Source organism: Ferruginibacter profundus (assembly GCF_054783275.1).
Genome location: NZ_BAAGQW010000003.1, coordinates 848,769 through 906,439, shown reverse-complemented (window position 1 = coordinate 906,439; position 57,671 = coordinate 848,769). Strand labels below are relative to the sequence as shown.

Annotated in this window: 49 protein-coding genes (2 of these 49 cut by a window edge); 40 read left to right on the top strand and 9 right to left on the bottom strand. The window is 38.7% G+C overall.

All coding sequences use genetic code 11. The annotated features are described in order from the left end of the window. The 10 genes from kdpA to ACYVM0_RS23565 form a co-directional block, all read left to right on the top strand. Window positions 1-1,290: the 3' portion of a potassium-transporting ATPase subunit KdpA gene (gene kdpA, locus ACYVM0_RS23610; RefSeq protein ID WP_460561306.1), read on the top strand. 411 nt of this gene lie to the left of the window's left edge; the window shows 1,290 of its 1,701 coding nt (coding positions 412-1,701); its start codon lies off the left edge, out of view; the stop codon is at window positions 1,288-1,290. 86 nt (window positions 1,291-1,376) lie between these two features. After that, a complete protein-coding gene (gene kdpB, locus ACYVM0_RS23605) occupies window positions 1,377-3,443 on the top strand; it encodes a potassium-transporting ATPase subunit KdpB (protein WP_460561304.1) in 2,067 nt (688 codons plus the stop codon). Between the two features lie 16 nt (window positions 3,444-3,459). Next, window positions 3,460-4,020: a potassium-transporting ATPase subunit C gene (locus tag ACYVM0_RS23600; RefSeq protein WP_460561302.1), complete on the top strand. Its 561-nt coding sequence runs from the start codon at window positions 3,460-3,462 to the stop codon at window positions 4,018-4,020. 50 nt (window positions 4,021-4,070) lie between these two features. Continuing rightward, complete coding sequence (locus tag ACYVM0_RS23595) at window positions 4,071-5,126, top strand: outer membrane beta-barrel protein (RefSeq protein ID WP_460561300.1); 1,056 nt, start codon at window positions 4,071-4,073, stop codon at window positions 5,124-5,126. A gap of 37 nt (window positions 5,127-5,163) precedes the next feature. Next, window positions 5,164-6,291, top strand: coding sequence for a sensor protein KdpD (locus ACYVM0_RS23590; protein WP_460561298.1), 1,128 nt, complete (start codon window positions 5,164-5,166; stop codon window positions 6,289-6,291). A gap of 86 nt (window positions 6,292-6,377) precedes the next feature. Then, window positions 6,378-8,117, top strand: a complete 1,740-nt coding sequence (locus ACYVM0_RS23585; RefSeq protein ID WP_460561296.1) for an ATP-binding protein — start codon at window positions 6,378-6,380, stop codon at window positions 8,115-8,117. Window positions 8,118-8,284: 167 nt separating this feature from the next. After that, a complete protein-coding gene (locus tag ACYVM0_RS23580; RefSeq protein ID WP_460561294.1) occupies window positions 8,285-8,923 on the top strand; it encodes a TetR/AcrR family transcriptional regulator in 639 nt (212 codons plus the stop codon). Beyond that, window positions 8,901-10,304, top strand: coding sequence for a TolC family protein (locus ACYVM0_RS23575; protein WP_460561292.1), 1,404 nt, complete (start codon window positions 8,901-8,903; stop codon window positions 10,302-10,304). Before ACYVM0_RS23580 ends, ACYVM0_RS23575 begins: the two co-directional genes overlap by 23 nt. 32 nt (window positions 10,305-10,336) lie before the next feature. Beyond that, complete coding sequence (locus ACYVM0_RS23570) at window positions 10,337-11,557, top strand: efflux RND transporter periplasmic adaptor subunit (protein ID WP_460561290.1); 1,221 nt, start codon at window positions 10,337-10,339, stop codon at window positions 11,555-11,557. 69 nt (window positions 11,558-11,626) lie between these two features. Beyond that, entirely contained in the window at window positions 11,627-15,181 is a 3,555-nt protein-coding gene (locus ACYVM0_RS23565) for an efflux RND transporter permease subunit (RefSeq protein WP_460561288.1), read from the top strand. Window positions 15,182-15,280: 99 nt separating this feature from the next. On the opposite strand, the gene ACYVM0_RS23560 is transcribed toward ACYVM0_RS23565, so the two are convergent. The 5 genes from ACYVM0_RS23560 to ACYVM0_RS23540 all read right to left on the bottom strand — a co-directional run bounded on the left by ACYVM0_RS23560 (window position 15,281) and on the right by ACYVM0_RS23540 (window position 20,439). Further along, a complete protein-coding gene (locus ACYVM0_RS23560) occupies window positions 15,281-15,796 on the bottom strand; it encodes a DUF421 domain-containing protein (protein WP_460561286.1) in 516 nt (171 codons plus the stop codon). 120 nt (window positions 15,797-15,916) lie between these two features. Beyond that, on the bottom strand, window positions 15,917-16,711 hold the full coding sequence (locus ACYVM0_RS23555) for a hypothetical protein (RefSeq protein ID WP_460561284.1): 795 nt from the start codon (window positions 16,709-16,711) through the stop codon (window positions 15,917-15,919). A 47-nt stretch (window positions 16,712-16,758) separates the two neighbouring features. Next, window positions 16,759-19,344, bottom strand: coding sequence for an MGH1-like glycoside hydrolase domain-containing protein (locus tag ACYVM0_RS23550; protein ID WP_460561282.1), 2,586 nt, complete (start codon window positions 19,342-19,344; stop codon window positions 16,759-16,761). Window positions 19,345-19,353: 9 nt separating this feature from the next. Then, complete coding sequence (locus tag ACYVM0_RS23545) at window positions 19,354-19,656, bottom strand: hypothetical protein (protein WP_460561280.1); 303 nt, start codon at window positions 19,654-19,656, stop codon at window positions 19,354-19,356. A 12-nt stretch (window positions 19,657-19,668) separates the two neighbouring features. Next, window positions 19,669-20,439, bottom strand: coding sequence for an SDR family NAD(P)-dependent oxidoreductase (locus ACYVM0_RS23540; protein WP_460561278.1), 771 nt, complete (start codon window positions 20,437-20,439; stop codon window positions 19,669-19,671). A gap of 201 nt (window positions 20,440-20,640) precedes the next feature. Between ACYVM0_RS23540 and ACYVM0_RS23535 the strand changes: the two genes are divergently transcribed. The 5 genes from ACYVM0_RS23535 (at window position 20,641) to ACYVM0_RS23515 (ending at window position 24,072) form a co-directional block, all read left to right on the top strand. Then, a complete protein-coding gene (locus tag ACYVM0_RS23535) occupies window positions 20,641-21,429 on the top strand; it encodes an AIM24 family protein (RefSeq protein ID WP_460561276.1) in 789 nt (262 codons plus the stop codon). A 191-nt stretch (window positions 21,430-21,620) separates the two neighbouring features. Next, complete coding sequence (locus tag ACYVM0_RS23530) at window positions 21,621-21,956, top strand: ArsR/SmtB family transcription factor (protein ID WP_460561274.1); 336 nt, start codon at window positions 21,621-21,623, stop codon at window positions 21,954-21,956. Between the two features lie 216 nt (window positions 21,957-22,172). Continuing rightward, the gene (locus ACYVM0_RS23525; protein WP_460561272.1) at window positions 22,173-23,030 is read left to right on the top strand and encodes an arsenite methyltransferase; all 858 of its coding nucleotides are present in this window, start codon (window positions 22,173-22,175) and stop codon (window positions 23,028-23,030) included. A 96-nt stretch (window positions 23,031-23,126) separates the two neighbouring features. Then, the gene (locus ACYVM0_RS23520; RefSeq protein WP_460561270.1) at window positions 23,127-23,618 is read left to right on the top strand and encodes a GNAT family N-acetyltransferase; all 492 of its coding nucleotides are present in this window, start codon (window positions 23,127-23,129) and stop codon (window positions 23,616-23,618) included. A 55-nt stretch (window positions 23,619-23,673) separates the two neighbouring features. Next, window positions 23,674-24,072 (top strand): arsenate reductase ArsC, encoded by a 399-nt coding sequence (locus ACYVM0_RS23515; RefSeq protein ID WP_460561268.1) that lies wholly within the window; start codon window positions 23,674-23,676, stop codon window positions 24,070-24,072. A 53-nt stretch (window positions 24,073-24,125) separates the two neighbouring features. Here ACYVM0_RS23515 and ACYVM0_RS23510 read toward each other — a convergent pair whose 3' ends face one another. Both ACYVM0_RS23510 and ACYVM0_RS23505 read right to left on the bottom strand, forming a co-directional pair. Further along, the gene (locus ACYVM0_RS23510; protein WP_460561266.1) at window positions 24,126-24,893 is read right to left on the bottom strand and encodes a Bax inhibitor-1/YccA family protein; all 768 of its coding nucleotides are present in this window, start codon (window positions 24,891-24,893) and stop codon (window positions 24,126-24,128) included. 133 nt (window positions 24,894-25,026) lie between these two features. Beyond that, window positions 25,027-25,878, bottom strand: coding sequence for a polysaccharide deacetylase family protein (locus tag ACYVM0_RS23505; protein ID WP_460561264.1), 852 nt, complete (start codon window positions 25,876-25,878; stop codon window positions 25,027-25,029). A gap of 246 nt (window positions 25,879-26,124) precedes the next feature. Here ACYVM0_RS23505 and pheS point away from each other — a divergent pair, with 246 nt between their 5' ends. The 6 genes from pheS to ACYVM0_RS23475 all read left to right on the top strand — a co-directional run bounded on the left by pheS (window position 26,125) and on the right by ACYVM0_RS23475 (window position 33,043). After that, window positions 26,125-27,150: a phenylalanine--tRNA ligase subunit alpha gene (gene pheS, locus ACYVM0_RS23500; protein ID WP_460561262.1), complete on the top strand. Its 1,026-nt coding sequence runs from the start codon at window positions 26,125-26,127 to the stop codon at window positions 27,148-27,150. A 39-nt stretch (window positions 27,151-27,189) separates the two neighbouring features. Then, on the top strand, window positions 27,190-28,929 hold the full coding sequence (locus ACYVM0_RS23495; RefSeq protein ID WP_460561260.1) for a hypothetical protein: 1,740 nt from the start codon (window positions 27,190-27,192) through the stop codon (window positions 28,927-28,929). A gap of 49 nt (window positions 28,930-28,978) precedes the next feature. Next, complete coding sequence (locus tag ACYVM0_RS23490) at window positions 28,979-30,628, top strand: hypothetical protein (RefSeq protein WP_460561258.1); 1,650 nt, start codon at window positions 28,979-28,981, stop codon at window positions 30,626-30,628. Between the two features lie 221 nt (window positions 30,629-30,849). Continuing rightward, entirely contained in the window at window positions 30,850-31,350 is a 501-nt protein-coding gene (locus ACYVM0_RS23485; protein WP_460561256.1) for a hypothetical protein, read from the top strand. A 27-nt stretch (window positions 31,351-31,377) separates the two neighbouring features. Then, window positions 31,378-32,097 carry an OmpA family protein gene (locus ACYVM0_RS23480; RefSeq protein ID WP_460561254.1) on the top strand — a complete coding sequence of 240 codons (720 nt, stop codon included), beginning with the start codon at window positions 31,378-31,380 and terminating at the stop codon, window positions 32,095-32,097. 103 nt (window positions 32,098-32,200) lie between these two features. Continuing rightward, window positions 32,201-33,043: a 3-hydroxyacyl-CoA dehydrogenase NAD-binding domain-containing protein gene (locus tag ACYVM0_RS23475; protein ID WP_460561252.1), complete on the top strand. Its 843-nt coding sequence runs from the start codon at window positions 32,201-32,203 to the stop codon at window positions 33,041-33,043. Here ACYVM0_RS23475 and ACYVM0_RS23470 read toward each other — a convergent pair. After that, entirely contained in the window at window positions 33,034-34,125 is a 1,092-nt protein-coding gene (locus ACYVM0_RS23470; protein WP_460561250.1) for a DUF2891 domain-containing protein, read from the bottom strand. The two genes, ACYVM0_RS23475 and ACYVM0_RS23470, sit on opposite strands and share 10 nt — an antisense overlap. Here ACYVM0_RS23470 and pxpB point away from each other — a divergent pair. The 8 genes from pxpB to ACYVM0_RS23430 all read left to right on the top strand — a co-directional run bounded on the left by pxpB (window position 34,051) and on the right by ACYVM0_RS23430 (window position 43,803). Beyond that, window positions 34,051-34,866, top strand: coding sequence for a 5-oxoprolinase subunit B family protein (gene pxpB / locus ACYVM0_RS23465; RefSeq protein WP_460561248.1), 816 nt, complete (start codon window positions 34,051-34,053; stop codon window positions 34,864-34,866). The two genes, ACYVM0_RS23470 and pxpB, sit on opposite strands and share 75 nt — an antisense overlap. Continuing rightward, window positions 34,856-35,839, top strand: coding sequence for a 5-oxoprolinase subunit C family protein (locus ACYVM0_RS23460; RefSeq protein WP_460561247.1), 984 nt, complete (start codon window positions 34,856-34,858; stop codon window positions 35,837-35,839). The genes pxpB and ACYVM0_RS23460 overlap by 11 nt, the downstream gene beginning before the upstream one ends. Beyond that, a complete protein-coding gene (locus ACYVM0_RS23455; RefSeq protein WP_460561245.1) occupies window positions 35,836-36,549 on the top strand; it encodes a 5-oxoprolinase subunit PxpA in 714 nt (237 codons plus the stop codon). The genes ACYVM0_RS23460 and ACYVM0_RS23455 overlap by 4 nt, the downstream gene beginning before the upstream one ends. Continuing rightward, window positions 36,539-37,720, top strand: coding sequence for an NRAMP family divalent metal transporter (locus ACYVM0_RS23450; protein ID WP_460561243.1), 1,182 nt, complete (start codon window positions 36,539-36,541; stop codon window positions 37,718-37,720). The genes ACYVM0_RS23455 and ACYVM0_RS23450 overlap by 11 nt, the downstream gene beginning before the upstream one ends. Before the next feature lie 21 nt (window positions 37,721-37,741). Then, window positions 37,742-38,719, top strand: a complete 978-nt coding sequence (locus ACYVM0_RS23445; protein ID WP_460561241.1) for a Rossmann-fold NAD(P)-binding domain-containing protein — start codon at window positions 37,742-37,744, stop codon at window positions 38,717-38,719. A gap of 97 nt (window positions 38,720-38,816) precedes the next feature. Then, on the top strand, window positions 38,817-39,914 hold the full coding sequence (locus tag ACYVM0_RS23440; RefSeq protein WP_460561239.1) for a carboxypeptidase-like regulatory domain-containing protein: 1,098 nt from the start codon (window positions 38,817-38,819) through the stop codon (window positions 39,912-39,914). 246 nt (window positions 39,915-40,160) lie between these two features. Then, a complete protein-coding gene (locus ACYVM0_RS23435) occupies window positions 40,161-43,052 on the top strand; it encodes a sensor histidine kinase (protein ID WP_460561237.1) in 2,892 nt (963 codons plus the stop codon). Between the two features lies 1 nt (window position 43,053). Beyond that, the gene (locus ACYVM0_RS23430) at window positions 43,054-43,803 is read left to right on the top strand and encodes a LytR/AlgR family response regulator transcription factor (protein WP_460561235.1); all 750 of its coding nucleotides are present in this window, start codon (window positions 43,054-43,056) and stop codon (window positions 43,801-43,803) included. Window positions 43,804-43,806: 3 nt separating this feature from the next. Here ACYVM0_RS23430 and ACYVM0_RS23425 read toward each other — a convergent pair whose 3' ends face one another. Then, complete coding sequence (locus ACYVM0_RS23425; protein ID WP_460561233.1) at window positions 43,807-44,751, bottom strand: UDP-3-O-(3-hydroxymyristoyl)glucosamine N-acyltransferase; 945 nt, start codon at window positions 44,749-44,751, stop codon at window positions 43,807-43,809. A gap of 480 nt (window positions 44,752-45,231) precedes the next feature. Between ACYVM0_RS23425 and ACYVM0_RS23420 the strand changes: the two genes are divergently transcribed. From ACYVM0_RS23420 to rpmH, 11 genes are all read left to right on the top strand, one after another. After that, entirely contained in the window at window positions 45,232-45,789 is a 558-nt protein-coding gene (locus ACYVM0_RS23420) for a GNAT family N-acetyltransferase (RefSeq protein ID WP_460561231.1), read from the top strand. A gap of 151 nt (window positions 45,790-45,940) precedes the next feature. Then, the gene (locus ACYVM0_RS23415; protein WP_430988007.1) at window positions 45,941-46,816 is read left to right on the top strand and encodes a YicC/YloC family endoribonuclease; all 876 of its coding nucleotides are present in this window, start codon (window positions 45,941-45,943) and stop codon (window positions 46,814-46,816) included. 61 nt (window positions 46,817-46,877) lie between these two features. Further along, window positions 46,878-47,351: a gliding motility lipoprotein GldH gene (locus ACYVM0_RS23410; RefSeq protein WP_460561229.1), complete on the top strand. Its 474-nt coding sequence runs from the start codon at window positions 46,878-46,880 to the stop codon at window positions 47,349-47,351. A gap of 80 nt (window positions 47,352-47,431) precedes the next feature. After that, complete coding sequence (gene porG, locus ACYVM0_RS23405) at window positions 47,432-48,286, top strand: type IX secretion system protein PorG (RefSeq protein ID WP_460561227.1); 855 nt, start codon at window positions 47,432-47,434, stop codon at window positions 48,284-48,286. A 233-nt stretch (window positions 48,287-48,519) separates the two neighbouring features. Next, the gene (locus tag ACYVM0_RS23400; RefSeq protein WP_460561225.1) at window positions 48,520-51,651 is read left to right on the top strand and encodes a DUF4838 domain-containing protein; all 3,132 of its coding nucleotides are present in this window, start codon (window positions 48,520-48,522) and stop codon (window positions 51,649-51,651) included. 91 nt (window positions 51,652-51,742) lie between these two features. Further along, complete coding sequence (locus tag ACYVM0_RS23395) at window positions 51,743-52,486, top strand: undecaprenyl diphosphate synthase family protein (protein ID WP_460561223.1); 744 nt, start codon at window positions 51,743-51,745, stop codon at window positions 52,484-52,486. A 128-nt stretch (window positions 52,487-52,614) separates the two neighbouring features. After that, complete coding sequence (locus ACYVM0_RS23390; RefSeq protein WP_460561221.1) at window positions 52,615-55,338, top strand: BamA/OMP85 family outer membrane protein; 2,724 nt, start codon at window positions 52,615-52,617, stop codon at window positions 55,336-55,338. Between the two features lie 77 nt (window positions 55,339-55,415). Beyond that, window positions 55,416-55,928 carry an OmpH/Skp family outer membrane protein gene (locus ACYVM0_RS23385; RefSeq protein ID WP_460561219.1) on the top strand — a complete coding sequence of 171 codons (513 nt, stop codon included), beginning with the start codon at window positions 55,416-55,418 and terminating at the stop codon, window positions 55,926-55,928. Window positions 55,929-56,003: 75 nt separating this feature from the next. Further along, the gene (locus ACYVM0_RS23380) at window positions 56,004-56,552 is read left to right on the top strand and encodes an OmpH/Skp family outer membrane protein (protein ID WP_430988000.1); all 549 of its coding nucleotides are present in this window, start codon (window positions 56,004-56,006) and stop codon (window positions 56,550-56,552) included. A gap of 63 nt (window positions 56,553-56,615) precedes the next feature. After that, a complete protein-coding gene (gene murI / locus ACYVM0_RS23375) occupies window positions 56,616-57,437 on the top strand; it encodes a glutamate racemase (protein WP_460561216.1) in 822 nt (273 codons plus the stop codon). 137 nt (window positions 57,438-57,574) lie between these two features. After that, on the top strand, window positions 57,575-57,671 hold the 5' portion of the coding sequence (gene rpmH / locus ACYVM0_RS23370) for a 50S ribosomal protein L34 (protein WP_430987998.1). It continues 71 nt past the right edge of the window; 97 of the gene's 168 nt are visible here — the first part of the coding sequence; the start codon lies at window positions 57,575-57,577; its stop codon lies beyond the right edge, outside the window.

Below are 57,671 nucleotides of genomic sequence, written 5' to 3'. Positions count from 1 at the left end.
TTTCAATTCATTAGTGCCGGTTGTGGTATTGCAATATGTGCGGTAGTGTTTATGGCAATGAAAGAAAAGACAACAGGTAAGCTGGGCAACTTCTATTTTTTCTTTGTAAGAAGTTGTACAAGAATATTATTACCGCTTTCATTGGTGGTAGCAGTGATATTTTTATTTAATGGTACGCCAATGACTTTTGAAGGTAAGGATACCATCACTACTTTACAAGGCGATACCGTGCAGGTAAGCCGTGGTCCTGTTGCGGCTTTTGTTGCCATTAAACAATTAGGTACCAATGGAGGCGGCTTTTATGGCCCCAACTCTGCACATCCGTTAGAGAATACGAGTTACTTCACTAATAGCATAGAAACGATTTCAATTCTCTTAATTCCAATGGCAATGATTTTTGCTTTGGGGTATGTTTTGAAAAGAAAAAAATTAGCATGGGTAATTTTTGGGGTAATGCTGGTTGGCTTCCTGTTGTTATTGATTCCTTCAGTAATAAGTGAAATGAAAGGTAATCCTGCTATTGCAAAACTGGGCATTCAGCAGCCAATGGGAAGTATGGAAGGCAAAGAAGTACGTTTTGGTTCAGCCGCCTCTGCATACTGGGCTATTAATACCACCTGCACCAGCAATGGTTCTGTAAATGCCATGCATGATAGCATGACACCGGCAACAGGCATGTTTGCTATGCTGGGCATGATGATCAATGCAATCTTTGGAGGCGTAGGTGTAGGCTTTTTAATTTTTTACATCTTTATCATACTTGCTGTTTTTGTAAGCGGTTTAATGGTGGGTAGAACGCCTGAGTTTTTGGGTAAAAAAATTGAAGCGAAAGAAATGAAGATCGCTATGATCATTGCATTGTTGCACCCGCTACTGATCCTGGCAGGTACAGCAATCGCAAGTCATATATATGCAGCCAATCCCGCTGCTTACGCCGCATGGTTAAACAATCCGGGTTATCATGGATACAGTGAAATGCTTTATGAGTTTACGTCTTCCAGTGCTAACAATGGCAGCGGCTTTGAAGGCCTTGGTGATAATACGCCATTCTGGAATATAGCCTGTGGTATTGTGATGTTACTCGGCCGCTACTTACCCATCATCGGGCCGGTTGCTATTGCAGGAATTTTAGCCAGCAAAAAATACATTCCTGAAAGTGCAGGTACATTAAAAACAGATACCGGCACATTTGGATTAATGGTGTTTGCTGTGATAGCTATTGTGGCAGCATTATCATTTTTTCCTGCACTGGCACTTGGGCCAATAGCAGAACATTTTTCAATAAAATAAATCAACCATACAGGCTTGCAGAGAATATAAAATAAATATTGTTCTATTAAATGTTCTTGTGTGCCTCAATGGTAAAATTAAAAATCATGTCAAAACAATCAAAAAATAATAAACTGTTTCAGGGCAGTTTAGTAAAAGAAGCACTGAAAGATTCTTTTCTAAAACTTAGTCCTGCTAAAATGTACCGCAACCCGGTAATGTTTACGGTATGGATCGGCACCATCGTTATGGCTGCAGTATGTGTATGGATAGGCACTGGTGAAACAAGCCAGGGTAGTTTGACCTACAATATCATCATCACGGCAATATTATTACTTACGCTGTTGTTTGCCAATTTTGCAGAAGCAATTGCAGAAGCAAGAGGTAAAGCACAGGCTGACTCATTAAGAAAAACAAGAGAAGAAACACCGGCTAAATTAATCCAGGTCATTGGCGAAATGTATGTGAATGAAGTAAAAATTGTGCCCTCTTCTCAATTAAGTAAAGGCGATGTTTTTTTATGTGAGGCCGGGGATATTATTCCCATGGATGGAGAGATCATTGAAGGGTTAGCCACCATTGACGAAAGTGCCATCACCGGCGAAAGTGCACCGGTAATAAGAGAAGCCGGTGGCGATAAATCTTCCGTAACCGGTGGCACAAAAGTTTTGTCCGACAAAATAAAAGTAAGAGTAACAACGGAAGCAGGAGAAAGTTTTTTAGATAAGATGATCGCATTGGTAGAAGGTGCATCAAGACAAAAAACACCTAATGAAATTGCACTCACTATTTTACTGGCAGGCTTTACGTTGGTGTTCATCATTGTAACGGTTACCTTAAAACCATTTGCCGATTATGCCAATACACCTATCACCATTGCTGCATTTATTTCTTTATTTGTTTGTTTAATACCTACTACCATCGGTGGTTTATTATCTGCCATTGGTATTGCCGGTATGGACAGGGCTTTAAGAGCCAACGTAATTACCAAGAGTGGTAAAGCTGTTGAAACAGCAGGCGATATTGATGTGTTGTTATTGGATAAAACAGGCACCATCACTATCGGCAACAGAAAAGCAACCGGCTTTTATCCTGCTGATGGTGTAGATGAAAAACATTTTATTAAAGCCACTGTACTCAGTTCAATCGCCGATGAAACACCGGAAGGGAAATCGATAATTGAACTGGCTGGCATCAATCCTGCGATTTATGAAATCAATCATCCACGGTTTATAAAATTTACCGCAGAAACAAGAAGTTCAGGAATTGACCTGCCTGCCGCACAGGCAGGATTTGAGAATATAAGAATAAGAAAGGGTGCATCTGATGCTATTAAAACGTTAACAGAAAACGCCGGTAATATTTTTCCTGCAGAAACTTCTGAAAGAGTGAAAATAATTTCCAGCAATGGGGGTACACCTTTAGTAGTGGCGGAAAATGAAAAAGTATTGGGCGTGATCGAATTGCAGGATATCATCAAACCCGGTATCAGCGAACGTTTTGAGCGCCTGAGAAAAATGGGTATCAAAACAGTAATGGTTACAGGTGATAATCCCTTAACAGCAAAATTCATTGCAGAAAAAGCAGGTGTGGATGATTTTATTGCCGAAGCAAAGCCGGAAGACAAAATGAACTACATCAAAAAAGAGCAGGCCAGCGGAAGGTTGGTAGCGATGATGGGTGATGGTACCAACGATGCACCGGCATTGGCACAGGCAGATGTTGGCGTGGCTATGAACAGTGGTACACAGGCAGCAAAAGAAGCAGGCAATATGGTTGATCTTGATAATGACCCTACCAAACTGATAGAAATAGTGGAAATAGGAAAGCAATTGCTGATGACGAGAGGTACACTCACTACATTCAGTATTGCAAATGATGTGGCAAAATATTTTGCCATCGTTCCGGCCTTGTTCATTACCTCTATACCGGCATTGCAGGCTTTAAATATTATGCAGCTGCATAGCCCCGCAAGTGCCATTCTTGCTGCCATAATTTTTAATGCCATCATTATTCCAATGCTGATTCCATTGGCATTAAAAGGCGTGGCTTATAAACCCATTGGTGCATCTGCTTTACTCAGGAGAAATTTATTCATCTATGGACTAGGTGGTGTGCTGGTGCCTTTTATTGGTATTAAATTAATTGACCTGTTAGTAGCAGTATTTATTTAAAATAAAAATTAAAAAAATGAAACAACATATTCTTCCGGCTATACGACTTACAGCAGTTTGCCTGATTTTCTTTGTCGTAATTTATCCTGCAATCGTTTGGGGTATTGCGCAATTAACTCCCAATAAAGGCCAGGCTGATACCATTACTGTAAATGGAAAAAAATACTACAGCAATATTGCCCAGAATTTTTCTGATGATAAATACTTCTCATCAAGGCCTTCTGCCGTTGCTTACAATGCAGCAGGTGCCGGTGGCAGCAATAAAGGCCCTTCTAATCCTGATTACTTAAAAGAGGTACAAAGCAGGATCGATACTTTTTTGGTACATAATCCGGGCGTACAAAAAAGCGATATCCCATCTGATTTAGTTACCGCAAGCGGTGGTGGATTAGATCCTGATATTTCTGTGCAGGCTGCTACAGTGCAGGTAAAACGTATCGCTGCAATAAGAGGTGTTAACACCTCAGTAATAGAACAAATTATTAGCAGCAATACTCAAAAGCCATTGCTGGGTGTATTAGGTACAGAAAAAATAAATGTTTTAAAACTGAATATAGAATTGGATAAACTAAAATAAAACCTCGCCGGCATTTATAAACCCCGAGGATGGTTAAAAAAATAACTAACATGAAAAAAATGAGCCTGCTGATAATAGCAGCAATAATAAGCCAGGTAGTTTTTTCGCAGGATACAGATTCCGTCAAAAAAAAATCATCAACAACTATAACCGGATCTGTTGATGGTTATTACCGGTATAATTTCAATAATCCCAAAAGCAGTCCTTACAACAGCTTTACCGGTTTTACCAAAACCAGCAACTCTTTTGAATTAGGTATGGCATCACTAAGAGCCAATCATAGTTTTGGAAAAGTAAGTGCCACAATAGATATAGGTTTTGGCAACAGGGCAGAAGAGTTTGCATACAACGATGCCAATACAAGGTCAGCTATCAAACAGGCTTACCTCAGTTATGCACCTTCAGCCATGGTTAAGTTTACATTAGGCACATGGGCAACGCATGTGGGCTACGAAATGCTGGACCCTTATTTAAACAGGAATTATAGTATGAGCTATATGTTCACTAATGGCCCCTTCTCTCATACTGGTATTAAGGCCGATATCAGTTTAGGTGGTAAGAGTGCTTTGATGCTCGGTATTTCAAACCCTGTTGACTATCGCTCTGCACCCGCAAAGCCTAAGTCTGTAATTGCACAATTTTCAACGGCTACAAAAAATGACAAGCTGAAAGCGTATTTTAATTTTGTTGGTGGCACACAAAGTGCAACAAAAAAATTAATACAAGGGGATATTGTAGCCACATACACCGTAACCACTAAATTCAACATAGGAGTTAATGGAACATTGCAAGCTGTACAATTAAAAGACAGTACCAGTGCATCAAAAACATCAACCTGGAGCGGCGCAGCCTTATACCTGAATTTTGATCCCGTAAACTGGTTTGGTTTAACGCTGAGGGGAGAATACATTGCTGATAAGGATCAATACCTGGGATTGAAAAATATTTTTGCTCCGACATTATCAGCGAATTTTAAAATTGATAACCTCACTATAATCCCTGAAGTAAGATCAGATAACGCAGGTAATCCGGTTTTTTATAAAAATGCCACCACATTTACTAAAACTACCGCCAGCTTTATTTTGGCAGCCACCTATCATTTTTAATACTGTAATTTTAAAAAGCGATTTGCAAATACAGCCAATGCCCGGAGAAAAAGAAAATAACGTACAACACTTTCTTGACCTGATAAAAAAATCAAGAAGAGGAAAGTTTAAAATTTACATTGGCATGAGTGCCGGTGTGGGTAAAACGTACCGTATGTTACAGGAAGCCCGGTCCTTATTAAAAAATGGCATCGATGTAAAGATCGGTTACATCGAAACACATAACCGTAAAGAAACCCATGAGTTGCTGGAAGGTTTGCCTGTTGTGCCAAGACGGCAATTATTTTACAAAGGAAAAAACCTGGAAGAACTGGATGTGCAGGCAGTTATTAACCTGCGGCCGGAAGTAGTGATCATTGACGAGCTGGCACATACCAATATTGAAGGCAGTAAAAATGAAAAACGCTGGCAGGATGTGATAGAGATCATTGAAGCCGGCATCAATGTCATCAGTGCTGTGAATATTCAACACATAGAAAGCCTGAATGAAGAGGTAAAAAAAATTACCGGTGTGGAGGTAAAAGAACGGATTCCGGATAGCGTGTTGGCACAGGCAGATGAAGTAGTGAATATCGACCTTACAGCTGATGAATTAGTTACACGTTTAAAAGAAGGGAAAATTTACCAGGCTGAAAAAATTGAAACGGCATTAAAGAATTTTTTTCAGAATGAACATATCCTGCAATTGCGTGAACTGGCATTAAAAGAAGTAGCCAGCCAGGTAGAAAGAAAAGTAGAAACGGAGGTAACCAAAGTACATGCCATCAAGCACGAAAAGTTTTTGGCCTGCATCAGTTCCAACGAACAAACTGCAAAAACGGTGATCCGTAAAACAGCAAGACTGGCAAATTATTACCACAGCAAATGGTATGTGCTATATGTGCAAACACCCGATGAAAGTGCGGACAAAATTGCATTGGATAAACAACGGCACCTGATCAATCACTTTAAACTGGCAACTGAACTGGGAGCCGAAATTATTAAAGTAGAAAATAAGCATGTGGCAAAGGCCATCATTGAACAATGTGAAGAAAGAAATATTACTACCATCTGCATCGGCAAACCACATTTAAGTTTATTAAAAGTAATTTTGGCTACCAATGTATTCAATGAATTGCTTAAAAAATTATCCTCAAACGATATTGACCTTGTAATTTTAAGCTAAAATAAAAGCCATGTGTTTTCTTAAATGCGTTAAATGCCTCTAGGGTAAAAAATATTTTTTGAAAGGGCCATGATAAATTTATAGAAATGAAAATTAAAGCAAAACTTTTCTTAGGTATCGGTTTGCTGTTTGCCATGATAGTGTTGTTAACGGCTATCGGGAGTATTTACATCAACAAGCTTTCAGCCGACACTAAAAATATCTTAGTGGCTAATTACAATACGCTGGATTATTCCAGGCAAATGCTGATTGCTTTAAATGATGATGGTTTTACCAATACCAGCATTGCAAAATTTGAAAGCAATTTGCAAAAGCAACAACATAATATTACCGAACCGGGTGAACAGCAATTAACGGATCAGCTCTCGCTGAATTTTAACAGGCTGAAAAATAATCCGGCAGATACCGTGCTGTTGGCTACCGTACATAATAACCTTACCGATATTATGCTGCTTAATATGCAGGCGATAGAACGTAAAAGTGCTGTGGCCAAAAAAACAGCAGATGATGCTACTTTGTGGATTGCATTGGCGGGTACATTTTGTTTTTTAATTGCTTTTGTATTGCTGGTAAATTTACCAGGCAATATTGCCAACCCTGTAAAAGAACTAACGGAAAGTATAAAAGAAATTGCTGCCCAGAATTATTCCAAACGGGTACATTTTGATAAACATAATGAATTTGGCGACCTGGCCAACGCCTTTAATACCATGGCGCAAAAACTGGAAGAATATAAAACCAGTAATATTGAAAAACTGATGATGGAGAAAAAGCGTATTGAAACACTCATCAGCAATATTAAAGACCCTGTAATAGGTTTGGATGCAAAAAAGCACATTCTCTTTATGAATGAGGTAGCACTTAAAATCACAGCACTTAAAGCCGAAGATACAATTGGCAAACAAATACAGGATGTGGCAGTGAATAATGACCTGATACGTTCATTGATACAGGATTTATTTGCTGCCACAAACGAAAAAAATAATACCAAACATCAACCCATTAAAATTTATGCTGATAATAAAGAAAGTTATTTTGAGAAACAGGTGGTACCAATTAACATAACTCCAACCGGAGAAAAAGAAGAAAAATTTATTGGGAATGTAATTTTATTACAAAACATTACACCGTTTAAAGAATTGGATTTTGCCAAGACAAATTTTATTGCCACGGTATCACACGAATTAAAAACACCCATCTCATCTATAAAAATGAGTTTGCAATTACTGGAGAACGAACAGATCGGTAATGTAAATGAAGAACAAAAGAATTTAATCGGCAGTATTAAAGACGATGCCAACCGCTTACTGAAAATAACAGGCGAATTACTGAATATGACCCAGGTGGAAAGTGGCCATATACAGATGGCCCTTGCAGCAACTGATGTGCAGGAGATTGTAAACTATGCCGTTAATGCCAACAAAGCTGCGGCAGAACAAAAAAATATCAGGCTGGAAGTATCAACACCTGATGAATTGCCGCAGGTGCTGGCTGATGAAGAAAAAACTGCCTGGGTGCTGACTAACCTTATATCCAATGCTATAAGGTACTCGTATGATAATGCTGCAGTGCACATCATGGTAAAACATTATGCAGATAAAATTGAATTTACAGTAACTGATACAGGGCAGGGCATTGCACCGCAGTACAAAGAAAAAATATTCGACCGCTATTTTCGTGTGCCCGGAACCAAAAAAGAAGGTACGGGCCTGGGTTTATCTATCAGTAAGGAATTTATTGAAGCACAGGGAGGAACAATAAATGTACAAAGTGATTTTGGAGCAGGTAGCAGTTTTACCATTATTTTAAATGCAGTTACAGCATAAACCAGTTTCAACTAATCTCCTCACACTCACAATTTTAATGCAGCATTATGGCTGCTTTTTTTATGGCCTGCAACATGAATTTTGTGTTAAGTGGCAAAAAAAAGTGATGGAAACTTTGGCAACTTGAAAAGTTTCCATAGTTTTGTGCCCGATTAAGCAGTAAAAAATTGAAAGACAGAATTAAACAAAAAGCCCACGACCTGTTCATGCAATTCGGAGTAAGATCCGTTACCATGGATGAAATTGCGCTGCAGATGGGGGCCAGTAAAAAGACGATTTACCAGTATTACGCCGATAAGGATGAACTGGTGGATGCTGTAATGGTTGACATTATTAATCACAACCAGGAATGCTGCCTGCAGGACAGGCAAACTGCCAAAGATGCCATCCACGAAGTGTTTATGGCTATGGATATGATGCAGGAAATGTTCCAGAACATGAATCCCACCATTTTATTTGAACTGGAAAAATACTATCCTAAATCATTTGAAAAATTCAAACAGCACAAATATACTTTCCTGTTTAAAGTGCTGCAGGATAACCTGGAATGGGGCATTACTGATGAATTGTATCGTAATGACATTAATACAGATGTATTAATTAAAGCAAGGCTGGAAACTATTATGCTGCCTTTTAATCAACAGGTATTTCCTAAAACCAAATACAATATGGTAACGGTGCAAACCACCTTAACCATCCACTTTTTATTTAGCCTGGCTACAATAAAAGGGCATAAACTAATTACAAAATATCAACAAGACAGAATAAAAAAGACGAACACCAATGAAAAAATTTTGGCTCACTAACACCGCTGCATTAAGTATGGTGTTATTATCTGCAGGTGCTTATGCACAGCAGAAAAACGAATTCACTGTAAAGCAGGCTGTAGACTACGCTATGAAGAATGCAACACAGGTAAAGAATGCCCTGCTGGATGTAAAAGTGCAGGAGCAGGTAAACCGGCAGATCACCGCTGCGGCTTATCCACAGGCCAGTGCAAGTACCGGCTTTACACATTACCCTAATATCCCCGTAACATCGCTGCCCAATTTTATCAGCCCTGCTACCTACCAGGTATTAGTAGACGAAGGTGTGAAAAACGGTGCCGGTAACCCTGTTACTTTTCCCAATGGCGGCGATTTTGGAACTATAGCGGCGCAGTTTGGTGTACCATGGACGGCTAATGCAGGAGTAGATGTAAGCCAGCTGTTATTTGACGGCCAGGTATTTGTTGGCCTGATGGCAAGAGGTGCGGTATTGGACTATTATAAAAAGACGGCAGCAGTTACACAAGAGCAGATCAAAGCTAATGTGATGAAGATTTATTATCAACTGGTAGTTGGCCAAAGCCAGCTGGCTTCTCTGGATGCTAATATTACACGTTTTGAAAAACTGCTGAACGATACTAAAGAAATCTATAAAAACGGGTTTGCCGAAAAACTGGATGTAGATAAAGTGACAGTGCAGCTGAATAATATAAAAACAGAAAAGGAAAAAGTGGTTAACGCACTTACTGCCGGTAACAGCGGGTTAAAATTTCTGCTGGGTATGCCGCAAAAAGAACAATTGGTTTTATCCGATACTTTAAGCGAAGCAGAATTGAAGGATGATATACTAAATGCCAGCTACGATTATAAAGACAGGAAAGAATTTCAGTTGCTGACTGTGGCAGAAAAATTAGGCGGGTATAATGTTCGCCGGTATAAACTAAGCAAACTACCTACTGTTGCAGCGTTTGGTAGCTACAGTAAAAATGCACAACGCAGTAAGTTTGATTTTTTTGGAAAAGGAGATTGGTTTACTACTTCTTTAGTGGGCGTAAAAATTTCTGTGCCGCTGTTCGACGGGTTTAAAAAGAATGCACTTATCCAGCAAAGTAAATACGAACTGGAAAAAACACAAAACAGCATTGAACAACTGAAACAAAATATTGATTACGATGTGGAGCAAAGCCGCATTAAAATGACCAGTGCATTGCTTACAATGGATAATCAAAAGAAGAATGTTGTACTTGCAGAAAATGTATACAATATCACCAAGAAAAAATATGAGCAGGGGCTTGGCAGTAACCAGGAAATATACAATGCACAAACTGAGTTAAAAGTAGCTCAAACCAATTACTACAGCAGTTTATACGATGCCATCACAGCAAAAATAGACTGGTTAAGAGCAGTTGGAAAATTATAATCATCATAAACAATAAGCATCAAACTAACAATATGAAAGAGTTAAAAACATTAGGGTTAATTATTACTGCAGCTGTTATTATGGCAAGTTGCGGCGGAAGTAAAAAAGAGGGAGAAGCAGCTATCAATGATAAAAAAGCAGCTTTGGAAAAATTAAAAGCAGGCAAAACACAAACCGAAGCAGAAATAAAAAAATTGCAGGAAGAGCTGGCAAAAATTGATACCAATGCAGCCAACAATGCTAAAATAAAACTGGTAAGCGTAACACCGGTGGGTACAGAAAATTTCCAGCATTTTATCGACCTGCAGGGTAAAGTAGACGCAGAAAATATTTCTTACATAACACCCAGGGGAATGGGCGGCCAGGCTAAAGCAATTTATGTTAAGCAAGGCGACTTTGTTAAAAAAGGCCAGTTATTATTAAAACTGGATGATGCTATTATGCGGCAGAGTGTAGTAGCAGCGAAGCAACAATTAGAAGGAATAAAAACGCAATTAAACTATGCAAAAAATATTTATCAGCGCCAGAAAAATCTTTGGGACCAGGGCATTGGTACTGAAGTTCAATTGATCTCTGCCAAAACGAATGTTACAAGTTTGGAAAATCAATTAGAATCTGCAGGAGAGCAAATCAAAACATTACAAGAACAATTAAATACTGCTAATGTATATAGCGATGTTTCTGGTATTGCTGACGCAGTTAATATACGTGTAGGAGAAACTTTTCAAGGTATGCTACCGACAAATCCTCCTACTCCGCAAATAAAAATAGTAAACACTTCATCATTAAAAGCGGTTGTCAATGTTCCTGAAAATTATTTAACCAGGATGCATAAAGGTTCTCAGGTGCAAATATTTATTCCGGATGCAAATAAAACAGTTAATTCCACTATTTCATTGATCAGTCAATCTATCGATCCATCACAAAGAGGTTTTATTGCCGAAGCAAAAATACCTTATGATGCCATATTAAAACCCAGCCAGTCAGCAGTGGTAAAAATTCTTGATTACGCAGCGGCAAATGTTATTGTAATTCCGGTTAACGTAATACAATCTGATGAAACGGGTAAATATGTTTATGTACTTACCCAAAGCAGCAATGGTAAAACTACGGCACATCGTGTAACAGTAGCTATTGGAGAAGTATATGGCGAAAAAGTGGAAATAAAAGCGGGGCTTAAAGCAGGCGACCAATTGGTTACCGAAGGATTTCAGAATTTGTATGAAGGACAAACAATAACTACAAAATTGTAACACCTTCACAGAATAAACAGAACTAACGTATTTTCTTTTTAAAGACAGGGACGAAACAAAAATATTTTTATGAATTTCATAGAAGGAGTAAAAGATAAATTTAAACAGTTTGGGCTTACCAGCTGGGCTGTAGACAATCGTACTGCAGTGTACATTATAGCGGTGCTGATATCAGCCTTTGGACTGATCAAATTCAACACCATGCCTAAGGAGCAATTTCCGGATATCGTGGTACCTACCATTTCGGTAGTTACAGTATACGCCGGTAATTCGCCCAAGGATATTGAGAACCTGGTAACAAGGCCTATTGAAAAACAACTGAAAGGCATCAGCGGTGCCAAGGTTAAAAAAATTACCAGTACCTCCCAGGCCGATTACAGTTTGATTGTAACCGAGTTTGATACGGATGTAAAAACAGAAGTAGCCAAACAAAAAGTAAAAGATGCTATTGATAAGGCAAAAACTGATCTGCCCACTGATCTTACTTCAGAGCCGGATGTACAGGAATTTGCATTCAGTGAATTACCCATCATGTTTGTGAATGTGAGTGGCGATTATGATGGCATTAAACTTAAACAGTATGCCGATAAACTCCAGGACAGGTTTGAAGAACTGACAGAAATTACCCGTGCAGAAATTGTGGGTGCGCCTGAACGTGAGATACAGGTAAATGTAGATCCTTATAAAATGAGCCAGGCGAGGGTAAGTTTTATGGATATTGAAAATGCCATCAGCCGGGAGAACAGGGACGTTACAGGTGGTACATTGGAAGTGGGTGATATGAGGCGTACCATAAAAGTAAAAGGACAATTCGTAAGTGCATTAAACCTCAATAGCATTGTAGTTCGCAGCAGTGCACAAGGCGCCACTGTTTATTTAAGAGATATTGCTCAACTGGTAGATACCGTTAAAGAAAAAGAAAGTTATGCCCGTTTGGATGGTAAGAATGTGGTAACACTGAATATAGTAAAACGTGCAGGAGAAAACCTGATTGAAGCTGCAGATAAAATTAAAGGTATTGTGGCCGAGATGAAAGATAAGCAGGATCTGCCCAAAGATTTAAATGTAGTAATCACCGGTGACTTAAGTAAAGCCACTAAAACATCTTTTAACGAACTGGTAAATACCATCATCATTGGTTTTGTATTGGTGCTTATCATTCTCATGTTTTTTATGGGTGTTACCAATGCCTTCTTTGTGGCATTAAGTGTACCGCTGAGTGTGTTTGTTGCATTTATGTTTTTGCCACTGGCTGATGGAATAATCGGTACAACAGTTACCCTGAACTTTATCGTACTCTTTGCATTGCTGCTGGGGCTTGGTATTATTGTGGATGATGCCATTGTGGTAATAGAAAATACGCACCGTATTTATAATAATGGTAAAGTGCCAATTGTACGAAGTGCGAAAGAAGCAGCAGGTGAAGTTTTTATTCCGGTGCTTGCAGGTACTGCCACTACACTGGCGCCATTCTTCCCTTTATTATTATGGAAAGGGTTAATCGGTAAGTTTATGATCTACTTACCTACCATGCTTATTCTTACTCTGGCGGCATCGTTAATTGTAGCATTTATCTTTAACCCGGTTTTTGCGGTAAGCTTTATGAAGCCGGAGGGAAAGGAATATGAAAAACCAAAACGTGCTATCTGGACCAATAAATGGTTTATCATTTTTGCAATAGCCGGAATATTATTACATGTACCAGGCTTTCATGGCACAGCCAACTTTCTTTTAATGATGGCATTGCTGATGATACTTAATGCTTATGTATTGAACGATGCCATACACGCTTTTCAAAAGAAAGCACTGCCATGGCTGATGAATCATTACGAAAGATTATTGAAATGGGTGTTGGTGGGCTGGAGGCCGGTATGGGCATTTGCATCATTGTTTGGTTTGTTTATTGTTGCCATATTATTATTAATGGCAAGGGGTAATAAATCAACATTCTTCCCCAGCGGCGATCCTAATTTTATTTATGTGTACTTAAAATTACCTGTTGGTACAGATGTTAAATACACAGATAGTGTTACGCATGTACTGGAAGGCAGGGTACAAAAAATATTAGCAAAAGAATTACCCACTATCCCGGGCGGTATTGTAGAAAGTATCATTACCAACGTAGCGGTAAGTGCAAACAATCCAAGAGATAATAACAGGAGCGTACAACCTAACTTAGGCCGTATACAGGTTTCGTTTGTGGAGTATGATAAGAGGGAAGGTAAAAAGACCTTGCCGTTTAAAGAAGAGATACGCAGGCAGATGACGGGTATACCCGGCGCCAGTATTGAAGTGGCACAGGAAGATGGCGGGCCGCCAACAGATCCACCGGTAAACATTGAAGTACAGGGTGATAATTTTGAAAGTATTGCAAAAGTAGCTAACGACCTGTCGCACTACATGGATACCAACCAGATCAACGGTATTGAAAATTTACAGATGGATGTGGATCTGAACAGTCCGGAAATTACCATTAATGTAGACAGGGAAAAAGCAATGATGGAAGGATTGAGTACCGGGCAGATTGGTATGGAATTACGTACGGCTTTATTTGGTAAAGAAGTAAGTAAATTAAAAGATGGTGAAGATGAATACAAAATTCAGTTACGTACAACAGACCTGGTGCGCCATAATATAACAGACCTGATGAATATGCGTATAACCTTTATGGATATGAATACCATGAGGGTGAAAAGTATTCCTATCAGTGCAGTAGCAAGTCTGGATTATACTACTGCCACAGGTGCCATAAAACGTAAGAACGTAAAACGTACCATACAATTACAAAGTAATGTTCTTGACCCAACCATGGTAGGGCCAATAAATGCAGAGTTGCAGCTTAAGCTGGATGATTTTAAAGCGAAAAATAAAATCCCATCTGATGTTACGCTGAAACTAAGCGGGCAAAGTGAGCAGGAAAAAGAAACCAGTACGTTTTTGTTTTATGCATTGTTAGGAGCTTTAGCTATTATATTCATGATATTGGTATTGCAGTTTAATAGTATCAGTAAACCATTTATTGTGATCACCGAAATTTTCTTCAGTATCATAGGTGTATTGCTGGGCTACGCATTTACAGGTATGACGATAGCAACGATCATGCTCGGTGTAGGTATCATTGCATTGGCAGGTATTGTTATTAAGAATGGTATCTTACTGATAGAATTCACTGATGAGTTAAGGGGCAGGGGCATGCGCACAAGGGATGCGGCCATAGAAGCCGGTAAGATCCGTATCATACCGGTAATGCTTACCGCCATTGCAACCATACTGGGCCTGTTGCCACTGGCAGTTGGTTTTAATATTGATTTCGTATCTTTCTTCCAGCATTTGAATCCGCATATTTTCCTTGGTGGTGATAGCGTGGTGTTCTGGGGGCCTTTAAGCTGGACGATGATATTCGGTTTAATATTCGCATTCTTCCTTACTTTAATAATGGTACCCAGTATGTACCTTATTTCTGAAAGATTGCGCCGCCCGATGGAAAGATTTTATGGCACTAAATTTATAGGTCTGTTAGGCTTTGCAGGACCATTCTTTTTCATCTTTGTGGGTATTATGTACCTGGTAAAAAGACTGCAGGGCAAAAAAGTCTGGAATGGCACATTGAAGAACCCAAAATAAAACAGGGCGTTTGATTAAAGGGGAAGCAGGATTTTTTACAGGAAGCTGTTCAGCAATGAACAGCTTTTTTTTGCCACGGATAATTTTTTTTTTTAATTCTTAAGGATTATGAGAGAGTTGCGGCTTTTTTCTTGGCTTTACTGTTTTGTGTTTATAATCGTTGGATAAAATGCTGATATTGCCGTCTACCTCTAAAACAGCAAGATCAACTTTTGCAACATCGGTTACACCATGTTCTCTTATTGCCCTGTCCAATTCATCCACCGACATCATGGCATGTTTCAGCCCCATTTGTAACACTTTGCCATCCTGTACTAAAACGATTTTTTCTCCCTGTACTATACTGCTGAATTTTTGAGATTTTCGCAGGAAGAATTTGAAAATATAATTGGCAATAAATAAACCCAGTGCTGCCACAATTCCTCCGGGCAAAGAAGTATCGTTACCCACCATTGCATTTTGCACACTGTTACTGATCAGTAAAATAAATACCAGGTCAATTACAGAAAGCTGTGCCAATTCCTTTTTACCAAAAAAACGAATGGCAGCAATGATAAAAAGATATACCGCTACAGATTTACCTGCAATGATAAGATAAGGGAGTACCTGGTTCATAAATTATATTTTAAGCAATGTTACCTGTTGTATATACTTCACTAAAGTAAAATATATTTCAGTGATCTGGTGATATCATTTTATATGCCCCTTCTTAAAGCGGCATCATCAAAAAAAGCGCTAAAATTTATAAGCAATACCATTGGAAAAATTATAATAAAATTTTCCTATCGGCACTACCGGCTTTGAATCATACAAACTGGAAAAGGCGATGGCAAAATCAAAATGTTTACTAAAGCTTACACTGAATCTTACGCTGTTGGCAATACGGTAATGGGTAAAGAAATTACTGAATGGCGCCTGGTAAAATACAATAAACGAAAGATTACTGTTGGCAGAAGTTTTGCCTTCGAGTTTTACATAATTATTGGATTTTAATAAGCTGGTGGTTTGATTTTTTTCTATGGCTGGCTTTAATGCAGAATCAACGGCAGTATAATTCCAGGTTTCCGTTTCGTACATAATGCCCGAAGCAACACTCAGCTCCCAGTTATTTTTATGCCAGAAACCATAGCGTGCATTTTCTCCTGTAATAAAACGTTTCAGCATACCCCTGGAATTATCCCATTGGTATTGCACAAAAGTTTCCGGCTGCCAGGTATTTTTATAATTGTGTCGCCAGCGCAAATGAACATAACCCGAATTAAGAAAATCCTGCCCCCCATCATAGGTAAAGCGATAGCTGGCAGCCAGTATCAGTAATTCTTTATAGTGTTGCAATTGAAAATTCAGGGCATTAGTGGCATCCAATAATAAAGTCTTTTGTTTATCACCTTCCAGCGAAATGGAAATATTGCCATTGGTAACAGATTTTTTTACGTAGGCCGAAGTATCTGTCTGGTCAATAGTTAATATCTGCGCCTGCAGGGAATTTACAAACCATAGCATTGTGATGAATAAAAATTGTCTTTTCAAAATATTAAGCAGGTTAAATTCTATAAAGAAAATTTTAATAAAGCTAATTATAAAACTGCTGCCAATCCCGTCCATCCTGTTTGATGCGATGCACCGATGCCATGCGATGTTTCTCCATGAAAATGCTCATAAAATAATACCAGGTCTTCAAAATACTCGGTTTGATAAATATCGTATTGCCCGTGTATCGGCCTGTTACCACTATCATCTGGAACAAACATATTCATAAGTCGTTGCGATAATTCACCTGCACCAGCTGCAATAGAAACAGGTAATCCGCAAAAATTAAATGTAATTTCATTACTGTAAAATTTTGCATAAATTTTTAAAGACCGTACAATTAAAAAATTCAAAGGCATCCAAACCGGCCCACGCCAGTTGCTGTTGCCGCCGTACATACCAGTATCACTTTCGCCGGGTATATATTTTAAGCCGTAATCCTGCCCGTCAATTGTTAATGCAAAACCATTTTGGTAAACCTTGCTTACAGAGCGTATACCCCCGGGAGAAAGCATTTCGTTCTCATCAAATAAAACCGGTAATAATGATTGTAGTTGCTGAGGAGTTAATAATGAAAGTAAGGCTGCATTTTTATCCGGTGCATCATCAACAACCTGGTAACGGGTATTATTATTTTCAAAATTGCTGATCAGTTGTGCTAAACGTGGGGCGCTTTTCAATTGCTCTTTGCTGATGTATAATACTGCCAGCAATGGAATGATGCCTGCAATAGAACGTAGCTTTACAGGAATACTTCTGCCATCAGGCAACTGCAACACATCGTAAAAAAATCCATCATCATACACATCAGTATCTGCCCATACCCCTGCAATTTGTTGCAGTGAACCTGCAATCTGTACAAAATGATTGAAGAAATTAATGCAGTCCTCTTCGTACTTCATATCTTTTTCGCAGAGTAATAAAGCCAGCTCCAGCATATTTAAACTGAACAAAGCCATCCATGCAGTACCATCAGCTTGGTCCAGGCGGCCGCCTTCGGGTAATCTATTGCTGCGATCAAATACGCTGATATTATCCAGGCCTAAAAAACCTCCTTCAAATACATTATTGTGATTGGCATCTTCCCTGCTTAACCACCAGTTATAATTTTTTAACAGCAAGGGAAAAATGGTTTGTAAAAATTCAGGGTCTGATTCTCCCAACCTGCTTTTTTCTATCCTGCAAATTTCCAATGCAGCCAGTGCCTGTACCGGTGGGTTCACATCACTGAAATTCCATTCATAGGCAGGCAATTGCCCATCGGGTGAAAGATAATTGTCGCCAAACAATAGCAACAATTGTTTTTTTGCAAAACCAATATCCACTTCGGCAATTGCAATCGCATGAAAAGCAAGATCCCATGCAGCAAACCAGGGATACTCCCATTTATCCGGCATGCTGATAATATCGGCGGCTTTAAACCCTTGCCAGCCGGCATTACGGCCCTCCCATCTTTGTGCAGGCGGAACGGGTTGCCTGGCATCGCCTTTTAACCAGGTGGCCACATCATAATAATAAAACTGCTTACTCCAAAGCATACCCGCTAATGCCTGCCTTCTTACAGCTGCATGTTGTGCAGTTTCATTCTCTTTTATCAATCCTTTATAAAAAGCGTCAGCCTCTTCTTTACGTTTATCAAAGCAGCCAGCATAGGAATCATCAAAAGGTTCCTGTAGTTGTTGCGTGGTAAGCCTTAAATAAATAGTGGTGCTTTCCCCTGCTGCCAGATTTAAAATATACAGGGGTGATGCTTTGGTACCTTCTTTTTTATCGTCTAAAAAACTAAAATCATTTTGTATGATCGCTTTATGAAAAGCATCTTTTCTGCAGGGATGTTTATCACCCGTGCCCCATAATAATTTTTTATTGTTTTTATTTTCGGTAAATAACACTTTATCAGGCTGTTGAAAATAAAAATAATAAGCCGCTAAATTTTCGTGTTGTGTTTTTATAGATTGGCCGTCATCCTGTAAGCTCATACTGATCTTTTCTTTCGTCAATCCAAACTTCCAGGTATTCCTGAACCACAATGTAGGCAACAGGTGCAATGTTGCGGCTTCACCGGCACGGTTGCTGATTGTTATCCGTATCAAAATATCATCAATATCAGCTTTTGCATATTCTGTTGCAATATCAAAATACCGGTGCTCATTAAAAATACCGGTATCTAACAATTCATATTCGGGCTGTTGTTTATTACGTTCGCTGTTGGTCACCAACAGGTCATCATAAGGAAATTCAGCCTGCGGATACTTGTACAGGTACTTCATGTAACTGTGTGTTGGGGTATTGTCTAAATAATAATACAATTCCTTCACATCTTCACCATGGTTGCCTTCGCCATTGGTTAAGCCAAACAACCGTTCTTTTAATATCGGGTCTTTGCCGTTCCACATAGCCAATGCAAAACATAAATATTGTTGCTCATCACTAATGCCTGCAATACCATCTTCGCCCCAGCGGTATACACGGCTGATGGCCTGGTGGTGCGGAAAGTAATTCCATGCATCACCACCGGCGCTATAATCTTCCCTTACGGTTCCCCATTGTCTTTCGCTGAGGTAGCAACCCCAGTGCAGCCAGTTTTTTTTGCCGGCATGGTATTCATTTAATCTTGCCTGCTCTTCGGTCATGATGGGCTATTAGTATATAATTTTAAAAGAAAATAATAATGTGGTAATAAATAAAAGTGAAATGCCTGCAAGAAAAAAAAAGTCTGCGATATTTTCCAGCCGGCTTTCATTTTTTATGTTTCCCCTGATGGATAAAAACGAAAGTATACAACTGGCCATAAATAAAATGATAGCAGCAGTGGTAAATTCATCGATCAAAGATTTTTCGGAAATATTTAAAACCTTCAGGGAAGTTAGCACCACAAAACAAATACCCAGCAAATTGGATGATGCATTTAAAATATGTGGCGACTTATGATCTTTATTAACCATCAGCAAAATAGTTTATTGCTCTGTGTAATGATAGGCCAAGCCGCCGTCAACATAATAAGTGCTGCCCGTAACATATTTGGCCTCGTCACTTGCTAAAAAGGCCATTACATTCGCCACATCTTCCGGTTCGCCCAGGCGATGCAGTGAAATATTATTTTGTAAAGGCCCTAATAATTCAGGTTTACTTAAAAGATCGGCATTGATAGGTGTACGTATAGCGCCCGGTGCCACATTATTGATGCGGATATTCAAAGGTGCCAGCTCTACCGCAAGGTTACGCATGATCATTTGCATGGCACCTTTGCTGGCACAGTAAGCAGTAAAATTCGGGAAAGGAATTTCTTCATGCACACTGCTGTTGTTTACAATTACACCGGGCCGGTTATTGGTTTTTAGATATTGTACAAAAGCCTGCGTTAAAAAAAACATGCCTTTTACATTTACGCCCATCACAATATCGTATTGCTGTTCGGTCACCTCCCAAAAAGCGGCATGAATTTCCACGCCGGCGTTATTAATTAAAATATCCAGTTGCCCGAATGCCTGCACAGCTTGTGTCAGTAAAGCCTGTACATTTTCTACCTTACTGATATCCGCTTGTATAAAAACCGCTTTGGCTCCTGTTGCCAGTACCTGGTTAATGGTCTCTTTTGCGTTATCATCATCACGTAAATCATTTACTACTACGTTGGCACCTTCCTGGCCAAACTTTACTGCAATGGCACGGCCAATACCACGGCCGCTGCCGGTAATTAAAACTGTTTTTCCTGAGAATTTCCCCATCGTATTTTTTTTAGTGAAGTTCGGCAAAGATGCAACAGGTATTTTGTTTTTTTAGTAAAGCAAGCGTTAACGCCAGGTGGGGTTGTCAACCTTAGTTAGCCCTTCTGCCAGGACGTATTTTTAAAAAAGCTGGTAACCCTTTATCATTCTTTTTGCCATAAATAATTTGCAATAGAATTATATTTACAGAAAAATATAACCATGGCAACAGCACACGAAATTGATTACAAAATTTACGGAGAAGAACTCCAGTTTGTAGAAATTGAATTGGACCCTAACGAAACCGCTATTGCAGAAAGCGGTGCCTTTATGATGATGGATAATGGCATTGAAATGCAAACACTTTTTGGTGATGGCAGCCAGCAACAGGATAACAGCCTGCTGGGAAAATTATTCAGTGCAGGTAAAAGATTACTGGTGGGTGAAAGTTTGTTTATGACAGCATTTACCAATACCGCACAGGGAAAAAAGAGAGTAAGTTTTGCCGCACCTTACACCGGGAAAATAATTGTATTTGACCTGGCAAAACTGGGTGGCAAAGTAATTGCACAAAAAGATGCTTTTTTATGTGCCGCAAAAGGCGTGAGCATTGGCATTGAATTCCAGAGAAGATTGGGTACCGGTATTTTTGGTGGCGAAGGGTTTATTATGGAAAAACTGGAAGGCGATGGATTTGCATTTGCACATGCAGGCGGATACATCATTGAAAAAGACCTGCAACCCGGCGAAATATTAAAAGTAGATACCGGTTGCATTGTAGCCTATACACCTACAGTTGATTTTGATATCGAAATGGTGAGAGGTATTAAAAACTGGATGTTTGGAGGCGAAGGATTGTTCTTTGCCAAACTAACCGGCCCCGGTAAAGTGTGGTTGCAGAGTTTACCCATCAGCCGCCTGGCTGGCAGGTTGCAGCAATACACTTACCATCGTAAAGAAGAAGGAAGTATTTTGGGAGGTTTGGGTAATTTATTAGACGGAAGAGAATAATGTATACGTATTTTAAAGAAGTCAATTTTTAAAAGTTGACTTCTTTGTTAACTGCCAGGCCACCACGCCTGGCTTTTTTATAAAATAAATTTGCTTGGTAAATTTCTTTTATCGTATATTTGCGATATGATTTATTGCAGACGAACGGATCGTCTTTTTTTATTCACTTATTTATCGTAAAAACACGATTAATGGCAATTCATAAAAAAGAAGCATTTACACAAAAAGAACAGGACCTGGCAGAATTTGCCAGGGCCATAGCCCATCCTGCACGTATTGCCATATTAAAAATGCTGGCACAACGCAATGAATGTATCTGTGGCGAAATAGTGGAAGTGTTGCCATTGGCACAAAGCACTGTAAGTCAGCATTTGAAAGAATTAAAGAAAGCGGGCTTGATTGATGGTAGTGTAGATGGCCCACGCAGTTGCTATTGCATCAACTGGAAAGCCTTTGAAAAATTTATGGGTGAATTCAGTTTTTTATTTAATAAACTGAAAGTGCAGAATGAAAAAGCCTGCTGTTAAAAGCGCCCTATCGCCTAAAGGAGTAAACGGAGAAGATTAGCGTAGGGTGGGTCACTCCTTAAAGAGTGGCTCACCCGGTAAAAAACAGGGCGCTTAAATTAAAACCGCAATTAAATAACATAAAGAAGAACTAAAGTTGAACAATACAACAAGTATAAAATTATTTTTAACCTCCTCATCTGATAAAGTATCGATGGGGCTCTAAATAATATAGTCATGAACAACGAACTTGAAATGAAAGAACTGGTAAAAGAAAAATATGCCGCTATTGCAGAGCAAAGCCAAAGTCAGAATGCCACTTCCTGTTGTGGTGCAACATCTTCCTGCTGTGGGGATGAAGTATACAATATTATGGCAGATGATTACACCAAACTGGAAGGCTATAATCCTGATGCAGACCTGGGATTAGGTTGCGGATTGCCTACTGAATTTGCAAAAATAAAGGAAGGCGATACCGTAATTGATTTAGGCAGCGGTGCCGGTAATGATGCTTTTATTGCACGCCGTTTTACAGGCGACAAAGGAAAAGTGCTGGGTGTTGATTTTACTGAAGCCATGGTAAAAAAAGCAAGGGCCAATGCAGAAAAATTAGGATTGAATAATGTGGAATTCCGTTTGGGTGATATTGATGATATGCCCGTAACCAGTAATTATGCGGATGTAATTGTAAGTAACTGCGTGTTGAATTTAGTACCCAACAAATACAAAGTGATCAGCGAAATTTTCAGGGTTCTGAAACCCGGCGGCCATTTTTCCATCAGCGATATTGTATTGGAAGGAGAACTACCTGCAAAGTGGAAAGAAGTAGCAGAGCTATATGCAGGCTGCGTTTCTGGTGCTATTCAAAAACAAGTGTACCTGGAAATTATTGAGCAGGCAGGATTTAAAAATATCACATTACAAAAAGATAAAGCGATCATTATACCCGATGATATTTTAGCCAGTTATTTAACTGCAGAAGAAATTGCAACCTATAAAAACGGTACCACAAAAATTACCAGCATTACAGTATATGCAGAAAAACCTGCAAAAGATGCAAGAAATTGTTGCGAACCGGGAAGCGGCTGCTGTTAAAATAATTGGGGTGGGTCACCTCTATAGGGTGGCTCACCCCAATTATTTTTAGGATTATCAACTTTTTAAAAGTTGACCACCCTGTTTAAATTTACAATGATGGAAATAAAAACTATGTTGCCGGAACACTGGCCTTCGGTAAAAAAAATCTATGAAGAAGGTATTGCTACCGGCAATGCCACTTTTCAAGCAACAGCACCGGAATGGGAAGAATGGGATACCAGTCATGTAAAAAATTCAAGATTAGTGGCCGTTGAAAATAATGAAGTGCTTGGATGGGCGGCGCTAACGGCAGTGAGTGGGCGTTGTGTATATGCAGGCGTGGCAGAAGTGAGTGTGTATGTAGCTGCGGCCGCAAGAGGAAATGGTATGGGTAAAAAATTATTGACAGCATTAATTGAGCAAAGTGAAAAAAATAATTTCTGGACCTTACAGGCTGGTATCTTTCCCGAAAACGAAAGCAGCATAAAAATTCATGAAGACTGCGGGTTCAGAATTATTGGCCGTAGAGAAAAGATAGGGAAGATGGGAAATAGCTGGCGGGATACTTTACTATTAGAAAGAAGAAGTACAATTACCGGAATATAGGGTGGTCACCCCATAAGAGTGGCTTACCCGGTAAAATTATCGGGACCAAAAAAATATGAAGAAAAAGAAATTACTTTTCGTTTGCATCGAAAACAGCAACCGCTCTCAAATGAGCCAGGCCTTTGCAAAAATTATTGGTGGCGAAAATGTGGAAGCCTACAGCGCCGGCAGTAAACCCAGCGGCATTGTAAATCCCAAAGCCATTGCTGCCATGAAGGAGCTGGGCTATGACTTAAGTACACACGACAGTAAAAGTTTAGATGAAGTAAAAGCATTTGCACCTTTTGATGCCGTTGTAACCATGGGATGCGGCGATGCCTGCCCATGGATGCCCGCCAAACAATTTATCGACTGGCAAATACCCGATCCCAAACACATGGAGCCGGCAGCATTTAATGAAGTAAGAGATTTTATAAAAGGTAAAGTAGAAGCATTGATTAAAAATCTGGATTAAAAAAAATGTCCCGAAAACTTTCGGGACATTTTTTTAATCTCTTATCAGTACTATTAATTCCTGCTGTTTAATTTACTCAGCAACCTTAAGATTTCCAGGTATAACCAAACAATGGTAACCAGCAAACCAAATGCGCCATACCATTCCATGTATTTGGGTGCACCCAATGCCGCTCCGTTCTCAATCATATCAAAATCTAAAATAAGATTGAGTGCAGCAATAGCCACTACAAATAATGAAAAGCCAATGCCCATCATACTGCCTTCATGTAAAAAAGTAAAATTGTCAAAACCAAACATGCGCATTACCCAAACAATAAGGTAAAAAATAGCAATACCTGCAGTGGCTGTAATAATTACCGATTTAAATTTTTCGGTGGCCTTAATAATTCTGAAACTATACAACAGGTACATGGCAACCGCAGTACCTAATGTTAAGCCAACAGCATTAATTACAATATTGGGAGCTTTTACTGCAAAAGCTTCACTGTAAGAGGCAGATATAGCACCTACAAATAAACCTTCCAGTAAAGCATAAGCCGGGGCCAGGTATGCACTCCATTCTTTTTTAAATATCATTACAATAGCTACTGCAAGGCCTCCAAAGCCGCCAATCAGTACCAGTGGCATTACATTGCCTCTTTCTGCAAATTCTTTCCAGGAATAAAAAGAAGTGCCTAAAACCATCAACATTAAAAAACCAAATTTTTGCAAAGTGCCTTTTACGGTCATTGCGTTTTCGTGTGTTATCACATCATCCAGCACTGTATCCCTGAATCTTTTTTCGGATAAGGCCGGATTGCCGGATTTAAATAAAGCCATAGTTATAAAATTTAGATATTAAAATTAAGCAATTCCCGTCAAATGTCAAACGTGAGTGGTGAATCGTCACTCGTTAGTACTCCCTGGTATGCAGGGTGCCCGCACTCACGTCTCACCACTCACGTTTCATTCATTACTCCCGCTTTAACCCCGGGTACCTGCTCACCTGTTCAAAATTATATTCGTCGGTTGCTTTCAGTTTCCTGATAAACTGGTGTAATTCAGTAGAGTCTGCAATATCTTCGTACACCTGGTCATGAGCCAGTAATACCAAATGGCCCGGTGTTTTGGTTTTGTTATGGGCAAACATGCTATCTATCTGTACTACCATTTCGTCGCTGGTATTTTTTAGCTTAAGACTGTCGTTAAAATGCCATTCCAGGTCCCAGCCCACTTCTGTAAAACCGTCTTTGTACAAACTGTCTGCTGTGGATATGCTGGTCTTAATATCAGTGCTGGTGATATTGGCTGTACGCCAGATATTTCTTCCCGGGGTACGAATGATATTTGCAGTTAAATGCAAACTATCGGCACAACGTATAAAATCTTTTACAGCACTATCGGGTATCGTATAAAATTTAGCAAATTTATTTTGAAAAGCGTGCGTAAAACTGTGGTTGGCAATTTCAAAATATTTACTGGCCACGAGGCTGTCGAAAGTAGCGGTTTGTTCCCTGCTGCCATACACATGCTGGCCCACAATAAATAAAGTAACCGGCACTGCTTCCTCTTCTACAATGTGCATCATTTTTTTGGTACCCCTGTTGGGGCCATCATCAAAAGTGAGGTAGATGGTTTTCTTTTTCTTCTTTGGTAAAGGCGGGGTGGCTGTTTTACTGGTAGAATCGGGTAAAGAAAATTGAATGTTAGATACAGAGGCTGTTGTTTCGGTTTTGTAATAATGGCAGGCAGAAAAAACAACAGTAATAAATGTAGTTCTTAAAATTTGTGAGGTGGCTTGCTCAACCTCAGAGTCAGGGTCCATAATGGTTTTGGTTATAAATTTAATTGTTTAGTGAAGATATTAGTGCGGCAGGGCTATTTCCAAATGGGAGGCTGTTAAATAATACAAAAAGTCAGAAGTTGTGGGTTACGTACGGGGTTAATGGATCGTTGTTTTGCTTGCTGCTTCACTTGTCCGCACACGATCAATTAATACCTAACTTTTCTAACTCGTAGCTTGTAAACTGTAACCCGTAACTCTACACCCTAAACTTTGTATATTTGCGGCATGGAACAGTTGGTAAAACAGATAACAGCACTAAAGGAAGAAATTGCAGCCTGGAATGGCGGTGATGCAGAAACATTTCGTATCAAATACCTTGGCACCAAGGGATTGGTAAAAACCATCATGGGCGAAATGAAAAATATAGCGGCAGAAAATAAAAAAGAAGCCGGGCAATTATTAAATGAATTCAAACTTTTTACAGAAGCTAGATACAACGAACTTAATGAAGCCGCTTCTAAATCCGAAACCGGAAATCCGAAATCTGAAATCGACCTGACGCTTCCGGGAGATAATCTTCCGCTCGGCAGCCGCCATCCCATCAGTTTAGTAAAGAACAGGATCATTGCTATCTTTCAACGCCTTGGGTTTGCAGTGGCAGAAGGGCCTGAGATTGAAGATGATTTTCATAATTTCTCGGCACTGAATTTACCGGAAAATCACCCGGCACGTGACATGCAGGATACATTTTATATTTCTCAAAACCCTGATTGGTTGTTACGTACACATACCTCAAGTGTACAGGTACGTGAAATGCAAAAAGGAAAATTACCCATAAGAATTATTTGCCCCGGAAGAGTATATAGAAATGAGACCATCAGCGCAAGGGCGCATTGTTTTTTTCACCAGGTAGAAGGGTTATACATTGCAGAAAATGTTTCATTCGCCGATCTTAAACAAACGCTCTACTTTTTTGTACAGGAAATGTTTGGCGCCACCGTGAAAGTGCGTTTTCGCCCCAGCTATTTTCCATTTACCGAGCCCAGTGCCGAAATGGATATCAGTTGCCTGATCTGTGGTGGCAGCGGTTGCAATGTTTGTAAACATACCGGCTGGGTGGAAATTTTAGGTTGCGGTATGGTGCATCCTAATGTGTTGGATAATTGCGGTATCGACAGTAATAAATATACCGGCTTTGCATTTGGTATGGGTATCGAAAGAATTACAATGTTGAAATACCAGATAAAAGACCTGCGCCTGTTCAGCGAAAACGACCTGCGCTTTTTGAAACAATTTACAAGTGCGGTGTAAATTTCAGGTAAACCATATTCCAAAAATAAAAATCAGCACATGAAGCCTTTTTTTGTTACAGCATTGTTTACAATGCTGGTGTCGATAAGTTTTGCCCAATCGGCAAACGTTACCTGGGGCGAAGAATTTAAACTTAAAAAAGGCAGCACCGACCTGGAAGTAATACATACGGATAACACCGGCGTTTATGTAAAGGAATCGCACTTTGCATTAAAAAGTTATTTTGTTATTGCGGCAAATTTAAGAGAGTCTGCCACGCTTACTAAATTAGACAAAGACCTGAAGGAAGAATACAGTAATAATTTCAACAAGGAATTAAAGGGCAAAGAGTATGAAAGCTTTTTCTTTTTGAAAGATAAATTATTTTTATTGGCAACGGATTACAGCAGAAAAGATAAAACGCTTACCCTTTTTGCAGCAGAGATCAATAAAGCCTCGGGAGAATTAGCGGGAGAGTTTACCGAAGTAACCAGCTGGCAGAAAGAGGAAAAGAGTGAAGACATCAGTTTTAAAGCCACGTATAATTCAGACAGCACTAAAATGGTTTTGGTAAGCACAGTAGAGGGCAGGGAAAAAAATAATTACGAAGTGCGGCAGTTTGATGATAAAATGAAAGCGGTAGATAAACCCATTGCTATCAGTAACGAATTTGACTCCAAAACTTTTGTACTGGAAGATGTGGTGTACACCGGCAATGGCAATGTGGTAATGGTGGGCAGGGAATACGAATACCAGGAAGGGAAAAAGAAAAAAGCAAAATACCTGGATTTTAAAAATTACGTAATCAGGATATATGATAACCAGGGTAAACAGGTAAAAGAAATTAATACTGCTATTAATGCCAAATGGCTGGTAAGTACCAAAGTGATGCAATTACCCGTAAAGGAATTGGTACTGGCAGCATTTTACAGCGATGAAAAAAGGGGGCGTGAAATTAATGGTATGCTGGTACAACGCATCAATGCTGTTACAGGAGAAATCATCACCACCAGCCAGAAGGATATCAATACCTCTATGATCACTACTGTAGAAGATGATAATGGCGATGACGATGATGATGAAAGCAGGAAAGAAAGAAAAGAAAGAGAAAAGCTGGAAAAAATTCAGAATGATGAAGATGGGTTTTCAAAATATATGCGCTTCCGTAATTTTATTTACACTGCCGATAATGGCCTGGTGATACTGGCAGAAAAATACAACAGTTACTCTTACACTACCACAAGCTATTCAACTTCTGGTGGTACCGGCCTTTCAATGGGCAGAACCACCAGCACCACTTACCAGGTATACGAATGTGGTGATATTATGATGAGCAAGATTGACGCAGCAGGAAATATTGGCTGGTTAAATATTGTACCTAAACAACAACGTGAGGTAATTCAAACCAGTTCGGGCAGCGGACCTGCAAATGGCTTCAGCATGAGCTTTAACTTTTTCAGGGGTGGCTTTAACTGGCCTTTTTACGCAGGCTATGGTGTTTTACCCGCTAATAATTCGCTGAACATTATTTTCAACGACAATAAAAAAAATGACAAGGTATTGCAGCTTGGACAAAAAGTGAAAAAGATAAGCTACTTCGGAAAATCAGATTGCTTTGCCATCAGCTTAAACCCTGTCACAGGAAAATATACCAGAGCCTCTTTGTTCAATAATAAAGATGTGCCTACCGCAATGCCAAGGCTCAGTTCTGTTTTGGGTAAAGACCTGTACATGATTGGTAAAGAAGACAGAATGTTAGGAAAAACAAAAATTGCTATTGCGAGATTGAGTATAAAATAATTACAACCTACAAATTTTACTGTACAAAACTATCTGAAAAAATAACATTATGAAAAGAATAGTCATTATCACTTTTTTGTTTTTATATTCTTCAATAATCTTATGTCAAACAACAAACGTTACATGGGGAGAGGAATTTAAGATGAAAGATAACAGTACAGATTTTGAAGTAATTTATACTGACAATTCTGCTATTTATGTTAAAGAGTCCCATTTAGTTTTTAATCGGCTTAGTTTAAATAATCCGGTAAGAGAATCTGCAAGTTTATTAAAGTTTGATAAAAATCTCAAGATGGTTTTCTCTACTGATTTTAATAAAGAATTAAACGGTAAAGAATTTGAACGGATTTTTTTTCTGGGAGGAAAAGTCTTTTTGCTAGCTTCCGATTATAATAAGAATGAAAAAAAACTCACTTTATATGGAACTGAATTGGATATAAAAAGCGGACAACAAATAGGAGAATGGGTTATGTTAACAGATAACGTAAAAGAGGAAAAAAAAGACGAAATTTCCTTTAAGATAAAATATAATTTTGATAGCACAAGAATGCTTATTGTAGGAACAGTTTTCGCAAAAGACAAAATTAATTATAAGATTGTGCAGATAGATAATAGCATGAAAATGTCAGGTAAAGCGATTTTATTTAATAATGAATTTGCTTCCGGATCTTTTAGGCTGGAGGATGTAATTGTTACTGATAATGGAAATATTACTGTTCTTGGTAGAAAATATGAACTGGATGAATCTGATAAAAGGTTTGTTCGTTACGGCCCTCATTATGATTATTTGCTTCAGCTATATAGTACAAACGGGAAGCCAATAAAGCAATTACTAACAGGGACAGATGGAAAATGGCTCGTTAACGCAATAATTACTTTTTCAACCTCAAAAAAAATAATATTGACAGGTTTTTATACTGGTAAAGTAAACAGAAAGATTGATGGAATACTTGCTCAGGTTATTGATCCACAAACCGGAGAAACTATCAGTAATAATCAGAAAGAATTTACGGCAAAAATGATTGCGGCTAAAAAGGATAACACGCCAGACGTTAAATTATTTACTTTACATGTAAAATTTAAGGACCCTATTTTGATGCCTGATAAGAGCATTATTGTGCTTGCAGAACAAAGTATAAGTTCTCAATTAAACTTTGGCGGTCTTTTCTCAGATAAAGGAAGTTATTCAACATACGATTGCAATAACATCTTTATGTACAAAATCGATGAGATTGGAAATGTACAATGGTTGAACATAATTCCGAAAACTCAACATGAAACTATACCCACAAAATCAGTTTCATACGATGGAGCAAACTATCTTGTTACAAACTATACTTATTTATATGAAGATTATTTTAATTGGCCATTTTACGCAGGGTTTGGAATAATGAAATATAAAAATATGATCTGTATTGTTTTTAATGATGATAGTAATAATGCCGGTATAACTCAATACGGTCAGTTGCCTAAAACAATCGATAAATATAAAAATTCTATTTGTTATACTATAATCCTGGACCCTAATACAGGAAATTGTACGAGGTCTCAGGTATTCAATAATAGTGATAAAGATATACCTACTGCCATGCCGAGGATGGGTAAAATGCTGGATGAAGACTTTTATTTGATAGGTAACCAGGAAAGATTCGTTGGTAAATCAAAAATCGCTTTAGCGAAAATAAGCTTTAAAAAATAGGTTGTTATTATTTCCGCTTTTATTCGGGACATTGGAATTAAATCTTCCTCAAACAACTCTTTTCTCTTTTTTTGCGTCTTACTATCTGCTATATCTTTTGCAGTAAGTATATTATAACCCTCCGCAACAGGCATTTTTCTTCAAAAAATTTATAGCTGCATCACCTTTGGCATTATAATTGAAAAGCTGCCATTGAAAAGGTATATCAAAAAATCAATCGTATGTACAAAAAAACGCTTAGTAAAAATTTATTAGCACTGTGTATAGCAATTACAGCTGTGTTGGGCTCATGCTCCGTATCAAATGAAGCACGGGGCATTAAAAAGAATATCAATGGCAATTGGGTATTACAAACCATTACAACGGAAGGCATTACAGGAGTTGCCAAAACCAGGATTTTTAATGAAGCAGATTTTGGTTGCTTTATCGGCAGCGAATGGAATTTTCTTGCCAATAACAGCACAGGCAGTTACACAATAGTGGATACAAAAAAAGAATGTCCTGCTATTAAAAGATTTATCCGCTGGTCGGTATATGAACCTAAAGACCTGCCCAAAGAATTTCAATTTAAAAGACTGGATGATAAAAAAAATCCGATGGATGATAATGCCGGTTTCAGGTTAAAAATTGCACAACTGGATGCTGCACAAATGAAACTGCGATCTGAAATTACATTTGAAGGAAGGCCTGCAGCCATCATTTATAATTTTGTAAAAAAATAAATACTCAATCGATCAAACTAATATATTATGAAGACAATTTTTGGAAAAACAATCTTATCAGTAGCAGTTATTGCATTACTGGCAAGCGGATGTAAAACAGTACAGAAGACCAACAAAACACAACGGGGAGCAGCTATCGGTACAGCCGGAGGTGCCGTTATTGGTGGCATTATTGGCAATAATGTGGGTAAAAAAGGTAACACAGTTTTAGGTGCAGTAATTGGCGGTGTTATTGGTGGTGTTGCCGGTGGTATCATTGGTAATAAAATGGATCGCCAGGCCGAGAAAATTAAAACAGAAATCCCGGGTGCCGAAGTAGAAAGAGTGGGCGAAGGTATTGTAGTAACTTTCCCCGATAAAAACCCCGATGGATCTAAAATGGGTGTTTACTTCGATTTTAACCAGGCCACAATAACTGCTAATTCAAAACTGGCATTGGATAAACTCGTTAAAATTTTTAATGAATATCCCGAAACAAATATTTTGGTAGAAGGCCATACTGACGATAAAGGTACCGAAAACTATAACCTTACTTTATCTCAAAAAAGAGCAGATGCAGTGGGTAATTATTTGAAGGCAAATGGCATTGCAGCATCAAGATTAACCATCAAATGGTATGGAGAATCTCAACCCAAAGTTGATAATACCACTGATGCTAACCGTGCCGAAAACAGGCGTGTGGAATTTGGTATTACAGCGAATGAAAAAATGAAGGCAGACGCTAAAACAGAAGCAACTAAAAACTAAGCCGGGTACATAAATTTTTACTGCCTTATTGCTGGCACAGCAATAAGGCATTTTTATTTTAAGTAAGCATAGAAATAATATCTTTATACCTCAATAGTTGTACATGATAAAAACGATTTGCGTAATTGGCGCCGGTACAATGGGTAGCGGCATTGCACAGGTAGCTGCACAAAGCGGTTGTTACACCTTGCTGTTTGATATTAATGCAGCAGTATTGGAAAAAGCAAAGGTTGCCATTGAGAAAAACCTGCAATACCTGGTGGGCAAACAAAAAATTACCGCAGCAGAAAAAGAAACGGTCTATAGCCGTATCCGTTTTGTAAACGATACTAATGATTGTGTTGCAGATGTAGTGATAGAAGCTATTGTAGAAAAGATAGAAGCCAAAGTGGCCATCTTTAATCAATTGGCAAAGGTTAATCACAGCGAAGTGATTTTTGCCACTAACACATCGTCACTCTCTGTAAGCGACATACAAGCTAAAATAATACATCCTCAGAGAGTGGCAGGCATGCACTTTTTTAATCCTGCGCCATTAATGAAACTGGTGGAAGTAGTAAAAGGCAATCAAACAGCTAATGCTGCAGCACAAACTATTTATGATCTGTGTAAACAAATGAATAAAGTGCCGGTGCTGTGTAAAGACGCACCAGGTTTTATAGTAAACCGTGTGGCAAGGCATTATTACCTGGAAGCTATGAAAATTGCAGAGCGGGGCGATGCTTCTTTTGAAAATATAGATGCAATTATGGAAGCCACGGGTTTTAAAATGGGCCCTTTTAAATTGATGGATCTTATCGGCATGGATATCAATCTTGCCGTATCACAAAGTATTTACCAGGCATTTGATAAAGCAGCACGCTTTGCGCCATCTCCCATACAAGTAGATAAAGTGGCCAAAGGAGAACTGGGTAAAAAAACGGGCAAGGGTTTTTATCAGTATTGATTGGTTAATGCATATACCGCAAAAGAAGCCAGCCAGTGTTCTCCTTCATAATTACCGGTGGCTACTTGTGGTAACGCAGCTTCTACATGTTCGTTGGCAACATCCAGCAGGTGTTGATTGTTGACACTTGCTGCAATGCCCTTTAAGCACCAGGCCCTGCTTAAATTCAATCCGTCAAGGTGTACCAGCTTTCCATCCGTCCTGTCATTTACTTTACCCGGAGTAATAGTAAAATTTTTATCAAACAACTGCGGCATAAATTTTTTAAGCCAGGTAGTAAATTGTTGTTTGGGTAACACCTTCCGCATCAGGTCTGCTTCTTCAAGGCAGGGACTTAAAAAATCATTACCATTGGGTTCCCAGCTAAACGGGCAATTTTTATCTGCTGCATAAAAACGTAAGGCAGTTTTTTTAATAGCGTTTGATAATGCTGTATCACGCTGATGTATTGCATAATCATACATCATGCTTAATCCGAAAGCAAGGTTACTATGCTCACCCACTCTTATGGGGTAAATCAGTTTTTCCAGGTAAGTACAGGTTAATGCAGAAAGCTCACTGGCTAATGGTTGTAAAGCCGCAGCCCAATTTTTGGCATCAGTATCATTCCAGCTTAATAATTCATCCTGCAATTGCAGCAGCCATGCCCAGCCATAAGTACGTTCAAAACTTTTATTGTCTTTACTTTTAAACACCCGCAATTCCTGCTGTATATTTTCTGCTGTAAAATGTTTATTAAACAGTTGGCGGATGGGTGCAGCTTCTGCAATACCAGGGTACAACTTTAATATCCGTACCAGCATCCAGTGGCCATGCACACTGCTGTGCCAGTCGAAGCAACCAAAAAATGCAGGGTGGTAATTTTTCGGCGATCCTGTCAATGAAGAATCACTGAACGTAATACCGGTTTTGTAAGGGAATTCTTTTTCGGCACAACGCAAGGGCAGTTTTGCAAAATGCGACGCACCGGTTGCAGTAAGCACTATCTGCCCGTTTATTTTCTCGTAATGCTTGTCCTGCGCTTTACTAAAACAAAACATGATGCAACTAAAAACAAGAAAGAATATTTTTTTACCCGTCATTGTATCTATTTTTGGTTATTAAAAATAGCACTTATTATTTCACCACAATATTTCATAGCGCCATTAAATGAAACCGCCTTGCTGGTTAACTTTGAAAATGTCATTGATGAAGGCATCAACCAAAAGATAATTGCCTTACACCAGGAATTCAGTAAAAATAATTTTATAGGCTTTATTGAAACGGTACCTGCCTATTGTTCGCTGGCTGTTTTTTATAATGCAGCAATGGTTAAAAAAAATAATCCTGCAGCAACAACGGCTTTTGAATGGGTGAAAAATTTTACAATGCAATTGATCCATGAAACAACTATTGATACTGTCAATGAGTTGGAAACTATAACCATGCCCGTTTATTATAATGGAGAAGATCTTGAATATATTGCAACCCAACATCAGCTTTCTGTTGATGACGTGATCAGCATACACACTGCAATTAGTTACCGTGTGTATATGATCGGTTTTTTACCAGGCTTTGCCTATATGGGCAAGGTAGATGAACGAATTTTCACACCACGCCTTGCCACTCCACGTACCAATGTAAAAGCCGGCAGCGTGGGCATTGCAGGTTTTCAAACGGGTATTTATCCTTTGCAATCACCGGGTGGCTGGCAACTCATCGGGCAAACGCCAATAAAAATTTTCGATACACAAAAAAAAGATCCTTGTTTATTAAAAGCGGGTGATAAAGTGCAGTTTGTTTCCATCAGTAAAGCAGATTTTGAAAAATTAAATGAGTATTAAAATCATCAGGCCGGGTGTGTTCACTACATTGCAGGATGCCGGACGAGCCGGCCATCGCAGCATTGGTATCGGTACAGGCGGTGCCATGGATATGTTTGCCATGCAGGCAGCAAATTATTTATGTGGCAATGATGAAACAAAGGCGGTAATAGAGATCTGTTTTCCTGCACCCGAAATATTATTTCAGCAGAATGCAGTGATCAGCCTGGCGGGTGCCGGTTTTACAGCAACCTTAAATGGCATGGCAATACCAGCCTGGACAACTATTTTCATTAAAAAAGAATCGGTTCTGCATTTTAAACAACCTGTATCAGGAGCAAAATTATATATGGCAGTTTATGGCGGCTGGCAGGCACAGCAATGGTTAAACAGTTACAGCACACATTTAAAACTTGCCGCAGGTGGTTATTCAGGAAGAGCGGTACAAAAAAATGATGTCATTAATTTTCTGCAGAATCATTTTTCTTTTGAAGCCAGCAAAATTTTACCCTTCGGTATTTCAGCATATCAGCTGGAGGAGGTCTATCAGCCTCAAAATAATATCCGTTGTATTAAAGGCGTAGAATACGATTGGCTGAATGAAGCAGCAAAAGAAGATTTTGAGAAGAACAGTTTCACTATCAGTAATCAAAGCGATAGGATGGGGCTGCGCCTGTCAGGTAATGCACTGATGCCACAACAAACTACAGCACTGGTATCTTCTGCTGTTGATACAGGAGTAATTCAATTATTACCCGATGGCAATTGCATTATTTTAATGGCCGATCATCAAACCACCGGTGGCTATCCCCGTATTGCATCCGTAATAAAAGCAGACCTGCCAAAACTTGCCCAATTAAACTCCAATAGCAAAATTAGTTTTACCATCATTAGTTTAAAAGAAGCAGAAGATGCTTTAATTTCAATGCAACAATTATTAAGGGAAATTAAAAATGGTTGCCAACTTTGTCTCGAAAAATATTTAACACATTGATCGATATTAATTGCGATATGGGAGAAGGTATCGGTAACGAAGCTGCACTGATGCCTTATATCAATTCTGCCAATATTGCCTGCGGTTATCATGCCGGTGATGTGGCAACCATGCATAAAGTAATTACACTTTGTTTACAGCACCATGTTCATATTGGTGCTCATCCATCTTTCCCCGACAGGGAAAATTTTGGAAGAACACCAATGCAATTGCCAAACGAAAAAATTTATACCATTATTTCGGAACAATTAATGGCCATAAATAATGTGGCGAAGAAATGCGGAGCAAAATTACATCATGTAAAACCTCATGGCGCTTTATACAATATGGCGGCTAAACATGTTGCATTGGCAAAAACCATTGCACAGGCAGTAAAAGATTTTGATGCATCATTGGTCTTTTACGGTTTATCAGGCTCTGTGATGGTTGACGAAGCTGGCAAATTGGGTTTGCAAACTGCAGCAGAGGTTTTTGCCGACAGAACCTATCAAAGTGACGGCTCACTTACACCACGGCATCTATCCAATGCTTTACTGCAGGATAAAGCAGCAGTGGTACAACAGGTATTACAATTGGTACATCAACATAAAGTGCAGGCTGTAACAGGCGAAGAAATTTTTGTAAAAGCTGGCACCATCTGCATTCATGGTGATGGTGCACACGCTGTTGAGTTTGCAAAAGCCATTCATCAGAAACTTAATGAAAAATAAATCCTTTCTTTCGGGGCCTTTGCTGGGCGCAGCTTTTTTAATGGCAACCTCAGCCATTGGTCCGGGCTTTATTACGCAAACCACCAAATTTACAGCGGAGCTAAAAGCAAGTTTTGGTTTTGTGATCCTTATTTCGGTATTGATGGATATTGGCGCACAATTAAATATCTGGCGCATTATCAGCATCAGTAAATTATACGCACAGGATATTGCCAATAAAGTTTTTCCCGGCGCAGGTTATGTTTTATCCCTGCTCATTATTTTAGGCGGCATTGCTTTTAACATTGGCAATATTGCCGGCGCCGGGCTTGGTTTACAGGTATTAACAGGCTGCAGTGTGCAAACAGGCGCTATCACCAGTTGCGTAATTGCTGTATTGGTTTTTATTTTTAAAGAAGCCGGAAAAGCAATTGATCTTTTTGCAAAGCTATTAGGCTTTATCATGATTGGCTTAACCCTGTGGGTGGCATTTCAATCGCATCCGCCCATGGCAGAAGCAATAATAAAAACTTTTGTTCCGGATACAATAAATGAAACTATTATTCTCACTATTGTTGGGGGTACAGTAGGTGGTTATATCAGTTTTGCAGGCGCACATCGTTTGCTGGAAGCTGGTGTTAGCGGCCAGGAAAATTGTAAAGCGGTTTCCAAAAGCGCCGTATCAGCAATTCTTATTGCTTCATTGATGAGGATACTGTTATTTGTAGCAGCATTAGGTATTGTGTGGCAGGGCATCATATTGAGTACACAAAATCCTGCAGCAACGGTTTTTCAAAGTGCAGCCGGCCAGGCAGGGTACAAAATTTTTGGGTTGGTTTTATGGTGTGCCGCCATTACTTCTGTAGTGGGTTCGGCATTTACTTCGGTAACATTTGCTAAATTGTTGCACCCGGTTATAACAAAAAAATTCAGGGAAATTATAATTGCCTTTATTGTTTGCTCCACCATTATTTTTTTAATAGTAGGCCAGCCTGTAAAAGTGCTGGTAATGGCTGGCGCAATTAATGGTTTAATATTACCTTTTGCACTAAGTATTATTTTGGCTGCGGCCTACAAAAAAACAATCACCGGTAATTATAAACACCCGTACTGGTTGGCAGCAGCGGGCTGGGTGGTTGTTATAGCCATGACTTATATGGGCATAAAAGCAATAAGTGGCTTATTCATTTAATATCTTTGTAAAAATAATTTTATGGTATTGGTAACAGGCGGTGCAGGTTTATTAGGTAAGGAATTGATCACACAATTACTGGCGCAGGGAAGGCAGGTAAGAGCCATCTATAATAAAACACCGCTTGCTGATTTTCGTTCTGCAAATATTGAACAATGGCAATGCAATATTCTGGATGTGGTGGGCCTGGAAGAAGCAATGCAGGGCATTGAACAGGTATATCATTGTGCTGCGATTGTTACTTTTAATCCAAAAAGAAAAATGGAGATGTTTAAAGTAAACATCGAGGGAACAGCCAATGTTGTAAATGCAGCTTTGGAAGCCGGGGTAAAAAAAATGGTGTATGTAAGTAGTGTGGCTGCATTGGGCAGAATAAGAGAAGACGAGATCATTAATGAAACGATGAACTGGACGGAAGAAACCAGCAATAGTAATTACGGGCAGAGTAAATATTTGGCCGAAATGGAAGTTTGGCGTGGTATTGGAGAAGGATTAAATGCAGTAATGGTAAACCCGGTTGTCATTCTCGGCGCAGGCGATTGGGATGGGGGCAGTTCGCAGTTATTTAAAAACGTATACAATGAATTTCCATGGTACGCCGAAGGCACAACAGGATTTGTAGATGTAAGGGATGTGGTAGAAGCAATGCTGCAATTAATGGAAAGTGATATTACAGCACAACGATTTATTATAAGTGCCGAAAATAAAAGTTTTCAGGAGCTGTTTAACCTGATTGCAAATGCATTTGGTAAAAAGGCACCGCATAAAAAAGTAACGCCGTTAATTGCTGCATTCGTATGGCGTTTGGAGGCAATAAAAAGTAAATTCACAAAAAAAGATCCGCTGATCACAAAGGAAACTGCAAAAACAGCTATGGCAAAAGTAAATTTTGATAACAGCAAGCTTAAAAAATATTTACCTGATTTTAAATACCGGAAAATTGAAGATACGATCAATGATACCTGTGCACTATTTTTCCAAAAGCTTAACAAAGAGTAGCTTATTTTTGTAACAACACCAGTACGGTTTACACTACTGATTATTTCAATTATTTTCATTTGTGTTTATGAGCGTAATTCCTGGCAAACCAAATCACATGAAAAAATTCCTTTTACTTATAGCAATTACTTGTTCAGGCATTACCTGTTTTGCGCAATCTGCCAGCTTTTATATTTCAGGAAAAGTTGTTGATGCAGTTACAAAAGTACCCATGCAGGGCGCTTCAGTATTTGCGCAAAACACAACACAGGGAGCAGTAACCGACGGAGAAGGAAATTTTAAGATCGGTTTACCCAACGGAGGTTACGACCTGGTAATAACTTTTACCGGTTATCAGACAGAAAGCAAAAGAATCAGCACTGCTGATGCTAATGATAAAAACCTGGTGATAGAACTAAAGCTGAAAGAAAAGGCCCTGGAAGATGTGGTCATCACTTCCAGCAATGAAGTAAAAGATGGCTGGACAAAGTACGGCGATTTTTTCCTGGAGAATTTTATTGGCAAAACAGAAAACAGTAAATCCTGCACTATAAAAAATAAAGACGACATTCATTTCTTCTTTTCTAAAAAGAGAAACCGGCTTAAAGTTACGGCAACGGCTCCTATTGAAATTGCCAATGAGGCATTAGGGTATAACATCAGGTACACCATTGATTCTTTTACCTATGAATACAATACCCAGGTTACATTGTACACCGGCTATCCCTTGTTTGAAGAAATGCAATCTGCCGATACCGCCAGGCAAAATATATGGGCAGCCAACAGGTTGAAAACCTATAAGGGCTCTATATTGCATTTTATGCGTAGCCTTTATAACAGGCAGCTAAAGGAAGAAGGTTTTGAGATTCAGTTTTTGGTAAAAACAATTGATAAGGAGAGTGCGGTGGTATTGCCAAACGTATACAATGCGATGAATTATCATAAAGAAGATAGTACGCAAACAGTTGAAGTACTGCCGAATCAGAATAATGTAGCTGTGTTGTATAAAAATGAAAAACCGGAACAGGCTTATACTGATGCTAATCCCGATGAACCGGCAAAATTTCAGCTTACCGTGTTGGCTTTTGTACCTGCCGAATCGATCATTATAGAACAAAACGGGTATTATTACGATCAAACTGACATCACCATAAACCAGTATCTCAGCTGGAAAAAGATGGCAGATATGCTGCCATATGATTTCAAAACCCCCTGAATTTGCGCAGTTATTGGCTAAAATGACGCACTTACAAAGTTATCTGTAAAGAATCAACAATTTTGTTGATTCTTTGTCTTTAAATACCAGGGTCAAACTTGTGTTATTATTGGTGCACCAGGAATCCGGGTATTTCAGTACCTATATGAGAATACAGCTTGAACAATAAATCCGTACACTATTAAATTACCCTGATTAATAAAATCGGGGTTTTTTAATTACATTCATACTTATAATAGATTTTTGTTGAAATTTTTATTCTTACTTCTTGCTTATTTTACTCCGTTCTTACTTAAGTGCCAGGACTTTAATTATGTGCACTATGATACCAAAGAAGGTCTTGCAGGTTCTACCGTTTACAGCATGTGCCAGGATAAAGAGGGTTTTATGTGGTTTGCCACAGAAAACGGCCTCAGCAGGTACGATGGCACACATTTTAAAAATTTTACAGTAAAAGACGGCTTGCCTGATAATGAAGTGCTGAAGGTTTTTGCAGATGGCAAAGGAAGGGTATGGATTGCCACATTCAGCAAAGAATTATGTTTCTACTATCAAGGTAAAATACACAATAAGGAAAATGATAGCCTGATAAGAAAAATAGATTTGGATGGAAGTTTATATACCATTGGCGAAGATAATAATGGATTTATAGCTATGGCTACAGCCCGGTCCTCTTTAAAAATAATTACTCCTGGTGACAGTATTATTAATTACAGTTTTGATAAATTGTTTACAAAAGAAAATATCTACGGAGCCAGGATTACTGTTGAAACTGGAAAATTCTATCTTCTTAGTGAGAATTTTGGTGTATTCAAATTTGATGAAAAAAACTATAATTGGATTTTTTTACCTGTTGGTCCTATCAATAAGTATAAGAATAAAAATATAAAGATTAGACCAGATTCATTTTTTGCCGGAATTGAATACGATAAATTTGTAATTAAAAAAGGCTTTTATTTTCATGGTGCACATATTTCGAACTCATCTAAAAATGGTTTTTTACAGTATTTAGGTACTACCGACGGCGCCTGGAGTATTGATACTGTTGCTTTAATACCGGATAAGCATTATTTGCCTGGGGAAAAGATAAGTTGTGTAGTTGAAGACAAAGAAAAAAATCTTTGGTTTAGTTCACTTGGAGATGGGGTATATAAGCTTTTGTCTCATTCGATAAAGTCATTTGTTTTTTCATTGGATAGTAAAACAAACTCTAACGAAGTTTTTAGTATTGTAGAATTTAACAAAGGCGTTTTGGCAGGAAGGGATGCAAGTGAAGCTGAATTTATAAACAGTGATTTTGCAATTAAACATATTAATTACAACCTGAATGAGCAATACTCAGGTACTTCTACGGGAAGTAACCGATTGTATTCAATGATAAAAATTTCTAAATCCTTAACCATACTGGGCTTTGATAAATTTTTGGTTAAATTAGAAAATGATAAATCATTTTTTAATTATGTATTTCCTGTAAAATCAATAGACAAAATTGATGATAACAACATTCTTGTAGGTACTTCTTTTTACACCTTTAAAATGAGACTGAGTGATCTGCAGATCACTGATACCATCTGGAGAGAAAGATGTACCAAAGTATTTTACCTTAATCATAAATACTATATCGGTACATTAAAGGGGCTTTATGAAGTAAACGAAAACAAAACCTATAATTACCTCGGAAATTTACACCATGCCCTCACACGCAGGATAACTGATATTAAAGCAACAGACGATAACACATTATGGATATCAACAAGCGATAATGGAATTGTTGCTTTAAAAAATAATACAATCATAAATGCAATTAATGATAGCACGGGCTTAAGCAGCAATATCTGCAAAACCCTTTTTATAAAAGACAAAACATTATGGGTAGGTACAGATAAGGGCATTAATAAAATCAACCTCCAAGATGGAAAGTACCAGATCACTAAATACAGTACCTCCGACGGATTACCATCTAATACCATTAATGCGCTTTATATTAGGGATAGCATAGTATGGGTTGGTTCCCCCGCAGGGCTAACCTATTTTAATGAAAATAGTATCTCTGATTTTTCGATGTGCAATTTGAAGCTATTGGGGATCACCGTTTCCGGCAAAGAGTATAAAATGGATACTACTATTCATTTATCTTACAATAACAATAATATACATTTTGAGTACGCAGGAATTTCTTTCAGGTCCGGCGGAGAAATTATGTACCACTATAAACTTACGGGGCTTGACAATGATTGGAAAACAACGACACAAAATAACCTGGATTATAAATCTTTACCCGCCGGTGATTATAAATTGGAATTGTATGCTGTAAATAAATATGGCGTAAAAAGCAATACCCTTCTGATTGATTTTTCTATTGCAGCCCCTTTTTGGAAAACAGGTTGGTTTTACATTGTAATAGCAGTCTTGACAATATCCGGGATCAGCTGGATGTTTAATAAGCGAAATAAAAAGACACGGCAAAGGCTGGAGGAAAAAAATAACTACCAAAAGCAGTTAGCGCTGCTGGAGCAGCAGGCTTTACAGTCGCAGATGAATCCACATTTTATTTTCAATTGCCTTAATTCAATACAACAATATATTCTCACAAACGAAAAAGAAAAAGCCAATCAATACCTTACGGGTTTTGCTGCACTTATCAGGCAAACACTGGATATCTCTTCTCAAAAATCAATAACGGTTTCCGAAGAAGCTTCCTATTTAAAAAAATACCTCAACATGGAACGTATGCGTTTTGGAGACACTTTCAACTATAGCATTACCATAAATAACAATGTTAAGGCCGATTATATACATATGCCTGCATTATTGTTACAACCTTACGTGGAAAACAGCCTCCGTCATGGTATAAGATATAAAACAGATGGAGCAGGAAAAGTAATCATTGACTTTTGTGTGAAAGAAAACAGGTTGCATTGCACCATTAAAGATAACGGAATAGGCAGAGATAAAGCAGCAGCGTTTAAAAGCAAACAGCACATAGAATACCAGAGCAAAGGAATGAGTTTAACCAGTAAACGTATAGAGCTACTGAATTCAGTTAATGAAAACAAAATTGTGGCAACCGTAACAGACTTACTAAATGACGACAATACGGCAGCAGGTACCGTAGTAGAAATAAATATACCCATATAATATGCAAACCATTTCAACCATAATAATTGATGATGAACCCGGGAATATTGTTACACTTTCAGAACTTACAAAACAATATTGCCCGGATATTGAAATAGTTGGAACGGCTCCCGATCCAATAAAAGGGTATGACCTGATAAAAGATACAGAACCTGAACTTGTTTTTCTTGACATTGAAATGCCTTATGGCAATGCTTTTGATTTACTCGACAGGCTTTTACCGGTAACCTTTGAGGTAATTTTTGTAACAGCCTTTAATGATTACGCTATCAAAGCATTTAAGTATGCCGCATTGGATTATCTTTTAAAGCCCGTAAATATAAATGAACTGAAAGAGGCGGTTAATAAAGTAAGTAACCGGATAAAGGAAAAAAATATTAATAGCAGGATCAACAATTTATTGAATAATCTTAAATCAGAAAATGCAGGCCTGCAAAAAATTGCCTTGCCAACAGCGGATGGTTGCCATTTTGAAGACATTGGTAATATCATGTATTTGCAATCCGAAGGAAGCTATACCTATATTCATCTTAAAACGAAAGAGAAAATTCTGGTATCTAAAAACTTGAAACTATTTGAAGATGTGCTGCCTCCTGCAACATTTTGCAGGATACACCATTCAAGCCTTATTAATATCAACTATGTTAAAAAATATTATAAAGGCAGGGGCGGCTATATTCAGATGGAAGATGATACCTGTATAGAAATTTCTATCAGGAAGAAGAATGATTTCTTTGACCGGTTTAAATAATACTTATTTTCCCATCACCTTATCCCACAACTCCGGTATCCTCTTGATCCATACTAATTCTCTTTGTACGATACCGGCTTCTTTTGCAGGAGCACCCCAATAGGTTTTATTGCCTTCAAGATCGCCACCTACACCGGTACGGGCAAGCAACACAGCATTCTCGCCAATGGTTAGTGTTTTATTAATGATCACACCACCCCAGATAGTTACCCCATCTTTAATAATAGTGCAACCACCAACTACAACATTAGCTGCAACCAGGCAGTTTTTACCAACCACAGTATCATGCCCGATATGGATGATATTATCAAATTTAGTTCCCTTGCCAATCCTGGTATCGCTGCTTACACCTCTGTCAATGGTGCAGCCTGCACCAATTTCCACATCATCTTCAATAACCACTCTGCCACAACTTGGCATTTTTTTATACCATACTTCACGGTCTTTTTTGGTGTTATAATAAAATGCATCGCTGCCAATCACTGTGCCGCTTTGTATCACTACGTTGTCTCCGATAATACAATGATCCATTATTGAAACATTAGGATAAATGATGCAATTTTTTCCGATGTGTACATGGTTACCAATAAAAGCTGTGGGATAAATAAAACTTCCTTCGCCGATTACTGCAGTATCACTAATAGTTTTTGTTGTTGGTTCAAACGGACGAAAATGTGTTGCAATTTTACAATACGCTTCAAAGGGATTATCAACAATTAATAAAGCTTTACCTGCTGGTATTGCAGCTTCTTTATTGATGATGATAAAACTTGCAGCACTGTTGATACATTTGGTATAGTATTTAGGATGATCAACAAAAACAAGGTCCCCGTTTTCTACGTTGTGTATTTCATTAATGCCTGTTGCGCTTGCAGTAACATTACCCAAAAGTGTAGCGCCGATAAATTCGGCAATCCATTGCAGCGAAACCGGAGAAGGAAATTGCATAGTAATAATATTTTTGCAAAGGTAATGCGCTTTGCATTTATCCCGCTTTTGTAATAAAAATGCATCAAACCGCCTTTTTTGACCTTTTATGCAAAAATATTTTCAGTTTTTTTTATTTACCCAAAATGCTGAAAATGACTTTTTAAAAACAGCTTAAAAAATATACAGCAGTAAAAAAAAATAACAGCAGTCTTTTATAATTAAAAAATCGGTTCCGCTGAAAGTATAGTAAAATCAATACTTTCAGCGATTTCTTTTTTTCGTCTGTAAATTTTTTACAAAAATAATATTTCAACTAGCATGTGTTTTCGCTTTAAAAATCATGCAATCAATAGTGCTATTATCCACAGCTATATAAAAAATGTTAATAAAATTTTTTGGAAATAATTTTATGTTAGCAAAAATTCTTTTTAATATTGTGTAGGGAATTTGGTTCCCGGTACTTACTAACCCATCTATATAACAAAGCCTGGCTATCAAATGTCGGGCTTTATTATTTTTATCAACCCTTCTTTTTACTTTTACAACAGCAACATAAAACTGCAAACCCATCCCATGCTGCAAGATGATTTTATGATCAGCACCGATAAATCAAAAATTGATATCAGCGTTGTGTATAATTATTTAAGTAAGGAAAGCTATTGGGCAAAAAATATCCCGATGGCAATTGTTCAAAAAGCAATTGAAGGCGCTTTTTGTTTTGGTATTTATAAAAAAGAAAATGGTGGTGCTCAGGAATCAATCTTACATACCGGCATGCAGGTGGGTTTTGCAAGAGTAATTACCGATAAAGCCACCTTTGGTTACCTGGCTGATGTTTTTATACAGGAAGCATATCGTGGTAAAGGGCTAGGCAAATGGCTGATGAAAGAAATTATGGAGCATCCGGAGTTGCAGGGTTTCAGAGGATGGATGCTGGGTACAAAAGATGCCCATAGTTTATATGAACAATTCGGGTTTAAACGGTTGCAGCATTCTGAAAGAATTATGCGGTTGAGTTTATTGGAGGGTTATCCCGGAGAAGGAGTTACGGGTTAATTGATTGTTTGGTACTAATCAACAAAGTCACTACATAACCTCTTATAAAAACAACAATCAATTAAGCCGTAACCCGTAACTTTTTTACCCGTAACAAAACAACCCCCCAACCTCCAATTAATCCTTATCTTGCAAAAAATAAAAATATCACATGCTTAAATCAATGACGGGTTTTGGAAGGGCAGAACAAACCGTAAACGAGAAAACTTTTTTAGTGGAGATCAAAGCCCTTAATGGAAAGCAACTGGAACTGCAATTGAAATTGCCACCATTACTAAGGCCTTACGAATTTGAAATAAGAAATACTTTACAGGAACACCTGGTACGTGGTACTATCGACTGCTTTATTAATATCAAACAAAACGGCACCACAAAACCGGTTAATATTAATACCGATTTAATTAAAGCCTATTACCGGCAGATTGAAGAACTGGCAGGAGAGCTGAAAATTGACACCAACTCTGTATTGAGTGCCCTGCTCCGTTTACCTGAAGTAGTAACACCTACCAATGACGTACTGAACGAAAATGATTTTGTAGAATTTAATAAAGTTTTAATTGCTGCATTAAATAACCTTAACCAGCATCGTACCGAAGAAGGCAATGGTTTGGAAAAAGACCTCATCAAAAGAATAGACAATATTAAAGAACAGGAAGAAGCCATCTTGTTACTGGAGCCTAATCGTAAAAAAAGAATCGTTGATGAGATCAACCAGTTATTGGAAAAAAATGTAGGGAAGGAAAATATTGATAACAACAGGATGGAACAGGAACTCATCTACTACATGGAAAAAATAGACATTCATGAAGAGCAGATCCGCTTGCGCCAGCATTGCGAATATTTTAAATCGATATTACAGGAACCGGAAGAAGGTAAAGGGAAAAAACTATCATTTATTTTACAGGAAATAGGAAGGGAGATCAATACCACCGGAAGTAAAGCCTATGATGCAGCGATACAAAAATGTGTGGTAAAAATGAAAGATGAATTGGAAAAAGCCAAAGAACAGGTTTTAAATGCGCTGTAAAAAAATACAATCATACACTAGCCGCTGGCTAAAGACGTAACAATATACCTTTAGTTGAATTATGAAATTGAAAAGTAGTTTAATAGTTTGCTGCCTGGCCCTTGCAGGCCTGCTACTTGCATCTTGTTCGCAACTGGCCACTTTTGAAAAAGATACCGCTATTCCTGGCAACCAGTGGAAAAGCAGTTTTGAGGTAAAAGGCAGTTTTGCCGTTACTGATACAGCCGCTGCTTACAATACATATATAGTACTACGACATACCGATGCCTACAAGTATAATAATATATGGCTTAATGTAGGTATACAGCCTCCGGGCGACAGTATGCATTACCAGAAATTTGACCTTACATTAGGCGCCGATGCTACCGGATGGTTAGGCTCGGGCATGAATGATATATGGGAGGTAAGAGAATTGTATTTCAGGGGGGTGCGTTTTAAAAATTCAGGTACCTATAATTTTACTATTACACAGGTAATGAGGGAAGATCCGTTACCTGGCATAATGAGCGCCGGCCTCAGATTGGAAAAACAATAACGGGCATAAAACTAAAAAACCTGTTGTCTCTGTAGCCCTATCTGCTCGTTTTAACAAAACAATTCTTTATTTTGCATATTATGAAGAAACTGACAGTCCTTACCATTCTGTTTATACTTGTGATGGTCAACAGTACCCGGGCACAACGATACGATTATGTACAACAGGGAGATTTTGGTGTAACATTGGGTGCGGCACATTATTTTGGAGATATTAATACCAGGGCAGCTATCAACCGGCCAAAACCGGCACTCGGTTTATTTTTCCGCAAACAATTTGGCAATTATGTAGGCATGCGTATTGGCGCCCATTTTGCACAGGTTGGTTATAGCGATACCTACAGTAAAAACGACTACCAGAAAACAAGAAACCTCAGCTTTAACTCCAATATATGGGAGCTTGCAGTACAGGGAGATTTTAATTTCTTTAAATTTATACCAGGCGATCCGGAACATGCTTTTACCCCCTACGTAACATTGGGTGTAGGTGTTTTCAGCTACGATCCTTATGCCTACCTGGATGGTAAAAAAGAATTTTTACGTCCGTTGGGAACCGAAGGGCAGGTACTGGGTTATAAAGGAAGAAAACAATACAGCACCATGGCATTCTGTATCCCGTTAGGTGTAGGTATGAAATATAATATTACCGAAAAAATGAACCTCTCTTTTGAAGTATCTAACCGGTTCACCACAACAGATTACCTGGACGATGTGAGTACTACCTATATCGGCGCCGGCAGGTTTGCCACTTTGCCCAACGGGCAACCATCCACAGCTGCTTTATTGCAGGACCGTTCTTACGAACTCGATCCTAATAATATATTAGGTGTAGAAGGCAGGCAGCGGGGATTTAGTAAACAACGTGATCAGTATATTTTTGCTGAAATTGGTATTTCCTTTAATATCAGCAGCTACAGATGCCCCAGTTCAAACTAAAACTATCTTTTTATAGTGTATGCCCCGAAATTTTCGGGGCTTTTTTTTGTTCTTACAAAAATTTGACTATATTTACATTCTCCCCCAAACAAATAATTGATGGCTTACCTCATCAATTTCAGATTCCCTACCGAAGAATAACTATTAAGCACCAATCCTTGGAATAACACAAGCACAAATCCTTTCATTTCTGTGATGAAACCATAGTTTATCTCACCACTAACAAGTTAACTATGGCGTTCATTCGCAACTGCGTTATTACAGCAGTTATTGCTCTATGCATTTCATTAAATGCAAAAGCACAAACTGTTTATTATCCGTCCCGCTCTTCGCAATTGCTTAAGGCAACGGCAGAAGATGCTGCAATGCTTTTGCAGAAAGCTGTAAACGGAAGTAAGTTTATTACCCAGGCTTATACCACTATACCTTCTACAGGAATCATTTTTATTTATGATTCTACTATCACAGATAACCAGGCTTGCAAAGTAGAAAGTGATGGCGTTAATTATATCAGGTTTTCAGCTTTTGGCGACAATGGTTTACACTTTGGTATTTACCAGTTTCTACACCAGCAGGGTTTCAGGTTTTATCAACCGGGTTCTGTTTGGGAAATCACCCCTTCACTGGCATCCCCTTACAAAAAATCAGATACTACTTATACCTGCAGTTATAAATACAAAACCTGGTTTATCAGCGGTGGTCATAACCGTTGGATAATGGATAATAATGCAGCTTATGGCTGGGATGCATACTTTGGCGACAACGGGCATAACTGGGCTTTATACCAGCGCCGTAACGGAATGTTGGGAAGTGCACGTTTCACCGGGCATAGAGATGATGTAATGAGTGGTAACTACTTAGCCGCTTTGCAAAACAATCCTTGTTATGTAGCTAATTATAATGGTTCCAGGCAGGCCAATTCGCAATCAGTACCGGATATTTATAATCCGGCAGCCAAAGAATTATGGGCCAATGCTATTGAACAAAAATATACCCAGTATAAAAATAACATTTACAATAACACTACCCTGTACACTAACATTTACAGAAACTTCAGGTACAATTACGAAAATATTGGTATTGAAGTTCCCGATGGGGCAAAATTTGGTAACTCTAAAGAAAATGAGGTTTGCTCAGCAGCAGATTACCCGAAAGAAAGTGATCAGCATTTTGCATTGGCTAATTTCACCGCACAAAGTATACTGGCTAAATATCCTGATAAACATTTTCAGTTGTATGCCTATTCGGGCCATGCCGATGTACCAGCTGCATCAATTGTACTCAATAAAAATATCGACATACAAATAATACCAACAGTATACCAGATGGAAAGCAGTACCAATGGATTAAGAAACCGCTGGTATAACCGTTCTGCAAATGTTTCTGAATATCATTATCTAAATCTTTCCGGCTGGAGCGGAGAAACGCCTGCCTTTAAATGGAGCGATTTAAAAACAACATTACAAATTGCAAAAGAAAAAAAATCCCAGGGATTGATGTGGGAAGCATCGCCTGCAAAATTTGGCAGCCTTCCTGTTTTATTGGCCGCCAACAATTATTTAAAAGATAATATTGAGGTAGATAGTACCCTGAATGAATTTTGTAATAATATGTTTGGTGCAGCCAGTAACACCGTGTACAATATTTTTAAATTATGGGGCGAAGAAGAAACAGCACCCGATAAATATTCCATTCAATTATACCTGCAGTTACTGAACACTGCAGCGCAGCAAACACAAACTGCAACAGATGTGGTTAAAGAAAGATTACGTGAATTAAAGGCCTACCTGCATTATATGGTGTTGTATTTTAACCAGGGGGGCGATGACCAGGATAAAACTATTACAAAAACCGGCAGGGATGCAGCCCTGTGTATTTACCTGGCTAAAACAAATAAACTGCAGTTGGTAAACAGCTATTACCTGATTGCAACCATTGTAAGCAAATACGCTACCGGCAGCGATTTTTACGCTCAATATAATGTGGTAAACGGCACAGCTTACCAGGGAGGCAATTTACCTTTGATAACTGCGGCAGAAATTGAAAATGATTTTTTACAGGATGTAACTAAGTATGGTTATCAGTTAGAAGCATTTAAGTTGGAAAAAGCATCGTATGTAAAAGAACAGTTTAAAGCTGCCGGCATTACGCCCCTTGCAGTAATCAAAACAAAGATCGCCTATACTAACGGTATTAATTATTACAACAAAACATCGTTCAATATCATTGCACCTGCAGCAGGCAATTTTACCATACAGTATACACCTACGTTTGATATGGCAGGTAAAGGCTACATTAATTTTTTAGTAGAATCAACAGATAAAACTTTGCAGATAGTAAAAGATTTCAGCATCGATAATAATGCTGCTGCAGGGTCAGTTAAAATTGATCTTCCTGCAGCAGGTAATTATCTTTTAACTATTGTTTCCAAATACAAATCCGCTGTGGAATTAGCTATTACCACCAACGGTAATTATTTTTATAAGAATGGTTTATTCCTGGGTAATAAAACGGAGAGTTATAAAGCCGATCCGGCCAGTTTGCCGGGATATTTTTATGTGCCCGTTGGCCTCAGCCGGATCTACTGCAACGTAAACAGTTTTTCAGCAGGTAAATACGCATCGGCAGAAGCCATAAGCAACAACTTTAACATTAAAGACAATAACGGTAATGCAGTTCAGTTACATTTTGTAACCCCCAAAGATTCTTCATTATTGTATGTAGAAATACCGGAAGGCGCAGGCGGTACTTTCTGGCAGGCAACAACCATGGCGCAGTACACTTTGCAGTTCATCAACATCAGCAATGCCTTATGGTATGCCAATCGTAATGCCTGCAGCAGCGCAGCTTTTACTGCAACTGTTGTAAACCAGGATGGTAATTGTTTTACACGTTTAACAGCAACAGCAACTACGGCAAAGGCAACTGGCTTAAGCTGGGAAGTAAATGATTTGGGCCGCACTTTAAAATACAGCAATCAATCTGTAGTTGATCTGCCGGATTATATTTCTCCCAATGCAGTTATCACTTTAACTAACGGCACGGCTTGCAGCTTTACCAAAACCCTTAAAAGCGATGCACAATACCTGCGTGATAAGGAAGCATGTGCAAGTGGTGCCGCCAGGGCGGCCATTATTGCAACACCTGTATTGTATCCCAATCCCTCGGCCGGTGTTTTTAACTGTATGCAAAATGGTGCTGCTGCGGTTGCGGATGAAATCACTATTTACAACGCACTGGGCAACCAGGTAGGGAGTTTTAAAAATACCAGGCAATTTAATATCAGCCATGTTTCCGCCGGCTTATATGTTTACCGCATGGTCATTAAAGGAGAGGTGTACAAAGGCAAACTGCTTAAATCGTAAGATTTGCTCTAAAACGCTTATTACAACTAAATTTTATTACTTTTGCAGCCCAAAGTCAGGCCCCGTGCCTGACTAATAGTTTTACGTGTTTATGAGCCAGAAGGATAAAATAAATATTCAGCAATTACCAAAGCATATTGCCATCATTATGGATGGTAATGGCCGCTGGGCAAAAGAAAAAGGCGAAGACAGGCTTTTTGGCCACTTAAATGGGGTAGAAAGTGTACGTAATATTGTAGAAGGTGCCGCAGAACTGGGTATTCAATATATTACTTTATATGCTTTTAGTACCGAAAACTGGGACCGCCCCGCTTACGAAGTAACCGGCCTGATGGAATTGCTGGTAGAAACTATCCGCAAAGAGGTACCCACACTCAATAAAAATAATATCAGGCTTCATGTGATCGGCGATATCAGTATGTTACCCGAATCGGCCCGTAAGGAATTGGATGATGCCATACAGGAAACCAGTAAGAATAGTGGCTTAAACCTGGTAATGGCTTTAAGCTACAGCAGCCGCTGGGAAATAAATACAGCCATAAAAAATATAGCGGAAGATGTGAAGGCCAATAAGTTACAGCCCGAAGCCATCAACCAGCAGGTAATACAGCAATACCTGTGTACCCGTGATTTTCCCGATCCTGAATTAATGATAAGAACCAGTGGCGAATACCGGATCAGCAATTTTTTACTGTACCAGTTAGCTTATGCCGAATTGCATTTTACCAATACTTTGTGGCCCGACTTCAGGAAAGAAAATTTATATGAAGCCATCCTGGATTACCAAAGCCGGGAACGCAGGTTTGGGAAAACAAGCGAACAGGTAAAAAGTTAGAAGGTCAAAAGTTGAAAGACTGAATCACTAAACCTCTCAACCCCAAACTTCTAAACCAAAACTGACCAAGATTAACAAATAGTTTTAACTTAATGGGCTTAATTTGCCGCTCATAAAATACCAAATTGATGCGCCTGATTTACAAAAGGATTTTTTTTATTGTTACCATCTTATTCAGCAGCCAGTTTGTTGCAGCCCAGGTTGAAACACCCGTATCTGCCGATCCCGAATTACTGGGCATCTTTACTTCAAAAACACCAAAAGAATACACCATAGCCGGGATAACCGTTGGTGGTACTAAGGCTTTTGACGAAAATCTTATTATATCAATATCAGGTATTGCCGTAGGCGATAAAGTGCTGATACCCGGTACCGATGTATTCAGTAAAGCCATTGCCAAATTATGGAAGCAAAGCCTTATCTCTAATATTGAAATTTCTTTCACCAAATTAGAAGACAGAAATCTATACGTTCATTTTGAAATAACAGAAAGGCCAAGATTAGCGGAGTTTAAATTTGTGGGCCCTAAAAAAAGTGAAAGAGATGATCTTGAAACAAAAGTGCAACTGGTAAAAGAAAGAGTGGTAACTGAAAATATGAAACTGAGTGCGGTGGAAGCCATCAAGAAATTTTATTACGAAAAATCTTACCGCAATGTAGATGTGCAGATGAAAGAGGAAATAATGCCGGGTTTAAATAATGCGGTATCATTAACCTTCATTATCAATAAAGGCAGTAAAGTAAAAATAAATTCCATCAACTTCAGTGGCAACGAAACTATAGCGGAACAAAAGCTGAAAAAGCAAATGAAGGGCATCAAAGAAATGCCAAGGTTTACTTTGTATCCTATATCAGTAAAAAACCCTTACGGAGACACCACAAAAAAATTAACTTTTAAAGAATATATCAACAGCGCAGGATTTTTATCTCCGTCTAAAACAAAAGAAATACTTGATCCTTATGTTCGATTGAAATTAAGCTCCGGCAAATTCAGCGACAAAAAATTTGCAGAAGATAAAGAACATGTACTGGATTATTACAACTCACAAGGTTACAGGGATGTGGTAATTCTTGGTGATACCACTGTGTACGATGAAAAACATAACCTGAACGTTTTTGTAAAAGTAAACGAAGGAAATAAATATTACTTTGGCGATATCGTTTGGAAAGGCAATACCAAATATTCAGATTCCATATTGAATGTGGTATTGGGTATAAAAAAAGGCGATGTGTATAATATGGAATTGCTGAACAAACGCCTGGGTAAACAAATATCTGCCGAAGGTGGTGATGTGCAAAGTTTATACATGGATGATGGGTATCTGTTTTACAGGATAGACCCCGTGGAAACAGCGGTATACAATGATACCATCGATTTTGAAGTTCGAATGACTGAGGGGCCGCAGGCTACTTATGGTAACATCACTATTTCGGGAAATGATAAAACGAAAGATTATGTTATCCGTCGTGAATTAAGAACTATACCCGGTGAAAAATTCAGCCGTGCTGATATCATACGTACACAAAGGGAATTAGGGCAACTTGGATTTATCAATGCAGAAAAGATCAATCCTAATGTGGTGCCTAATGCAGATAATGGTACGGTGGATATTAACTGGGAAATTGAAGAAAAATCTGCCGATCAGCTCGAGCTTTCGGCGGGCTTTGGAGGGGGAATAGGCTTAACGGGAACGTTAGGTATTACCTTCAACAACTTCTCTATAAAAAATATTGGTAAAAAATCAACCTGGGATCCTTTACCATCAGGCGACGGACAGAAGCTGAGTGCAAGGATACAATCAAACGGTAAAGCATTCCGTTCCTATAATTTCTCTTTTACCGAACCCTGGTTAGGCGGTAAAAAACGTAACTCATTTACAATAGGGTATTCCAACACCCGTTATGCCAATGCATATAATCCTACTACCGGTGCATACGATAAAACTGCAGGTGATACATCTTATGTAAAAACCAGCAGCTTTACGGTATCATTAGGTAAGCAGTTAAAATGGCCTGATGACTTTTTTAACCTGATCTATGCATTAAATGTGCAGCAATATAAACTGAAAAATTACGCAAACATATTTGCAGGCTTAAGCAATGGTACCTCTACCAACGTAAGTTTAAAAATTGCATTGGTACGTAACTCAGCTGGTCCTAACCCAATCTTTCCAACAGGTGGTTCTAACTTTATGTTGAGCGGACAATTTACTTTACCTTACTCAGCATTAGGTATTACACCCAGTGCTTCCAATCCTTACGCCTTACCCGAATTTCATAAATGGCGTTTTAACGGCGAATGGTATGTACCAATCGGCAGGGCCAGGGGTGCTGAACATAACAAACAATTTATCTTAAAGGCGGCTGCTAAATATGGCTTTATCGGCAGGTACAATCCTAAATTACAGATCTCTCCGTTTGAGCGTTTTCAATTGGGAGATGCCGGCTTAAGCAACAGCTACGCATTATTGGGGTATGATATTATTGCACATCGTGGTTACCCGGTGTACAATTCATCTGATCCAAAGATCAATCCTGAAACCGTTTCATCCAACCAGTATTTTACCATATTTAATAAATACACCATGGAGCTGCGTTATCCGTTCAGCACCAGTGCCAGCAGTACTATTTATGGATTGGCTTTCTTTGAAGCGGCTAATGGATGGTATGATTTTAAAAGCTATAATCCTTTTAAATTACGCCGCTCTGCAGGTGTGGGCATGCGCTTTTTCTTACCAATGTTTGGTTTGCTGGGATTTGATTATGGTATAGGTTTTGACAGGTACACACAATCCGGCGGATTAAAAGGCGCAGGTAAATTTACCTTTATGCTGGGCCAGGAACCGGAATAAGATTGCAGATATCAGATTTGCTCTCTTGAATTTATAAAACTTGCATACTTTTAAAGCCGTAATAAAAACTTGAAATTATGAAGAAGATACTTTTTCTTGCTGCTTGCAGCTTGTTGCTTGCTACTGCTTCACAGGCGCAACGTTATGCAGTTATTGATTCTAAATATATTTTGGAAAAATTAACCGACTATAAGGATGCCCAGAAAAAACTGGACCAATTCAGTGAACAATGGCAGCAGGAAATTGATCAGAAACAAACCCTGGTTGATAAAATGATTAAAGATTATGATGCAGAGCAGGTGATGTTGAGCGATGAATTGAAGAAGAAAAGAGAAGATGAGTTATACAATAAAGAAAAGGAATTAAGAGACCTGCAAAAGAAACGCTTTGGTTTTGAAGGAGATCTGTTTAAAAAAAGGCAGGAGCTGATAAAACCTATACAGGACAGGGTGTACAACGCCGTACAGAAACTGGCGGTAGACAGGCAATATGATTTTATATTGGATAAAAGTGAAGGAATTACCGTTATCTTTGCCGACCCTAAATTGGATAAGAGCGACGAAGTGCTGAGGAACCTGGGTGTTAAATAAACTGTTAATACTTGGCTGCAGTGCAGCTAAAACCATACAAAAACAAACTATAAAAAGTAAACATTAAACAAAACAATGAAAAAGTTAATCGTAGCTGGTGTAATGGCGTTAGGATTTTTAAGTGCCTCAGCACAAACAAAAATTGGTTATATAAACCTTGATGAAGTAATTGGTGCGATGCCCGAAACAGCAGTTGCCAACAAAGAATTACAGGAATTCCAGGAATCTTTAGTAAAAGCAGGGGAAGACCTGGAAAAAGAAGCCAACGAAAAAATTAAAAAATTCGGAGAAGATTCGGCTAAAATGACTCCGAGCATGAAAGAAATAAAAAGGCAGGAATTGATTGAACTGGTACAAAAAGTACAAGGCTACAATAATGATGCCCAGGAAAAAGCTAAAGCAGAAGCACAAAGGAAATTTACTCCTATTCAGCAAAAAGCAATTGAAACCATCAAAACCGTAGCTAAGAAAAACGGCTATGCTTATGTGTTAGATTTTAATTCTTTACTGGTTATGCCTCCTGCTGATGATCTTTTGGGATTGGTTAAAAAAGAACTGGGTATTAAAGATACTCCACCGGTTACACCGCCTGCAACAAAAGCACCTGCAAAAACGGGTAATTAATTCGCAACAAAATATTTATAAAAGCCATTCCGTTTACCGGGATGGCTTTTGTATTTTTGGTATATGAATAAAGGCCCCATTGGTGTATTCGACAGCGGTTATGGCGGATTAACTGTTTTAAAAGAAATAGTGGATCAGCTGCCGCAATATGACTATCTGTATTTAGGCGATAATGCCCGTGCACCTTATGGCACCCGTAGCTTTGAAACAGTGTACCAATACACCCTGGAATGTGTGCAATGGTTTTTCAGCCAGGGCTGTTCATTGGTGATACTGGCCTGCAATACCGCCTCTGCAAAAGCTTTACGTTCAATACAGCAAAACGACCTGCCAAAAATTGATGCGGCCAAAAGAGTATTGGGTGTAATAAGGCCCACAACGGAAATAATCGGAAGTTTTTCCAAAACCAATGCTGTGGGTATTTTGGGTACCAACGGAACGGTACAATCAGGCTCTTACCCGATAGAAATAACCCGTTTTTATCCTGGTGTAAAAGTATACCAGCAAGCCTGCCCGATGTGGGTGCCATTGATTGAAAATAATGAACACCAATCTGCCGGAGCCGATTATTTTGTACAAAAGGAGATAGGTAAATTACTGCAGCAATCACCGGATATTGATACCATCTTACTGGCCTGTACTCACTATCCCTTGCTGATGAATAAGATACAACAGTTTACGCCTCAGGGAATCAAAATACTGTCGCAGGGAAAAATTGTGGCCGACAGCCTGAACGAATACCTGGGCCGCCACCCCGAAATGGAAGCCAGGTGCAGCAAAAACGGGCAGTTGTCTTTTTTTACTACAGATTCTACTGAAGATTTTGATAATCATGCCACCAATTTCTACGGAAAGCCAGTAAAATCAAGCCATTTGCAGCTTTGAGGCATAAAAAATCTGCCATCTGCCATCAAAAATCTAAAATTTTACCCTACCTTCGCCGTCCTTTCACAATCAGCAGGGATGGTGCCCTGATGTAAGTTGTAGAAAAATCATTTTTGTAAAGGAAAAAATTTAAAACAATGCCAGGTAAAAAAAGAACGTATCAGCCCCATAAACGCCGTAGAAAATCAGTACACGGTTTCCGTAAGCGTATGGAAAGCGCCAATGGACGTAAAG

What these genes read in the sequence shown, in the direction of transcription:
- ACYVM0_RS23540 (WP_460561278.1), bottom strand. Translation starts at nt 20,439, where the DNA reads ATGGGGAAATTCTCAGGAAAAACAGTTTTAATTACCGGCAGCGGCCGT.
- ACYVM0_RS23390 (WP_460561221.1), top strand. Translation starts at nt 52,615, where the DNA reads ATGCGCCTGATTTACAAAAGGATTTTTTTTATTGTTACCATCTTATTC.
- ACYVM0_RS23470 (WP_460561250.1), bottom strand. Translation starts at nt 34,125, where the DNA reads ATGACGGGTAAAAAAATATTCTTTCTTGTTTTTAGTTGCATCATGTTT.
- ACYVM0_RS23425 (WP_460561233.1), bottom strand. Translation starts at nt 44,751, where the DNA reads ATGCAATTTCCTTCTCCGGTTTCGCTGCAATGGATTGCCGAATTTATC.
- ACYVM0_RS23450 (WP_460561243.1), top strand. Translation starts at nt 36,539, where the DNA reads ATGAAAAATAAATCCTTTCTTTCGGGGCCTTTGCTGGGCGCAGCTTTT.
- ACYVM0_RS23485 (WP_460561256.1), top strand. Translation starts at nt 30,850, where the DNA reads ATGTACAAAAAAACGCTTAGTAAAAATTTATTAGCACTGTGTATAGCA.
- ACYVM0_RS23430 (WP_460561235.1), top strand. Translation starts at nt 43,054, where the DNA reads ATGCAAACCATTTCAACCATAATAATTGATGATGAACCCGGGAATATT.
- ACYVM0_RS23400 (WP_460561225.1), top strand. Translation starts at nt 48,520, where the DNA reads ATGGCGTTCATTCGCAACTGCGTTATTACAGCAGTTATTGCTCTATGC.
- ACYVM0_RS23480 (WP_460561254.1), top strand. Translation starts at nt 31,378, where the DNA reads ATGAAGACAATTTTTGGAAAAACAATCTTATCAGTAGCAGTTATTGCA.
- ACYVM0_RS23380 (WP_430988000.1), top strand. Translation starts at nt 56,004, where the DNA reads ATGAAAAAGTTAATCGTAGCTGGTGTAATGGCGTTAGGATTTTTAAGT.
- ACYVM0_RS23395 (WP_460561223.1), top strand. Translation starts at nt 51,743, where the DNA reads ATGAGCCAGAAGGATAAAATAAATATTCAGCAATTACCAAAGCATATT.
- pxpB (WP_460561248.1), top strand. Translation starts at nt 34,051, where the DNA reads ATGCTTGTCCTGCGCTTTACTAAAACAAAACATGATGCAACTAAAAAC.
- ACYVM0_RS23440 (WP_460561239.1), top strand. Translation starts at nt 38,817, where the DNA reads ATGAAAAAATTCCTTTTACTTATAGCAATTACTTGTTCAGGCATTACC.
- ACYVM0_RS23385 (WP_460561219.1), top strand. Translation starts at nt 55,416, where the DNA reads ATGAAGAAGATACTTTTTCTTGCTGCTTGCAGCTTGTTGCTTGCTACT.
- ACYVM0_RS23545 (WP_460561280.1), bottom strand. Translation starts at nt 19,656, where the DNA reads ATGGTTAATAAAGATCATAAGTCGCCACATATTTTAAATGCATCATCC.
- ACYVM0_RS23530 (WP_460561274.1), top strand. Translation starts at nt 21,621, where the DNA reads ATGGCAATTCATAAAAAAGAAGCATTTACACAAAAAGAACAGGACCTG.
- ACYVM0_RS23490 (WP_460561258.1), top strand. Translation starts at nt 28,979, where the DNA reads ATGAAAAGAATAGTCATTATCACTTTTTTGTTTTTATATTCTTCAATA.
- ACYVM0_RS23495 (WP_460561260.1), top strand. Translation starts at nt 27,190, where the DNA reads ATGAAGCCTTTTTTTGTTACAGCATTGTTTACAATGCTGGTGTCGATA.
- ACYVM0_RS23595 (WP_460561300.1), top strand. Translation starts at nt 4,071, where the DNA reads ATGAAAAAAATGAGCCTGCTGATAATAGCAGCAATAATAAGCCAGGTA.
- ACYVM0_RS23535 (WP_460561276.1), top strand. Translation starts at nt 20,641, where the DNA reads ATGGCAACAGCACACGAAATTGATTACAAAATTTACGGAGAAGAACTC.
- ACYVM0_RS23445 (WP_460561241.1), top strand. Translation starts at nt 37,742, where the DNA reads ATGGTATTGGTAACAGGCGGTGCAGGTTTATTAGGTAAGGAATTGATC.
- porG (WP_460561227.1), top strand. Translation starts at nt 47,432, where the DNA reads ATGAAGAAACTGACAGTCCTTACCATTCTGTTTATACTTGTGATGGTC.
- ACYVM0_RS23570 (WP_460561290.1), top strand. Translation starts at nt 10,337, where the DNA reads ATGAAAGAGTTAAAAACATTAGGGTTAATTATTACTGCAGCTGTTATT.
- ACYVM0_RS23505 (WP_460561264.1), bottom strand. Translation starts at nt 25,878, where the DNA reads ATGGACCCTGACTCTGAGGTTGAGCAAGCCACCTCACAAATTTTAAGA.
- ACYVM0_RS23575 (WP_460561292.1), top strand. Translation starts at nt 8,901, where the DNA reads ATGAAAAAATTTTGGCTCACTAACACCGCTGCATTAAGTATGGTGTTA.
- ACYVM0_RS23600 (WP_460561302.1), top strand. Translation starts at nt 3,460, where the DNA reads ATGAAACAACATATTCTTCCGGCTATACGACTTACAGCAGTTTGCCTG.
- ACYVM0_RS23585 (WP_460561296.1), top strand. Translation starts at nt 6,378, where the DNA reads ATGAAAATTAAAGCAAAACTTTTCTTAGGTATCGGTTTGCTGTTTGCC.
- ACYVM0_RS23460 (WP_460561247.1), top strand. Translation starts at nt 34,856, where the DNA reads ATGAGTATTAAAATCATCAGGCCGGGTGTGTTCACTACATTGCAGGAT.
- ACYVM0_RS23560 (WP_460561286.1), bottom strand. Translation starts at nt 15,796, where the DNA reads ATGAACCAGGTACTCCCTTATCTTATCATTGCAGGTAAATCTGTAGCG.
- kdpB (WP_460561304.1), top strand. Translation starts at nt 1,377, where the DNA reads ATGTCAAAACAATCAAAAAATAATAAACTGTTTCAGGGCAGTTTAGTA.
- ACYVM0_RS23415 (WP_430988007.1), top strand. Translation starts at nt 45,941, where the DNA reads ATGCTTAAATCAATGACGGGTTTTGGAAGGGCAGAACAAACCGTAAAC.
- ACYVM0_RS23590 (WP_460561298.1), top strand. Translation starts at nt 5,164, where the DNA reads ATGCCCGGAGAAAAAGAAAATAACGTACAACACTTTCTTGACCTGATA.
- ACYVM0_RS23525 (WP_460561272.1), top strand. Translation starts at nt 22,173, where the DNA reads ATGAACAACGAACTTGAAATGAAAGAACTGGTAAAAGAAAAATATGCC.
- ACYVM0_RS23475 (WP_460561252.1), top strand. Translation starts at nt 32,201, where the DNA reads ATGATAAAAACGATTTGCGTAATTGGCGCCGGTACAATGGGTAGCGGC.
- pheS (WP_460561262.1), top strand. Translation starts at nt 26,125, where the DNA reads ATGGAACAGTTGGTAAAACAGATAACAGCACTAAAGGAAGAAATTGCA.
- ACYVM0_RS23410 (WP_460561229.1), top strand. Translation starts at nt 46,878, where the DNA reads ATGAAATTGAAAAGTAGTTTAATAGTTTGCTGCCTGGCCCTTGCAGGC.
- ACYVM0_RS23510 (WP_460561266.1), bottom strand. Translation starts at nt 24,893, where the DNA reads ATGGCTTTATTTAAATCCGGCAATCCGGCCTTATCCGAAAAAAGATTC.
- ACYVM0_RS23520 (WP_460561270.1), top strand. Translation starts at nt 23,127, where the DNA reads ATGATGGAAATAAAAACTATGTTGCCGGAACACTGGCCTTCGGTAAAA.
- ACYVM0_RS23565 (WP_460561288.1), top strand. Translation starts at nt 11,627, where the DNA reads ATGAATTTCATAGAAGGAGTAAAAGATAAATTTAAACAGTTTGGGCTT.
- ACYVM0_RS23420 (WP_460561231.1), top strand. Translation starts at nt 45,232, where the DNA reads ATGTCGGGCTTTATTATTTTTATCAACCCTTCTTTTTACTTTTACAAC.
- ACYVM0_RS23550 (WP_460561282.1), bottom strand. Translation starts at nt 19,344, where the DNA reads ATGACCGAAGAGCAGGCAAGATTAAATGAATACCATGCCGGCAAAAAA.
- murI (WP_460561216.1), top strand. Translation starts at nt 56,616, where the DNA reads ATGAATAAAGGCCCCATTGGTGTATTCGACAGCGGTTATGGCGGATTA.
- ACYVM0_RS23515 (WP_460561268.1), top strand. Translation starts at nt 23,674, where the DNA reads ATGAAGAAAAAGAAATTACTTTTCGTTTGCATCGAAAACAGCAACCGC.